At 52.8% G+C, this 57671-nt stretch carries 52 protein-coding genes and 1 pseudogene (1 of these 53 cut by a window edge); 37 read left to right on the forward strand and 16 right to left on the reverse strand.

Annotated elements, in window-relative coordinates:
* The 8 genes in view from NST43_RS05805 to NST43_RS05840 are tightly spaced (at most 52 nt apart) and all read left to right on the forward strand, a layout consistent with a single transcriptional unit that may run on beyond the window.
* Positions 1-1140, forward strand: partial view of a nitrate reductase subunit alpha gene (locus NST43_RS05805; RefSeq protein ID WP_339223079.1) — the 3' portion only. Its footprint begins 2535 nt before the window's first position; only the last 1140 of its 3675 coding nucleotides appear in the window; the start codon falls outside the window, past its left edge; the stop codon is at positions 1138-1140.
* The gene (narH, locus tag NST43_RS05810) at positions 1130-2701 is read left to right on the forward strand and encodes a nitrate reductase subunit beta (protein ID WP_339223080.1); all 1572 of its coding nucleotides are present in this window, start codon (positions 1130-1132) and stop codon (positions 2699-2701) included. Before NST43_RS05805 ends, narH begins: the two co-directional genes overlap by 11 nt.
* Positions 2694-3260 (forward strand): nitrate reductase molybdenum cofactor assembly chaperone, encoded by a 567-nt coding sequence (narJ, locus tag NST43_RS05815; protein ID WP_209993612.1) that lies wholly within the window; start codon positions 2694-2696, stop codon positions 3258-3260. The genes narH and narJ overlap by 8 nt, the downstream gene beginning before the upstream one ends.
* On the forward strand, positions 3257-3943 hold the full coding sequence (gene narI / locus NST43_RS05820; RefSeq protein WP_173131007.1) for a respiratory nitrate reductase subunit gamma: 687 nt from the start codon (positions 3257-3259) through the stop codon (positions 3941-3943). The genes narJ and narI overlap by 4 nt, the downstream gene beginning before the upstream one ends.
* Positions 3944-3995: 52 nt before the next feature.
* Complete coding sequence (locus tag NST43_RS05825; RefSeq protein ID WP_211722588.1) at positions 3996-4454, forward strand: GAF domain-containing protein; 459 nt, start codon at positions 3996-3998, stop codon at positions 4452-4454.
* A gap of 32 nt (positions 4455-4486) precedes the next feature.
* Positions 4487-5518 carry a sensor histidine kinase gene (locus tag NST43_RS05830; protein WP_339223082.1) on the forward strand — a complete coding sequence of 344 codons (1032 nt, stop codon included), beginning with the start codon at positions 4487-4489 and terminating at the stop codon, positions 5516-5518.
* Positions 5519-5525: 7 nt separating this feature from the next.
* A complete protein-coding gene (locus NST43_RS05835; protein WP_173131013.1) occupies positions 5526-6173 on the forward strand; it encodes a response regulator transcription factor in 648 nt (215 codons plus the stop codon).
* 24 nt (positions 6174-6197) lie between these two features.
* Positions 6198-6725: a hemerythrin domain-containing protein gene (locus NST43_RS05840; RefSeq protein WP_339223084.1), complete on the forward strand. Its 528-nt coding sequence runs from the start codon at positions 6198-6200 to the stop codon at positions 6723-6725.
* 89 nt (positions 6726-6814) lie between these two features.
* On the opposite strand, the gene NST43_RS05845 is transcribed toward NST43_RS05840, so the two are convergent.
* Positions 6815-7108, reverse strand: coding sequence for a hypothetical protein (locus tag NST43_RS05845; RefSeq protein ID WP_339223086.1), 294 nt, complete (start codon positions 7106-7108; stop codon positions 6815-6817).
* Between the two features lie 430 nt (positions 7109-7538).
* On the opposite strand from NST43_RS05845, the gene NST43_RS05850 reads away from it, so the two are divergent.
* Genes NST43_RS05850 through ilvB form a run of 4 tightly spaced genes read left to right on the forward strand, consistent with a single transcriptional unit; the run spans position 7539 to position 13069 of the window.
* The gene (locus NST43_RS05850) at positions 7539-9029 is read left to right on the forward strand and encodes an MFS transporter (RefSeq protein ID WP_339223087.1); all 1491 of its coding nucleotides are present in this window, start codon (positions 7539-7541) and stop codon (positions 9027-9029) included.
* A gap of 42 nt (positions 9030-9071) precedes the next feature.
* Positions 9072-10322, forward strand: a complete 1251-nt coding sequence (gene glp, locus NST43_RS05855; protein ID WP_339223088.1) for a gephyrin-like molybdotransferase Glp — start codon at positions 9072-9074, stop codon at positions 10320-10322.
* Positions 10323-10347: 25 nt separating this feature from the next.
* Positions 10348-11364 carry a GTP 3',8-cyclase MoaA gene (gene moaA / locus NST43_RS05860; RefSeq protein ID WP_209993606.1) on the forward strand — a complete coding sequence of 339 codons (1017 nt, stop codon included), beginning with the start codon at positions 10348-10350 and terminating at the stop codon, positions 11362-11364.
* A 28-nt stretch (positions 11365-11392) separates the two neighbouring features.
* Positions 11393-13069, forward strand: coding sequence for a biosynthetic-type acetolactate synthase large subunit (gene ilvB / locus NST43_RS05865; protein ID WP_209993605.1), 1677 nt, complete (start codon positions 11393-11395; stop codon positions 13067-13069).
* 84 nt (positions 13070-13153) lie between these two features.
* Here ilvB and NST43_RS05870 read toward each other — a convergent pair whose 3' ends face one another.
* On the reverse strand, positions 13154-13867 hold the full coding sequence (locus NST43_RS05870; RefSeq protein ID WP_209993604.1) for a YwiC-like family protein: 714 nt from the start codon (positions 13865-13867) through the stop codon (positions 13154-13156).
* A gap of 192 nt (positions 13868-14059) precedes the next feature.
* Here NST43_RS05870 and mobB point away from each other — a divergent pair, with 192 nt between their 5' ends.
* The 14 genes and pseudogenes from mobB to NST43_RS05940 all read left to right on the forward strand — a co-directional run bounded on the left by mobB (position 14060) and on the right by NST43_RS05940 (position 28149).
* On the forward strand, positions 14060-14632 hold the full coding sequence (gene mobB, locus NST43_RS05875; RefSeq protein WP_209993603.1) for a molybdopterin-guanine dinucleotide biosynthesis protein B: 573 nt from the start codon (positions 14060-14062) through the stop codon (positions 14630-14632).
* A gap of 24 nt (positions 14633-14656) precedes the next feature.
* Positions 14657-15103, forward strand: a pseudogene (locus NST43_RS05880) (molybdenum cofactor guanylyltransferase); the annotation flags it as partial.
* A gap of 165 nt (positions 15104-15268) precedes the next feature.
* On the forward strand, positions 15269-15754 hold the full coding sequence (locus NST43_RS05885) for a molybdenum cofactor biosynthesis protein MoaE (RefSeq protein ID WP_339225345.1): 486 nt from the start codon (positions 15269-15271) through the stop codon (positions 15752-15754).
* 19 nt (positions 15755-15773) lie between these two features.
* Positions 15774-16481 carry a DNA alkylation repair protein gene (locus NST43_RS05890; protein WP_209993601.1) on the forward strand — a complete coding sequence of 236 codons (708 nt, stop codon included), beginning with the start codon at positions 15774-15776 and terminating at the stop codon, positions 16479-16481.
* Positions 16482-16588: 107 nt separating this feature from the next.
* On the forward strand, positions 16589-17080 hold the full coding sequence (locus NST43_RS05895; protein WP_339223090.1) for a pyridoxamine 5'-phosphate oxidase family protein: 492 nt from the start codon (positions 16589-16591) through the stop codon (positions 17078-17080).
* Positions 17081-17251: 171 nt separating this feature from the next.
* On the forward strand, positions 17252-17809 hold the full coding sequence (locus NST43_RS05900; RefSeq protein WP_339223091.1) for an RNA polymerase sigma factor: 558 nt from the start codon (positions 17252-17254) through the stop codon (positions 17807-17809).
* Complete coding sequence (locus NST43_RS05905; protein ID WP_339223092.1) at positions 17791-18975, forward strand: DUF4367 domain-containing protein; 1185 nt, start codon at positions 17791-17793, stop codon at positions 18973-18975. The genes NST43_RS05900 and NST43_RS05905 overlap by 19 nt, the downstream gene beginning before the upstream one ends.
* 201 nt (positions 18976-19176) lie before the next feature.
* Positions 19177-20526, forward strand: a complete 1350-nt coding sequence (locus NST43_RS05910) for an extracellular solute-binding protein (RefSeq protein ID WP_209993597.1) — start codon at positions 19177-19179, stop codon at positions 20524-20526.
* A gap of 169 nt (positions 20527-20695) precedes the next feature.
* Positions 20696-21658, forward strand: a complete 963-nt coding sequence (locus NST43_RS05915; RefSeq protein ID WP_209993596.1) for a sugar ABC transporter permease — start codon at positions 20696-20698, stop codon at positions 21656-21658.
* On the forward strand, positions 21655-22500 hold the full coding sequence (locus NST43_RS05920; protein WP_036725825.1) for a carbohydrate ABC transporter permease: 846 nt from the start codon (positions 21655-21657) through the stop codon (positions 22498-22500). The genes NST43_RS05915 and NST43_RS05920 overlap by 4 nt, the downstream gene beginning before the upstream one ends.
* Positions 22501-22601: 101 nt before the next feature.
* Positions 22602-24365 (forward strand): sensor histidine kinase, encoded by a 1764-nt coding sequence (locus NST43_RS05925; protein WP_339223093.1) that lies wholly within the window; start codon positions 22602-22604, stop codon positions 24363-24365.
* Positions 24366-24407: 42 nt separating this feature from the next.
* Positions 24408-26012, forward strand: coding sequence for a response regulator transcription factor (locus NST43_RS05930; RefSeq protein WP_209993668.1), 1605 nt, complete (start codon positions 24408-24410; stop codon positions 26010-26012).
* Between the two features lie 112 nt (positions 26013-26124).
* Entirely contained in the window at positions 26125-27207 is a 1083-nt protein-coding gene (locus tag NST43_RS05935; protein WP_339223095.1) for a Gfo/Idh/MocA family oxidoreductase, read from the forward strand.
* A 261-nt stretch (positions 27208-27468) separates the two neighbouring features.
* Complete coding sequence (locus tag NST43_RS05940) at positions 27469-28149, forward strand: hypothetical protein (RefSeq protein WP_339223097.1); 681 nt, start codon at positions 27469-27471, stop codon at positions 28147-28149.
* Between the two features lie 354 nt (positions 28150-28503).
* On the opposite strand, the gene NST43_RS05945 is transcribed toward NST43_RS05940, so the two are convergent.
* A complete protein-coding gene (locus NST43_RS05945) occupies positions 28504-29547 on the reverse strand; it encodes a HAMP domain-containing sensor histidine kinase (protein WP_339223099.1) in 1044 nt (347 codons plus the stop codon).
* Positions 29544-30218: a response regulator transcription factor gene (locus tag NST43_RS05950; protein ID WP_209993859.1), complete on the reverse strand. Its 675-nt coding sequence runs from the start codon at positions 30216-30218 to the stop codon at positions 29544-29546. The genes NST43_RS05945 and NST43_RS05950 overlap by 4 nt, the downstream gene beginning before the upstream one ends.
* A 215-nt stretch (positions 30219-30433) precedes the next feature.
* Here NST43_RS05950 and NST43_RS05955 point away from each other — a divergent pair, with 215 nt between their 5' ends.
* Both NST43_RS05955 and NST43_RS05960 read left to right on the forward strand, forming a co-directional pair.
* Complete coding sequence (locus tag NST43_RS05955) at positions 30434-32812, forward strand: ABC transporter ATP-binding protein/permease (RefSeq protein WP_339223101.1); 2379 nt, start codon at positions 30434-30436, stop codon at positions 32810-32812.
* A 208-nt stretch (positions 32813-33020) separates the two neighbouring features.
* A complete protein-coding gene (locus tag NST43_RS05960) occupies positions 33021-33362 on the forward strand; it encodes a hypothetical protein (RefSeq protein ID WP_339223102.1) in 342 nt (113 codons plus the stop codon).
* 44 nt (positions 33363-33406) lie between these two features.
* Here the strand turns inward: NST43_RS05960 and NST43_RS05965 are convergent, their stop codons facing one another.
* On the reverse strand, positions 33407-33697 hold the full coding sequence (locus NST43_RS05965) for a hypothetical protein (protein WP_209993856.1): 291 nt from the start codon (positions 33695-33697) through the stop codon (positions 33407-33409).
* Between the two features lie 160 nt (positions 33698-33857).
* On the reverse strand, positions 33858-35351 hold the full coding sequence (locus NST43_RS05970) for a DHA2 family efflux MFS transporter permease subunit (protein WP_339223103.1): 1494 nt from the start codon (positions 35349-35351) through the stop codon (positions 33858-33860).
* A 236-nt stretch (positions 35352-35587) separates the two neighbouring features.
* Between NST43_RS05970 and NST43_RS05975 the strand changes: the two genes are divergently transcribed.
* The 4 genes from NST43_RS05975 (at position 35588) to NST43_RS05990 (ending at position 38467) form a co-directional block, all read left to right on the forward strand.
* Complete coding sequence (locus NST43_RS05975) at positions 35588-36169, forward strand: TetR/AcrR family transcriptional regulator C-terminal domain-containing protein (protein ID WP_209993855.1); 582 nt, start codon at positions 35588-35590, stop codon at positions 36167-36169.
* 186 nt (positions 36170-36355) lie between these two features.
* Positions 36356-37117, forward strand: a complete 762-nt coding sequence (locus NST43_RS05980) for a metallophosphoesterase (protein WP_339223104.1) — start codon at positions 36356-36358, stop codon at positions 37115-37117.
* Between the two features lie 147 nt (positions 37118-37264).
* Positions 37265-37741: a VOC family protein gene (locus NST43_RS05985; protein ID WP_339223105.1), complete on the forward strand. Its 477-nt coding sequence runs from the start codon at positions 37265-37267 to the stop codon at positions 37739-37741.
* A gap of 27 nt (positions 37742-37768) precedes the next feature.
* Positions 37769-38467, forward strand: coding sequence for an SDR family oxidoreductase (locus NST43_RS05990; RefSeq protein ID WP_339223106.1), 699 nt, complete (start codon positions 37769-37771; stop codon positions 38465-38467).
* 554 nt (positions 38468-39021) lie between these two features.
* Here NST43_RS05990 and NST43_RS05995 read toward each other — a convergent pair.
* Positions 39022-40230, reverse strand: a complete 1209-nt coding sequence (locus NST43_RS05995) for a sugar efflux transporter (protein WP_339223107.1) — start codon at positions 40228-40230, stop codon at positions 39022-39024.
* Between the two features lie 258 nt (positions 40231-40488).
* Here NST43_RS05995 and NST43_RS06000 point away from each other — a divergent pair, with 258 nt between their 5' ends.
* The 3 genes from NST43_RS06000 (at position 40489) to NST43_RS06010 (ending at position 46260) form a co-directional block, all read left to right on the forward strand.
* Entirely contained in the window at positions 40489-43329 is a 2841-nt protein-coding gene (locus NST43_RS06000; RefSeq protein WP_339223109.1) for a glycoside hydrolase family 3 C-terminal domain-containing protein, read from the forward strand.
* A gap of 288 nt (positions 43330-43617) precedes the next feature.
* Positions 43618-45714: a hypothetical protein gene (locus NST43_RS06005; RefSeq protein WP_339223111.1), complete on the forward strand. Its 2097-nt coding sequence runs from the start codon at positions 43618-43620 to the stop codon at positions 45712-45714.
* A 30-nt stretch (positions 45715-45744) separates the two neighbouring features.
* Positions 45745-46260 carry a SecY-interacting protein Syd gene (locus NST43_RS06010; RefSeq protein ID WP_339225346.1) on the forward strand — a complete coding sequence of 172 codons (516 nt, stop codon included), beginning with the start codon at positions 45745-45747 and terminating at the stop codon, positions 46258-46260.
* Between the two features lie 110 nt (positions 46261-46370).
* On the opposite strand, the gene NST43_RS06015 is transcribed toward NST43_RS06010, so the two are convergent.
* The gene (locus tag NST43_RS06015) at positions 46371-47282 is read right to left on the reverse strand and encodes an AraC family transcriptional regulator (RefSeq protein ID WP_339223113.1); all 912 of its coding nucleotides are present in this window, start codon (positions 47280-47282) and stop codon (positions 46371-46373) included.
* A 158-nt stretch (positions 47283-47440) separates the two neighbouring features.
* Between NST43_RS06015 and NST43_RS06020 the strand changes: the two genes are divergently transcribed.
* Together NST43_RS06020 and NST43_RS06025 are read left to right on the forward strand one after the other, a co-directional pair.
* A complete protein-coding gene (locus NST43_RS06020; protein ID WP_339223115.1) occupies positions 47441-50578 on the forward strand; it encodes an alpha-mannosidase in 3138 nt (1045 codons plus the stop codon).
* A gap of 16 nt (positions 50579-50594) precedes the next feature.
* Positions 50595-51734, forward strand: a complete 1140-nt coding sequence (locus tag NST43_RS06025) for a glycoside hydrolase family 88 protein (RefSeq protein WP_339223116.1) — start codon at positions 50595-50597, stop codon at positions 51732-51734.
* Between the two features lie 379 nt (positions 51735-52113).
* Here NST43_RS06025 and NST43_RS06030 read toward each other — a convergent pair whose 3' ends face one another.
* The 8 genes from NST43_RS06030 to NST43_RS06065 form a co-directional block, all read right to left on the reverse strand.
* On the reverse strand, positions 52114-52377 hold the full coding sequence (locus tag NST43_RS06030; RefSeq protein ID WP_339223118.1) for a hypothetical protein: 264 nt from the start codon (positions 52375-52377) through the stop codon (positions 52114-52116).
* 10 nt (positions 52378-52387) lie between these two features.
* Positions 52388-53317 (reverse strand): phosphotransferase, encoded by a 930-nt coding sequence (locus tag NST43_RS06035; RefSeq protein WP_339223119.1) that lies wholly within the window; start codon positions 53315-53317, stop codon positions 52388-52390.
* A gap of 75 nt (positions 53318-53392) precedes the next feature.
* Positions 53393-53845 (reverse strand): GNAT family N-acetyltransferase, encoded by a 453-nt coding sequence (locus tag NST43_RS06040; protein WP_209993845.1) that lies wholly within the window; start codon positions 53843-53845, stop codon positions 53393-53395.
* A gap of 37 nt (positions 53846-53882) precedes the next feature.
* Positions 53883-54338 carry a DinB family protein gene (locus tag NST43_RS06045; protein WP_339223121.1) on the reverse strand — a complete coding sequence of 152 codons (456 nt, stop codon included), beginning with the start codon at positions 54336-54338 and terminating at the stop codon, positions 53883-53885.
* A 64-nt stretch (positions 54339-54402) separates the two neighbouring features.
* The gene (locus tag NST43_RS06050) at positions 54403-54915 is read right to left on the reverse strand and encodes a GrpB family protein (RefSeq protein WP_209993843.1); all 513 of its coding nucleotides are present in this window, start codon (positions 54913-54915) and stop codon (positions 54403-54405) included.
* A gap of 67 nt (positions 54916-54982) precedes the next feature.
* Positions 54983-55408: a GNAT family N-acetyltransferase gene (locus tag NST43_RS06055; protein ID WP_339223122.1), complete on the reverse strand. Its 426-nt coding sequence runs from the start codon at positions 55406-55408 to the stop codon at positions 54983-54985.
* A 145-nt stretch (positions 55409-55553) separates the two neighbouring features.
* Positions 55554-56564, reverse strand: a complete 1011-nt coding sequence (locus tag NST43_RS06060) for an alpha/beta fold hydrolase (protein ID WP_339223123.1) — start codon at positions 56562-56564, stop codon at positions 55554-55556.
* 35 nt (positions 56565-56599) lie between these two features.
* Entirely contained in the window at positions 56600-57586 is a 987-nt protein-coding gene (locus NST43_RS06065; protein ID WP_339223124.1) for an alpha/beta hydrolase, read from the reverse strand.
* Positions 57587-57671 lie beyond the last annotated feature (85 nt).

The raw sequence follows: 57671 nt of genomic DNA on the forward strand, positions 1-57671 counted from the left end.
GAAATTTCACAGCCGATGGGTCTGGTCAAGGATTGGACCAAGGGCGAAGTGCCGGCCATTCCGGGTAAAACTATGCCGAACTTCACCATTGTGGAGCGGGATTACACCCAGATTCATGACAAATACACTTCGCTTGGACCGAATCTGGCAACCGGTAAGGCCGGCGCGCACGGCATCAGCTTCTCAGTCGCTGAAGAATATGAGGAGCTTAAGAAGATCAGCGGCGTGCATTACGATGAAACCATCAAAAACGGATTACCGAAGCTGCAAACCGCCCGTCAGGCTGCGGATACCATTCTTCATCTGTCTTCAGCCACCAACGGCCGCGTCTCCCAGAAGGCCTATGCTGCGGCAGAACAGGATTCAGGTGTAGAGCTCCGTGACATCTCGGCAGACCGGGCCGCCGAGAAAATTACGTTCCAGAGCATCACCGCCCAGCCGCGCGAAGTGATTCCGACCCCGGTATTCAGCGGCTCGAACAAGCAAGGGCGGCGTTATTCACCGTTCACTACGAATATCGAACGTCTCGTTCCGTTCCGCACCCTGACGGGAAGACAGCATTTCTACATTGACCATGAGATCTTCCAGCAGTTCGGCGAAGCGCTGCCGGTCTATAAGCCGACACTGCCTCCGATGGTCTTCGGGCCGCGCGACAAGGAAGTGAAGGGCGGGATGGATGCGCTGGTCCTGAGATATCTGACACCGCACGGGAAATGGAATATTCATTCAACCTATCAGGATAACCAGCACATGCTGACATTGTTCCGCGGCGGTCCGACGGTGTGGATCAATAATGAGGATGCAGCAGCCCATGACATTGCGGACAACGATTGGCTTGAAGTCTATAACCGTAACGGTGTCGTCACGGCACGAGCGGTTGTCAGTCACCGGATGCCCAGAGGCACCATGTTCATGTATCACGCCCAGGATAAGCATATTCAGGTGCCGGGCTCCGAGATTACGGATACGCGCGGCGGAAGCCACAATGCGCCAACCCGGATTCATCTGAAGCCAACCCAGATGGTCGGCGGATATGCACAGCTCAGCTACGGCTTCAACTACTACGGTCCGATCGGCAACCAGCGTGATGTCTACGTAGCCGTCCGCAAAATGAAGGAGGTCAACTGGCTTGAAAATTAAAGCGCAAGTGGCAATGGTAATGAATCTGGATAAATGCATCGGCTGCCACACCTGCAGCGTGACCTGCAAGACGACCTGGACGAACCGCAAGGGTGCGGAATATATGTGGTTCAACAATGTGGAGACGAAGCCGGGCATCGGTTATCCGAAGCGCTGGGAAGACCAGGAGCTGTACAAGGGGGGCTGGCAGCTGCGCAAGGGCAAGCTTGAGCTGAAATCCGGCAATAAGCTGTCCAAGATCGCGCTCGGCAAGATTTTCTACAACCCTGACATGCCGGAAATGAAGGATTATTATGAGCCGTGGACGTACAACTACGAGCATCTGACGAATGCAGGGGAGCAGAAGCATTCCCCGGTAGCACGGGCCCACTCTGCTGTAACGGGCGAGAAGATGGATCTGGAATGGGGGCCGAACTGGGAGGATGATCTGGCAGGCGCGCATGTAACCGGACCGCTTGACCCGAACATTCAGAAGATCGAGGAAGAGATCAAGTTCAACTTCGAGAAATCCTTCATGATCTATTTGCCCCGTCTGTGCGAACATTGCCTGAACCCGAGCTGCGTGGCGTCCTGTCCTTCAGGAGCGATGTACAAACGGGATGAGGACGGAATCGTACTGGTAGACCAGGAGGCCTGCCGCGGCTGGAGATATTGTATGACCGGCTGTCCGTATAAGAAGGTGTACTTCAATTGGCAGACGAACAAAGCGGAGAAATGCACATTCTGCTTCCCTCGTGTGGAGGCAGGTCTGCCAACGGTATGCTCCGAGACCTGCACCGGCCGTATCCGTTATCTCGGGGTGCTGCTGTATGATGCCGACAAGGTGCTTGAGGCGGCGTCCACCCCGGACGAGAAGGATCTGTATAAGGCACAATGTGATTTGTTCCTGAATCCGCATGACCCGGAGATTATGGCTCAGGCCAGACAAGACGGCATCTCCGAGGACTGGCTGGAGGCTGCGCAGAACTCGCCGGTCTACAAGCTGGCGATTGAGCACAAGCTGGCCTTCCCGCTTCACCCGGAATACCGGACCCTGCCGATGGTATGGTACGTCCCGCCGCTTAGCCCGATTATGAATTACTTTGAAGGCAAGGATTCGCTGAAGAATCCCGATATGATCTTCCCGGCGATTGAAGAGATGCGCACGCCTATCCAGTACCTGGCGAATATGCTGACAGCCGGCGATACGGAGACTGTGAAGGAAGCTCTGCAGCGGATGGCGATGATGCGCTCCTATATGCGCGCCCAGTCCACCGGCCAGGAGTTCGATCTCAGCCGTCTTGACCGGGTCGGTATGACCGCACAGCAGACGGAGGAAATGTACCGGCTGCTCGCAATCGCCAAATACGAAGACCGTTTCGTTATCCCCACCTCCCACAAGGAGCAGCACATGAACCCTTACCGTGCCCAAGGCTCAGCCGGTTACGGCAACGGGATGGGCGATATGGGCTCCGGCTCCGGCTGTGACGGCTGCGGACCGGCCAGCCCTTCCGGTGATGCGATGAAGACGGGCAAGGAGATGTATGAAGAGAATTTCTACGGGGGGATCTGGCGTGATTGATCTGATCAAACTGCATCATTATAAGCAATCCTTCGGTTATTTCGCCCTGCAGCTCATGTACCCGGAGAAGCTGGATTTCCATCCGGCTCTGCTGGAAGAGGCGTTTGACCCCCATCACCCGGGCTATGCCCATGTGCAGACCTATTGGCAGCAGATGCAGAGCTTCAGCCTGGAAGAGATTCAGGAGAATTATGCAGCCACCTTTGATTTCCAGAAGGACTGTGCGCTCTATATGACCTATTTCAAATTTGAGGAGGCCAAGGAACGCGGGCAAATGCTCGCCAAGCTGAAGCTTCTGTATGAAATGTTCGGCCTTATCATGCCGGAGAGTGAGCTGCCTGATTATTTGCCGCTGATGTGCGAATTTCTATATGCCGCAGAGTGGCTGGATGTCCCTGGCGCGCCGGAGAACTTCCGGATGCTGATTGCGGTGCTGGAGGATGGCACGTATCATCTGCTCAAGGCGCTGGAGCGTAATGAAAGTCCTTATTATCACCTGGTTAGAGGTTTGCGTGATACCTTCAAAGCTTGTGCGGAACAGGAGGCCCTGAGTCAATGAATATGGCGGGTCAGTTTTTATGGGTTATTTTCCCTTATATGTGTATGGTGGTGTTTGTCGGCGGTCATATTGCCCGCTACCGGAAGGATCAGTTCAACTGGACGGCCAAATCCAGTGAATTCATTGAGAAAAAACAGCTGAAATTCGGCAGCATTCTGTTCCATCTCGGCATCATGCCGGTCATTCTCGGCCACATCGGCGGGCTAGCCGTTCCAAAATCCTGGCTGGAGGCCGTAGGCGTAAGTGATCATCTCTACCACATTGGCGCAGTATACATCGGCGGAATCTTCGGTGCGGCTACCCTGCTCGGGATGCTGATTCTGACCTCACGGCGCTTCACACTGAAGAATGTCCGCCGGCTCAGCAGCGCCTCAGATCTGATTGTCAACTCGCTGCTCCTGTTCATTGTATTCATGGGGATGTACTCCACTATTGTCACGAATGTGGTACAGCCGGAGTTCGATTACCGGGATACGATTTCTGTGTGGTTCCGCGGCTTGTTCCTGTTCCGGCCGGACCCGTCACTGATGAGCGGAGTGCCCTTCTCCTTCAAGCTTCACATCCTGTCAGGGTTCGCAATCTTCGCCTTCTGGCCGTTCACCCGGCTGGTCCATGTCTGGAGTGTTCCGTTGAATTATGTAGGCAGAAGTTATATCCTATACAGAAGAAATAAATCAAATTAACGGACAGAGCAGCGTGGACTTCTTTCCCTGTTCTATCCGAGGAGAGAAAGCGATGATGAATCAGGTGGATTACCAAATCAAGCTTGACCAGATCCGCATAGCCCTGGGGTATGACTTCATGTCGCTGGCGTTCGCCGAACCGGCGGAATATGACTATGTGATCCGGTGGAAATACGCCTCAGGCAATATCAGTGACCGTTACAAACGGATTGTGCTACAGTCCGGCAGGGGGATTGCAGGAATCGTATTCAAGACCGGTAAGCCGTTCTTGATTCCGTCTGTCAAGCTCGTAGTGAAGGCCGATACCTTATTCAATTATCCCATCACCAAGATAGAGAATCTGAACAGCATCGGGGCTGTGCCGATGTGGAATGATGCCCGTGTGGCAGGCGTGCTTCTGGGCGGCTTCCGGGGTGAACAGCAGGTAACCGCTGAAATGCTTAGAGACCTGGAAGCGGTAGCGCGGAGGGGGATTGGAGACTTGAACGGGAAGGAATTGTTGCTCAGTTGATGATATCCGGAACGGATTTGCGTAGCACGCTCATGACGAAGCTGTTCGAGAACAGCTCGGAAGCGATGTTCTTTTTTGACCGGGAAGGGAAAGCGTTGGCCATGAATCCGGCTGCCGAGACCATCGTCGACAAGGATGTTCTGAAGCAGATGTATCAGGGGAATCCTGAAGCACTCTGCGGAACCTGCCGGGGATATACCAGTGAGACGGAGCTGCGTACCTGCCTGAATTGTTATTTTCACACACCGGACTTGGAGGAGTTCACCTCGTATCAAGTCTATCTGGAGACTAGGGACAAGGGGGTTGTCCCTTATGCGGCAACCTTCCACACTATAGATGAAGAGAACGGGATCAGAATCTTCATGCTCAGGGATCTGACGAGACAGTTCAAGACGCAGGAGAAGTTCTACCAGAACAAGATGATGAAGCATATTATTGAGGCCCAGGAGAATGAACGCAAGCGGATCTCCCGTGAACTGCATGATAGCGTTGCGCAAGAGCTGATGAGTGCTGTGATTGATCTGCGTGTGCTGAAATATATGACAGCCGACGACGGGCTGCTGAAGAAGATGAAGCAAACTGAAGTGTCCATGACCCGGCTGCTGAATGATATCCGCAACCTCTCGGTAGAGCTTAGACCGGCTGCCTTGGATGACTTCGGGCTGGAGGCGGCCTTCCGCTCCCACTTCAAGCGGGTGGAACAAACCTACGGCCTGCTGATTGAATATGAATCCCGGCTCTCGGAGAAGCGGTATGGGAGCGAGATTGAGACGGTCATGTACCGGGTATGCCAGGAGGCTGTGCTGAACGCCCTGAAGTATGCGCAGGTAGACAGCGTCAGGGTCTCGCTTACCGAGACCGGCGGCATCCTGCTGCTGCGGGTTGAGGATGAGGGCATCGGCTTCCATCCGGGAGACGAGCCTGCGGGAACCGGCCTTGGCCTGTTCGGGATGCAGGAACGGGCGGAGCTGGTGGGCGGCACCTTCAGTGTGGATTCACAGCTGGGCAAGGGGACCCGAATTGTTTTACAGGTGCCGGTAGGAATGGCCCAAGGAAAGGAATGAGCTTCTGATGAAGATCGTCATTGCAGACGACCATGCAATTGTTCGCAGCGGATTCTCCATGATTCTCAATTTCCAGGATGACATTGAAGTGATCGGAGCGGCGGCTGACGGCAGGGAAGCTTATACCATGGTAGCCAAGTTCCGGCCGGACATTCTGATCATGGATTTAAGTATGCCTCCGGGAGAAAGCGGGCTGACCGCGACCGGCAAGATCAAAGAGGATTATCCCGATACCAAAATTCTGATTCTCACGATGCATGACGATGATGAATATCTTTTCCATGTCCTGAAGAACGGGGCCTCCGGTTATGTGCTCAAGAGTGCGCCGGACGAGGAGCTGCTGCTGGCCATCCGGACTATCTATGAAGGCGGCACTTATATTCATCCCAAGATGGCTACGTCGCTGGTCCGCGAGTTCATTAAGCAGGAGAAGACCGCCGGGACCGAGGACCTGTTCGAGCTGTTGTCCAAGCGGGAGCTGGAGATTCTGCCGCTCATTGCCAAGGGATACGGGAATAAGGAGATCGCCGAGAAGCTCTTCATTTCCGTGAAGACCGTGGAAGCCCACAAAGCCAAAATTATGGAGAAATTAAACCTTAAAAGCCGGCCGGAGCTGGTCGAATATGCTTTGAGGAAAAAAATGCTGGATTTCTGACCGGCAACGGGAGGGGTTAGCTGTATGCCGGAACATACAGGCCTCAAGTTTACGATGCCCGCGATGCGTATCCTTGAGAATGAACACCGCTATTTATCTTTTCTGATGGAGGAATGGCATGAGCTGGTGCTGTGGTATGAGCAGGAGCCGCTCGCTCTGGAAGAGGCCCGGACCCGGCTCCATAAGCTGCGCCAGGCGATCCTGGAGTTCGTGGAGCCGCTGAAGAAGCATACCGGGAAGGAAGAAACGCATTTCTTCCCGATGCTGGGTAATTATATCGGCTTTGAGCAAGGGCCGCTGGCCGGCATCCAGGAGGAGCACCGCGAGATTGAGGGATATATCGGGCATTTCCTGCATCACTCCGAGGGGAATATAGACCAGATGCCGCTTGAGGCGATCCGTTCAGCCGTTCAGGATGCGGGGGAGGCCTTTGAGGTGCTGACGGTGCATTTTGTCAAAGAAGAGACGGTGATCTTTCCGATGGGCGAGACCCAGTTGAGCGCGAAGGACAAGGAACGTTTAAGTGAACAGTTAAATACGCTGATTACGTGACAAAAAACAGGCCGCTCCAATTCCATTGGGGCGGCTTTTTGATACTTTTGATAATAGAAGAATTTATACTTTTTCAACAGGAGGTTCGGTCAATGCTTCCCCATCTGTGATTTCGACCTTAAGATTTGTTGTTCTGTGAGACCTGAAGCTTTAAGAATAACTGAGGTTTCTACTCCAAGCGCAAGAAGTTCAAGTACTATGGCTTCTGCCTTTTTTTGTTCACCCTTAGCAATTCCCTCCGCAATTCCTTCCGCACGCCCTTCCGCATGTCCTTCCGCTTTAGCACCGTTCATCCGTGAAGCCTCGTCACGCAAATACTTCATCCGGGCATCATACTCCATACGTGTAGCGGCATCCTGGCTCAGAAATTCAAGTGTATCCATTGCTTTTTTAACATGGGTTCATTCATGGTCAGCACCTCCCAGTTTGGTTGTTCAACACCCTTCAGGAATAATAACCAGTTGATTAAACCGCCTGTTAACGGTATTACCTGCTCCTCGAGCTTTGTTAATTCCATCATATGAATCTCCAGATCATTGTTAAGCGGAAATCACTCCAATTTAATAGGCTTATTATATCATGGAAGAATTACGCGTTGTAGACATAATCAGCCTTTTTGTATACACATAATGCTATTCTGTCCCTAAAACTCTGTAATGCATACAGTCAATTAGGTGGCGTTATTTTTTCAGGGTTTACCCTGTCAGGGAAAGGGGACTCCCCTATATCTGAGCCGGGGAACGGCGGATACAATGAGTACAGAAGTATCTACAGGCAAAAATCACAAGAAAAAACGGCGAAAAGGTGAGTCGAATGATCAGAAAAATGCAATTGCCCCTGCAAACCTTAAACTTGATTACCGGATTCATGGTGTGGGTGATTATCTCTTCCCTGATGCCCTTTATTTCGGAGGATATCAGCATCCCTCCAGGGCGGCTGGCCATGGTTACGGCCATTCCGGTTGTGCTTGGCTCGGTTCTAAGAATTCCGTTAGGCTATTATGCGAATATTCTGGGAGCGAGAATTATTTTTATGTCCAGCTTTATCCTGCTGCTGTTCCCGGTCTACTTCATCAGTGAAGCGTCCTCGGTCACCCATCTGATTATCGGAGGGCTGTTCCTGGGTGTCGGCGGGGCCGTATTCTCGGTAGGCGTAACCTCTCTGCCGAAGTATTATCCCAAGGAGAAGCATGGCCTGGTCAACGGAATCTATGGCATCGGGAATATCGGGACGGCGGTCACGACTTTCTCGGCCCCTATTGTGGCCGCACAGATCGGCTGGGGCCCTGCTGTCAAAATGTATCTGATTCTGTTACTGGTCTTCATCGCCCTGAACTTCTTCTTCGGGGACCGTCAGGAGCCTAAGCTCAGAACACCGATTATCGAGCAGATCAAAGGCGTATCCAGGAACGAGAAGCTCTGGCTTTTCTCTCTGTTCTATTTCATTACCTTCGGCTCGTTCGTAGCGTTTACCATTTATCTGCCGAACTTTCTGGTCTCCAATTTCAGTCTGGAAAAAGTGGATGCCGGGATGCGAACCGCCGGCTTCATTGCAGTAGCCACCTTCTTCCGTCCGATCGGCGGCTGGCTGGCTGACAAGTTCCAGCCTTTGTTCCTGCTAATCTTCACCTTCAGTATCTATACGGTTGCAGCCATTATTCTGGCCTTCATGCCGGACATGGGCTTATATACAGCAGGATGCCTGGCGATAGCGGTGAGTGCGGGAATCGGTAACGGGGTCATCTTCAAGCTGGTTCCGCTGTACTTCAACAAGCAGGCGGGAATTGCCAACGGAATTGTGTCCATGATGGGCGGTCTGGGCGGATTTTTCCCTCCGATTATGCTGTCGGTCATTCATGCGGCGACCGGGCAATACTCCATCGGGTTCATGCTGCTCTCCCAGGTGGCGCTTGCCAGTCTGGTGCTGGTGGTATGGCTGTATTTCCAAGACCGGCTGGCCCTTACCTCTGAAGTGTTCAATTCAACCGGTCAGGGGATTCTGGTTACCGATGTATCCGGCCACATCAAGACGGTTAACCCGGCCTTCACGAAGCTCACTGGCTATACCGAAGAGGAGGTGCTGGGCAGACAGCCCAGCCTGCTGAAGTCCGGCCGCCAATCCAAGGACTTTTACCGCGCGATGTGGGGAGAGGTCAAGGAGAAGGGGATGTGGCAGGGTGAGATCTGGAACAGGCGCAAGAGCGGAGAAGAATATTTGCAGTGGCTGAATATCAGCGCAGTGAAGGATGAGACAGGGGACGATGTCCGCTATGTAGGTACCTTCAGTGATATTACGCAGAAATAGACGGGGGATTGGGTATCCAGTCCGGCACCGGGTTAGGAGCAGATGAAGGTGGAGAAGACGAGAACGCCGGTTACTGTAGCAGAAGCTGTATTCCGGGTTACCGATAGAGTATGCCGCACAGGTACAGAGAGAGTCCCGCTTGACGCAAGTTATGGACGCATACTGGCGCAGCCGCTCACGGCAACCCATGATGTTCCGCATTTCACCCGTTCCCCGTATGACGGATATGCTATTGCTTCGGCAGATTCTGCCGGTGCTTCCGGCAGCAGCCGGGTCAGCTTCACGGTGGTGGATCATATCGGCGCCGGGGAAGTCTCACAGGCTGTGATCGGCCGCCATGAAGCGGTCCGCCTGATGACGGGGGCAGCGCTGCCGGATGGGGCGGATGCGGTAGTCATGTTTGAGCAGGCCGTGTCCACGGGGCAGACGTTTACGATCCGCAAGGCTTTTGCACCGCAGGAGAATCTGTCTCTGCAGGGTGAGGATATGCAGGCAGGGGAAATGGTGATTCCGGCAGGCCGCTTCATTCATCCCGGGGTGATTGCGCTGCTTGCTACCTTCGGTTACGCCGAGGTGGAGACGGGGAGACGGCCGGTTGTAGGGATTCTGTCTACGGGAACAGAGCTGCTGGCTGTGAATGCACCCCTGGTCCCCGGCAAAATCCGTAACAGCAACGGGCCGATGATTGCCGCCCAGCTTGCCCGGATGGGGATCCCTTACCGGATGTATGATACGGCAGCGGACCAGCTCGAAGATTGCCTGCTGACAGTCCGCCGGGCCATGGCTGAAACCGACTGTCTGATCACAACGGGCGGAGTGTCGGTTGGAGATTATGACTACCTCCCGGAGATTTACAAGCGCCTCGGGGCTGAGGTGTTATTCAACAAGGTGGCGATGCGCCCGGGCAGCGTGACTACAGTGGCAGTTGCCGGGGATACCTTCCTGTTCGGACTGTCCGGCAATCCTTCGGCGTGCTTCACCGGCTTCGAGCTGTTCGTCAGACCTGCCCTGCTCCGGATGATGGGAGCGGACAACCTGTATCTGCCGCGTACGACGGCCCTTCTGGCAGCGGATGTGCCGAAGGCCAATCCGTTCACCCGGTTCATCCGGGCGGTATATGACGGGACCACAGTACGGCCCGCCGGCTTCAATAAGTCGGGTGCAGTATCGTCGATTGCACGCGGGAACTCCCTGATCGTGCTGCCGGGCGGGACAAGAGGTTATGCTTCAGGTGACAAGGTGGATGTCCTGCTGCTGGGCGCTGAAGAAGGCACGGATGAATGGGGACTGTAAGGCTACCGGAAGGAGATAGACGCACATGAATACTCATCCACTACAGGATCAGCTGCGGCGGCCTATCCATGATCTGCGGATATCGGTCACCGACCGGTGCAATTTCCGCTGCTCCTACTGCATGCCGAAGGAGATATTCGGTGAGGATTATGCCTTCCTCCCGGCCAGCGAGCTGCTTACCTTCGATGAAATCTGCCGGTTGACCAGGCTGTTCGTCTCGCTGGGTGTCAGCAAAATCCGCCTGACCGGAGGCGAACCGCTGATGCGCCGCCATCTGCCGGAGCTGGTTACCAAGATATCCGCCATTCCCGGTGTAGAGGATATGGGACTGACGACGAACGGAGTCCTGCTGGGCGGACAGGCAGCGCCGCTGTATGCTGCGGGCCTGCGCAGGCTGAATGTCAGCCTGGATGCGCTGGAGCCCGAGCTATTCGGCAGAATGAACGGGCGCGGCTTCAGGCCGGGAATGATTCTGGAGGCCATAGATCAGGCGGCAGCCGCCGGGTTCGAGGTCAAGGTGAATATGGTTGTCCAGCGGGGCGTGAACGAATCCGAGATTCTTCCGATGGCCGCCTATTTCAAGAAGCGGAAGATCACGCTGCGCTTCATCGAGTTCATGGATGTCGGCAACGATAACGGCTGGAGCTATGATAAGGTCGTCACCAAGCAAGAAATCCTGCAGCAGCTGCAAAGCGTCTATACGCTGGAAGCTCTTGAGCAGAATTACAGCGGCGAGGTCGCGCAGCGCTACGGCTATCTTGGCAGTCCGGCCCAGGTTGGCTTCATCACTTCCGTGTCTGAATCGTTCTGTTCCACCTGCTCGCGTGCCCGGCTGTCTTCTGACGGTAAGCTGTATACCTGCCTGTTTGCCTCCAAGGGCTTTGACCTTAGGATCATGCTGCGCGGAGGGGCTGGCGATGAAGAGCTGCTGGCAGCAATTAAGCAGGTATGGGAGCAGCGCAGCGACCGTTATTCCGATGAGCGGACGGAAGAGACCCACAGAAGCAAGGCCAAGATTGGCATGTCCTATATTGGAGGATAATTCGCATGACAGGAGACGAAGTGTAGCTATGAACGGAGCAGAACTGCTGATTGAGATGCTGATTGAGAAAAAGGTAGAGACCCTGTTTGGCTACCCCGGCGGTGCCGTATTGCCTCTATATGATGCGCTCTATGATAATGACAGGATTCAGCATGTGCTGGTCCGGCATGAGCAGGCTGCAGTCCATGCAGCGGACGGATATGCAAGAGCCACGGGGCGTCCGGGGGTGGCCCTCGTAACCAGTGGTCCCGGAGCCACCAATGCGGTCACCGGCATTGCCACAGCATTCATGGATTCTGTTCCGTTGATTGTGCTTACCGGCCAGGTCGCCACTGATCTCATTGGTCTGGATAGCTTTCAGGAAGTGGATATCTACGGAATGACCATGCCGGTCACGAAGCACAATTATATCGTCAGAGACATTGCCGAGCTTCCCAGAATCGTCCACGAAGCATTCCATGTAGCAGTCACGGGAAGACCGGGCCCCGTCCTGATCGATCTGCCGAAGAATGTCATGAATGCGGAGTTCATTCCCGTCAGTGAAGCGGCTGGGCCTTGCTCTACGCCGGTGATCCGGGGATACGAGCCGAATCCGTCCATTGATCCTGCGGATATTCTGCTTGCGGCAGAGCGGCTGAGCCGTGCAGAGCGGCCGCTGGTGCTGGTCGGCGGAGGCTGCATGCAGGGAGAGACCCCTGCCCTCTTGCGGGAATTCGCGGAGCGGCATCACTTCCCCGTGGCGAGTACGCTGATGGGGATCGGGGCTTTCCCTTCCGGGCATCCCCTGCATCTGGGAATGGTCGGGATGCATGGAACGGTGGCAGCCAACCGTGCGCTGCAAGGCGCCGATGTGGTGTTATGTCTCGGGGTACGGTTCAGCGACCGGGTAACCGGCAAGCGGAAGGCATTCTCGCCGGGATCTTACAAAATTCAAGTGGATCTGGATACCTCAGAGCTGAACAAGAACATCCCCGTAGAGCTTGCGGTGACTGGCTCTTGTGAGGAGCTGCTCAGAGGAATACAGGAACAGGTACATACCGCGGAGCATCCGCTCTGGGAGGAGCAGATTACGGTCTGGCGTCAGCGCAAGCCGAAGCCGGGCCGTGAACAAGGCACTAAGCTGACCCCGCAGGAAGTCATCCGCGCCCTCCAAAAGGCTACCGCAGGCGATGCGATGATTGCCACCGATGTCGGCCAGCATCAGATCTGGACGGCTACGCATTATGAATTCTCGGAAGCCCGCTCCTTCCTGACCTCAGGCGGGCTGGGAACGATGGGGTACGGCCTGCCTGCTGCGATTGGGGCGGCCGTTGCTTTTCCTGACCGCGATGTGGTGTGTATTACAGGGGATGGAAGCTTCCAGATGAATATGCAAGAGATTATGACCGCCGTGGATCACGGCCTGAATGTCAAGGTGGCAATCTTCAAGAACGGGTATCTGGGGATGGTACGGCAATGGCAGCAGCTGTTTCTGGGCCGGCGTTATTCCTCGGTGCGAATCAGCTCGCCGGATTTCGTTGCCTTGGCCAAGTCCTTCGGCGCTCACGGGTTCCGGGCACGAACGCTGGGTGAAGCGGAGCAGATTATTGAACAGGCTCTGCATACGGAAGGGCTGGTCGTGATGGAATTCGATATCACCGAAGAGGATAATGTCTATCCCATTGTGCCGCCGGGCTCAAGCAATCAGGATATGATCGTAGAATAGGCTGGCAGACCTGAAGGAAGCTCCTCTCGCGCGGATTGGCGAAGGAGCTTCCTGATTTTTGTCCAAGTAAACATTCTGGTTCTCCTAGAAATACAGCATCAGCACAGACACATACAACATGACGGAGAAGCCGATCTCGATGATTCCCGTACGTTTGGCCGTAATTCCTGTCCTCGGCAGAAGGGCTGCCCGCAGCAGCAGAACCAGCAGCGGGACCAGCAGTGAAGGGAACAGGTACAGACCGGCTGCGGCGAACAGCAGATGATAGACCACGGATCCATAATAGAAGCGGATATTGTTCCGCTCACGGATGACGGTTTTGACATAGAAGGCAGTTCCTATGAAGTACAGCACCGCCAGCACGAACAGCTCATTCACGGCCCTCCAGTTCTCCCCCTGCCCCACATAGAAGACGGGATAAATTACTAAGCAGAACGCAACAATTGCGGAGATATCATTAAGCAGGGCGCGTTCATTCCTGGTCCGGGCATAATAGAGGTTAACAGCGAATAACGGCAAGAGCAGCAGCACGAACCCCAGCAGCACAGGCTGGACAATCACGAGATAGAGGGCGAACGGAAGCAGCAGAAGTCCGTATAACCTGAGCGGCTGGGAATAACGTGCGAACTTCCGGGTCTTCACCCCCTGCAATAGCGGAAAGCTGAACAGATATATCAGCAGCCAGCAGACAAACAGCGGAATATGTATGAACTGTCCCTTGGAAGCGGCGACGCCCAGCAGAAACGGGAGAACGAGCATCGCCCAGGCGCCGTGCTGGTTGGGGATGTATTTTTTCATATAGCAATAGACCTCCTTCGCGGATATATCATGACATGTAAGCTACCAGACTCTTTAACTATACTTGTATCCGGCGGGGAAGGCTGGTGATTTGAAGCACAGTGGCGACCTGTCAGGCGATTAGGCGGGGAACGGGCAGCGGCCGGAATAGTGTATAATCGGAATAGATCTTCAAGCAGAGGAGCAGTTACCGTGACTACGGAATCTCAGCATGCGGCGGTACAGCGCCTAGTTCCTGTACTGCAAATTATCGGATACAAGAACAGCGGCAAAACAACCCTCGCCTGCCGGTTAATCGAGGCCTTGTCTGTGCAAGGACTACGGGTTGGCTCTGCCAAGCATGATGCCCATCTCTTCCAGCTGGATGATCCGGAAACGGATAGCAGCAAGCATCTTCTGTACGGTGCAGTGGAGACGGTATTGACCTCACCGGAGGCGACAAGGGTCATGCGCAGATCTGCGGCCTCACTGCGGGAAATCGCCGAGTCGATGCACGGCAGAGTAGATCTGGTAATTGCCGAGGGGTTCAAATCTGCGGATTATCCCAAGATCGCCCTAATTCGCCGCACTGAGGACCAGATAACGCTGCAAAAGGAAGCAACGAACATACGCCTGTGGTTAAGCTGGGAAGAGGCTGCGGAACTACAGAGTGAAGCGTCTGGTTCCCGGATTAGCCCGGATAGTCCGCCGGTATTGTCTTTGCGGGTTCAGGCGCTTGCGGATCAGGCGGTTATCGCACTGGCGCTGTCACTGCTTCAGTCCTAAATTCTGCTACAGGAGGTGCCTTTGGTGCTGACAGGAATAATACTGGCGGGCGGGCAGAACTCCCGGATGCAGGGCCGGAATAAGGCCCTCCTGACCTATCACGGGGAACCGTTCATTGTCCGGCAGGTGAGGGAGCTGCAGACCCTGTGCTCCAGCGTGATTGTGGTCACGAACCATCCTTCCCTGTATCTGGAACGTCTTTCATCGGATATTCTATATATACCGGATGTTTATGCCGGGCATGGGCCGCTGAGCGGGTTTCATGCCGCTTTTGCCCATGTAAAGACGGACTATGCCTGGGTGGTAAGCTGTGACAGTCCTAATATATCAGCTCCGGCCGCCGCATGGATGCTTACCCGGCTTGAAGCAGGCGGTTATGACGCAGTTCTGCCCGTGATTGACGGCAAGCATCAGATGCTGCATGGCGTATACCGGCCGCACCGGCTCCTGCCGGACATTACGGCAAGACTGGAGAACCGTGAGTACCGGCTGGCTGGCTTATTAGAATCACTGCACTGGCTAGGGGTGGAACGGGACGAGCTGGCCGGTGCGGGGCTAGAGGAAGATTTCGCGGCAGATATAGATACACCCGAGCAATATGAGCAGCTGCTGCATCTATCGAAGGGAAGTGAGCGAATGGGCCATTCGTTATTTGAAATTACAGAGTCCGCGATTATACCCGCTGAGGTATCGGATAAAGTTCTGCGCAGAGAGGCCGGGGCGATTACCTTATTCATCGGGACGGTGCGTGAGTTCACACAGGGGAAGAAAACCTTGTATCTTGAATATGAAGCATACCCGTCCATGGCTGTAACGCAGCTGAAGCGCATCAGACAGGAAGTGCTGGAGCGCTGGCCGGATACGAAGGTTGCAGTCACCCACCGGATCGGCAGGCTGGAGATTACCGATATTGCCGTGGTCATCGCAGTCTCTTCGCCCCACCGTAAGGCTGCCTATGAAGCGAATGAATACGTGATTGAGCGGATCAAGCAAATCGTTCCCATCTGGAAAAAAGAAACCGGTGAGGACGGCAAAGCGTGGATTGGCGACCAGCTGAATCAGAATGCTTACCCTGAGGGCCGTCCGCTGCTGCCGGATATTCCGGCGGAAGACGAGAGGTAGCTAAAAGGAGGAACGTTCAATGAATGCAGAACAAGTGATGCAGGAGCTTGAAGCGCTTGGCAAGGAACGGACCAAGAAGATGTATACCGCAAACGGCGCACGGGAGCCGCTCTTTGGTGTGGCTACCGGTGCGATGAAGCCGATTTTTAAGAAAACCGGAATCAACCAGGCGCTGGCTGAGGAGCTGTATGCCACAGGTAATTATGATGCGATGTATTTTGCCGGGATCATTGCCGACCCGAATGGGATGACGGAAGCGGATTACAACCGGTGGATGGACGGGGCTTATTTCTATATGCTGTCTGATTTCGTGGTGGCTGTAACCTTGGCTGAAGCAGATATTGCCCAGCAGGTGGCGGATGAGTGGATCAGGAGCGGAGAGGATCTCCGGATGTCGGCAGGCTGGAGCTGTTACTGCTGGCTGCTGGGAAGCCGTCCGGATCAGGAGTTCTCCGAGAGTAAGCTGGCTGCTATGCTGGAGCAGGTTGAACAGAGCATTCATCAGTCCCCGGAGCGCACCCGGTATTCGATGAACAATTTTATGTATACGGTGGCTGTATCGTATTCGCCGCTTCATGATCTGGCGCGTGAGACGGCGGAGCGGGTGGGTCCGGTCGAGGTGGACAAGGACAAGCCGAAGAGCAAGCTCATCCACGCGTACGATAATATTATGAAGGCTGTCGACAAAGGCCGGACCGGCTTCAAACGCAAACATGTACGCTGCTGATTTCCCGGATTTCACCGGTATCCGGTAATGCTTCGCCGCTTCTGGTTAATAAATGCTATGCATTTGGATAACCTATTCCCTATCCTGGAAGAAAAGAGGCGGTAAAGATGTCAACTACACACCATAGTCACGAGGAAGCCGTTGAGACGGTCCGCAAGCTGATCAAGGGTATTGATATGGCTATGCTGACTACGATTTCGGAGGAAGGGCTGGTCTCCCGGCCCATGAAGACACAAGAGGTAGAATTCGACGGGGACTTGTGGTTCCTGACCAAGAAGAACACCAGCAAGTTCGGAGAGATTCTGTATGATCCGCGGGTGAACGTGGTCTATGCAGATAAGTCCTATATCTCCATCCGTGGAACGGCTGAGATTGTAACCGATGTGAACAAGAAGAAAGAGCTCTGGAGTGCAGGGTACGATACCTTCCTGAAGACCAGCTATGATGACGCGGCTGTGATTCTGATCAAGGTCCATGCCGAAGCCGCCGAATACTGGAAGAGCGGCAATCTGGCCGAGAAGGCGGTATACATGTTCAAGCGGATGACCGGCCAGGACACTGACGGGCTGAATCTGAATCAGACGGTCGAGCTGGAATAGAGTAGACAGACAGTTTTAGGAAGCTTATAGGTTCATAGGTTCTGCAACGGAGAGATCAACAGAATTCATCTGGGGGTCTCTTTTTTGTTGTGGAGCTGTAAAAAAAGATAATTGTCACATTACATACGGCTCATGTGTTATATCTATATGATTTGCAGAAAGGAGATTATCGTGGACCCTATCGAAGAGAAGATTAGAAGGATTCAGGGCGGGGAAGGAGGCTTGTACTCGGATGTGATCAGGCTGTACCAGCAACGGATTTACCTCTATTGTTACCGCTTGCTGAACAACAAGGAAGAGGCAGAAGACGCAGTACAGGATATCCTGATCAAGGCCTACCAGAATATCGGGCAGTACAAGCCTCAGGCAGATTTTACCTCATGGCTCTACAAGATTGCTTATCATCACTGCCTGAACCTGCTGCGGCGGCAGAAATTCCAGCAGCAGGTGCGGAAGCTGCTCCGGCAGGAGGTTACGGAGAAAAGCGCCGAGCAAATGGCCCAGAACCGCCTGTTCAGCGAGCCGGTCTCGGCTGCTCTGCGGAAGCTGGATGTGGAGGACCGGAATTTATTGATCCTGCGGATTTATGAAGATAAATCATTTGCGGAAATCAGTGAAATTCTGGGTGTGAGTACGGCTACCGTACGCAAAAGATATGAACGGACCAGGGAAAAACTTAAAAAAGCGATTGAGAGAAGGGAGAAACAATTATGGGCAAGCGTGAATTAACTCCAGAGGAGCAGTTTCTGAAGGAGGGAGACCGTTCAGCACATTGGAACACCGTTGATGTTCACGAACCAGTAATGAAGGCGCTCGGGCTTGAGGGGGCATTGACTGCTGAAGAAGACGAGAACCTGCTTCAGACCCTTCCGCCAAGCGGAGAGGCACCAAAAGTAATGCGCAGAATGGAAACAAGAACCGGACGGAGACAGAAGCGGATGCCGGTGAAGGGCTGGGCGGCGGCGGTCCTGGCACTGGTCTTGCTGGGCGGAGGCTATACCCAATTCTCCGGCAAACTCCAGCAAGGAGCTGAAGCCCAGAGTTCGGGTGAAGTCCGGCAAGGGGCCGGAGCCCAGTATAAGGTGCTTCCGTATCAGCCGCTTCCGGCGACGGCTTCCGGCGGAACGCTGATTGAGAAGGCGAAAGAACCCTTGAAGCCTTATATTCCAGAAGCAGAGCCGGGTGCAGAGTATGAAGCCAACCAGAAGCTGAGTATTCTCTATAACCAGAAGTATTCAAAAGGGGCAGAGCTCATGAAGGAGCTGTTGCTTCCTGGAGAGTATGCCACCTATGTAATTACGCGTGAAGACGAGGAGGGAGAGGGGAGTATGAACATGTATCGCCCGCCCCTCACGTTCAAGGACTATACCGCCTATAAGACCAGTGTAGAGGAGCACAACGCTCCGGTCCTGGAGCAGCCGGCGTATCTGCCGGAAGGATATGCCCTGCATGAGGCTATCATCAAGCCTTTTTTCTTAAAAGTTCCGGATGTGCAGGAGCTTAAAGGCGGAAACGAGAGAGACCTGGGAGACAACTTCCAGTTGGCCTGGAGAGTGGAGAAGGCGGAGAACATTGACTACCCGTATTCCTCACTGGTATACAAGAAGGGGGACGTTCAGGTGAGAATCGGTGTCTCGCTTGTGGATGACAACCAAAACCCGGCTGATCCGCTCTCGTGGAGTGAACATACAAAGATGGAAAATATAGAGATAAAAGGTAGACAGGCCATTTTTTCGGATGACTCCGGCAACAAGGAGCTTGACTTGGGATTTAAGTACAAGTTGGTTTGGTCTGACCCTGGTGCAAAGGTTATCTATTCTGTGATCGCCGGCCAGGAGAATACGGAGCTAACGAAGGATGAGCTTATCGCCATTGCCGCCAGTATGATGAAATAAGCAACGCAGAGTTGAGACTGAGGGCTGTTTCGCTATCTTAGGATAGCGGAGCAGCCTTTGAATGTTTTTTGCCTAGCTGCAGGATGGCAGATTCGTAAGATTTTATAAGAATTCGTGCATCGCCCTCCTATGAACTTCCAACCCGTCTTGTTACTATAGCAATGTAGCAAGAGAATACAGATGTATACAGGAGGGTTAAAGATGTTAAAATGGAAGCGTTCTCTTTCGGTCCTGGCGATGACAGCGATATTAGGTACACTGGCTGCCTGCGGCGGCGGAGGGAATAAAGTAAACAATGCAGGAGGGGCTACAGAAGCACCTGCCAGCACGAATGCTGCTGCGACGGCTGCTGCAACTGAAGCGCCAAGCACCAATGAGCCGGTCAAGCTGCGGATTATGTGGTGGGGCTCACAGCCGCGTCACGAAGCTACCTTGGCGGCCCTGGAATTGTACACGAAGAATAATCCGAACGTAACCTTCGAGCCGGAGTATTCCGGTATGGACGGTTATCTGGACAAATTATCCACGCAGGCTGCAGCCAACAATGCACCCGATGTTGTTCAGCTTGACCCGGGCTGGATGCCGGACTGGATGGCCCGCCAGCAACTGGCTGACCTGGCTCCTGAGGTAGATGTGAGCAAATTCGATACGAAGCTGCTGGCAGGCGGCCAATTGGACAGTAAGCAGTACGCTGTTCCACTCGGCTCTGTAGCCTTCGGTATGGTATATGATAAAGCGGCTATGGATAAGCTGGGGATTGCGAATCCGGCTAACGGCTGGACCTGGGATGAGTTCTTCGCCTTAGCGAAGGAATCCAAGTCCAAGCTGCCGAAGGGACAGTATTTCACCCTCGACTATGCAGGTAACTATTTCATGTACTCGGCGTATCAGTATGCCAAAGGCAAAGGGCAGGTTATCACGAATGAGGGTCATTTCAACGTGGATGAAGCCACGTATCTGGACTGGACCCGTAAATTCGAAGAGCTGCGTAAGGAAGGCCTGGTTCCTCCGGCGGATGTGAATGCCTCCGATAAGGAAAATGATCCGCAAATGGATCTGCTCGCAGCAGGCAAGGTGCTGTTCCGTTACAGCTTCTCCAACAATCTGGGAACCTGGGACAGCATTAAGCCAGGAGCCTACGCACTTGTAACCATGCCGCGTGCCGAAGAGGCCGGAGGCTGGCTGAAGCCGTCGATGTACATGGCGGTCTCCAAGAACTCCAAGCATGCTGAAGAAGCCAAGAAATTCATCAACTGGTTCGTGAATGATGCTGAAGCGGCCAATATTACCCAAACCTTCCGCGGTCTGCCGGCCAACAAGGATAATGCGGCCCTGCTGGAAGCGAACATGAGCGATCTGGATAAGGTAGGCTTGGCTCTGCTCCGTGCTACGGAGCCGGATGGCCAGACCTGGTCGGCCGGAGCCGGCGGCTGGACGAACTTCATCGACAAGGACTGGGTACTTGTCCGCGACCAGCTCAGCTTCGGCAAGTCTACACCAGAAGAGGCGTTCAAGCAGCTGAAGGAAGCCTCGCTATCCTACGAGAAATAAGGTATGAACTGAAAGCCCGGGACAGCAATGTTCCGGGCTTTATCTTTTTAACGTGTTTTCGAATTAATCGTTATATTTTGAAAGAATTCGAGCATTGCCCTCCTTTAGCCGGAGTGTGGCCCAATACTATACTTAAGCTATACAAATTGACCACAAGAGGTGACCACAGATGAACCGCTCCACAACCACTTTAGCCGAAGCCTCGCCAGCGCCGAAAAAAAGCTCCTATTTCAAAAGCCGGTGGAACGCTCCGCTTGCAGGCTATTTGTTTATTTCGCCCTGGCTGATCGGGTTCCTGGTACTGACGGCGTATCCGTTGTTCTTATCGCTGTACTATTCGTTTACCGACTACACCCTGATGCAGCCGATGAAATGGATCGGGTCCCGCAATTACGAACGGATTTTCACCGCAGACCCCAAATTCATTCAATCCGCCAAAGTCACGGTCATGTACGTGCTGGCCTCTGTGCCCCTTAAGCTGATTGCAGCCTTGCTGGTGGCCATGGTACTCAGCAGAGCGGTCAGAGGGATCAGCGTCTACCGCACAGCGATCTATTTCCCTTCTCTTATCGGAGGGAGTATCGGGGTATCGCTGCTCTGGCGCAACATCTTCGGGGTAGACGGGATTTTTAACAAGCTGATTGCAGTCTTCGGCATCGAAGGGAAAAGCTGGATCACCAACCCGGACACCGCGCTTGGCACACTGATTCTGCTGACGGTCTGGCAATTCGGCTCCACCATGGTTATCTTCCTGGCAGGGCTGAAGCAGATTCCCAATGACTTGTATGAAGCTTCCTCGGTAGACGGGGCGAACAAGTTCATTCAATTCTTCCGCATTACACTGCCTATGCTGTCGCCGATTCTCTACTTCAACCTGATCATGGCCGTGATCAACGCCTTCCAGATGTTCACCTCGGCCTTCGTGATTACGAATGGCGGACCGATGAACGCTACATACGTGTACGCTATGTATTTGTATGAACGAGCCTTCAGCCGGTACGAGCTGGGCTACGCTTCTGCACTCGCCTGGATTATGCTGGTCGCCATTGTTGCCGCAACACTGCTGATCTCCTACACCTCGAAATATTGGGTATTCTATGAGACTGACACTGGAGGGAAAAAACGCAAATGACAACTTTGAATTGGAAGCCTGCACTCCGGCATGTGTTCATGATTCTCTTCAGCTTCCTCATGGTCTATCCGATTGTCTGGTGGATCGGAGCCTCGCTGAAGGACAGCACCGAGCTGAGTTCACCGGGAATCTTCCCGTCCGTTCCGCAGTGGGAGAACTTCACCAAAGGCTGGAACTCGGTGCCCGGACATACGTTCACTGATTTCTACCTCAACACCTTCTGGCTGGAAATTATGGTGCTGATCGCAACGCTGTTATCCTGTACGCTGGTTGCCTTCGGGTTCGCCCGATTGGATTTTCCGCTGAAGAAATTCTGGTTCTCGATTCTGATGCTGACGCTGATGATGCCGGGCCAGGTGCTGATCATTCCCCAGTACGCCTTGTTCCATCAGCTGGGCTGGGTGAACACGTATTTGCCGTTTGTCGTTCCCCATCTGCTGGCGGGCGGGGCCGGCGGGAGCTTCTTCGTCTTCCTGCTGATCCAGTTCATCCGCGGTGTGCCCAAGGAGCTGGACGAATCGGCCAAAATCGACGGCTGCTCCTGGTTCGGGATTTTCTGGAGAGTGGTCATGCCGCTGGCCTTCCCGGCGGTCGTTACGGTGACGATCTTCTGCTTCCTGTGGAACTGGGATGACTTCCTGGGACATCTCCTGTACATCAACACGGTAGACAAATACACGGTGGGCCTTGCGCTGCGTATGATTAATGACTCCCAGTCTGCAGCCGAGTGGGGCCAGCTTCTGGCCATGTCGCTTGTCTCCATTGTTCCGGCAACGCTTGTGTTCACCTTCCTGCAAAAGTATTTCGTGGACGGGATTGCGACAACAGGCATAAAGGGATAAGATGTAAAAAAACATCCGTCCGATAACGGTAAAGCGCCTGAGCCTTATTCGACGCTTTACCGTTTATTTCGTATGAAGCGGAGGCGAAGGAAGGGGATCACTTGACCAATCCTTTTAAAAAGTACAGGATCGACCGTCTGTTTTTTCACAGCTTTGCCATTATAATTATTCTAGTGATAGCGGTAACGGCTTGGACCAGCTACAGCAATTCCTCCAAAGCCCTTGTGCAGACCACCTCCCACTATCAGCAGCGGCTGCTGGATGAATTGAACAATGAGATTACCACCCGGCTGGATATGATTGAGCAGATCTCCCTGTCCACCTCACGGGACAACGAGCTGACGACCTTTCTATCGAACAAGCAGGATGATTTCGAACGGTACCGCAAGCGTATAAGCGTTGAGAGTGCGCTTGGCAATCTGACCTACGCCATTCCGTTAATCCAGGGGATTGACCTCTACATGGATCAGCCGATGCCGAGCAGCGGGCAGAGCTATATTCAATTCCGCAATATTCTCGATCTGGATAAGCAGTCCTGGTCCAGGAATCTGGTGAAAAGCGATTTCGCCTGGTCGGGGGAATATTCCATTCCCAGTGTGCAGGGAGACATTCCGGTGCTTAGCTTCGCCCGGAAAATCATGAACGAGAACGACTATCTCGGTGTGCTGGTCGTTCATATTAAGGCCAAGGAGATCCGTGCGCTGCTAACCGGCAACTCCACCGGGTCGAACCGGATCATGGCGGACAGCGCCGGCAAGCAGATTCTGAGTATCGGGGAGACGCTGGAGCAGAAAGAGTGGTCTAAATGGATCGACCTCAAGAGCAACAAATCCGGTTATGTCCATATTCCCGGCGATAAGGACTCCGGTAATACGCTGCTGGTCTACTCGAGAATGGACAATTCCATCTGGACGCTGATTGAATTCACCTCTTGGAAGCAGATTACGGCAAGCAGTCTGGAGCTGGCGGAATGGATTGGGCTGATCGGGATTGGAGCGATTCTGCTGGTCTTGCTCCTGACACATTATCTGAGCCGGCAATTCTCCAAGCCGATTAAGCAGCTTGTAAGCGCTATGAAAGTGTATTCAGTCGGAGGGCACAAGGAGGAGCTGCCTAGCGACTATGAGAATGAATTCGGTTATCTATTCTCCGGCTACCGCAAGCAGACCGAGCGTATCGAGGAGCTGTACCTGTCGCTGGAGCGGCGGTACGAGCAGCAGCGCAAGGCGGAGATTGAGGCCTTACAGGCCAATATCAATCCCCATTTTCTCTACAATATGCTGGACCAGCTCAACTGGATGGCGATTGAAGCAGGACAGGATGAGCTGAGCCGGATTCTGGAGCTGATGGGCCAGATGTTCAGGATCGGCTTATCCAACGGGGCAAGCTTCATCATGGTATCGGAGGAATTGCAGCACATCCAGTGTTATCTCGAAATCCAGCAGCTCCGCTGGGGCGACGGCCTGGAGTACACCATCGAGGTGGAACCGGGGCTTCAGGAGGCCTATCTTCCCAAGCTGACCCTGCAGCCTTTTGTGGAGAATTCAATTGTACACGGCTTCAATAAGCAGCGCAGCGGACATGTCTCGATCCGCCTGACTAAGGTAGAGGAGACACTGCAGATTAGAATTGATGATAACGGGGCAGGCCTGAAGCAGCCGGAGGCGCGGCCCCAGAGACGGCATACCGGCGGCTATGGCATACGGAATGTGCGAGAGCGGATTGCCGGATATTTCGGAAATGACTACGGGGTTACGCTGAAGGAACGTGAAGAGGGAGGGACCCGGGTAGAGATTGTTCTGCCGCTGCTCACAGAGGCTCCGGCACAGATACTGACTGCTTCTCTCGCCGCGAAGGAAGGCTGATAAGGCTGCTGCGGGCCAGAGAAGCTTAAGGAGGCAGACATGATGTGGAAGATCGCTATTATTGACGATGAGCGCCAGGTACTTCAGGGGATGAAACGGGCGATTCCATGGGAGGAGCTGGGTGCGGAATGGGCCGGTGAGGCGCTGAACGGGGAGGACGGTCTGGCGATGATCCGGGCAACCAGCCCGGACATTGTAATCACGGATATCTATATGCCGGTAATGAGCGGCCTGGAGATGATGGAGCAATTAAGGAACGAGGGCTTCAAGGGCAAAATCATTATTCTAAGCGGTTATTCAGACTTCGAGCATGCCAGACAAGCCCTCCGGCTTCAGGTCAGTGACTATGTCTCCAAGCCGATCAGTCTGCCTACGCTTAGAACGATCCTTCATAAGGTGATTGCAGAGCTGCTCAGAGAGCAGGAGAAGGTGATCAGACAAGGCGAGCTGGAGCTGAAAATGATGCTGTACGAGCCTTTTGTCGAGAAGGAATGGGTCCGGTCCGCCGCGGTCGGTACCCTGGAGCCTTCTTACCGGAACAATACCCATCTTCCGCCATCGTATCATTATTGGCTGGATGGCAGACATGCGACCATCGGGATCGAGCTGATCCGCGATGACCGGGCCAGCTCCTTCTCGGTCTCGGACTGGAATCTGCTGCGCTTCGCGGTCAGCAATATTGCTTGTGAGGTCACGCGCAAGCACTACGCCAATATGGAATACACCGAGCTGAACAGCTACCGGGCCTTGCTGATTATCCACCCTGAGGCAGAATGCACACAGCAGCTGGAGGAGCTGGGGACGCGGCTGATTGACAGCATCCATTCGTATCTCAGGCTGGTAGTCCGCATAGGTATAGGGGGGCTGAAGGATACGTGGACAAAGATTCCTGAATCGACGGAGGAGGCGTTCCGCGCCATGGATCACGGAGCCTTACGGATTAGTCCGGCCTATGAGGTGTACTGCTACCGTGAGAGCCACAGCAGCGGGCAGGACCGTGGGGTGCTCTTCCCGGTGAAGTTCTCCTACAAGCTGGCCGCCGCGATGAAGGCTTCACAGGAGGCGGAGGCGCAGCAGCTTGTATACGGATACATTGCCGAGCTGCAAGCGCAGCAAGGGGTCTCCGCCAGCTACGTGCAGATGCTCGGCAGCGAGCTATGGGGCATTATCACCTACTCCCTGTATGAGTCGGGCTTCGTGCTCGATGATCTGTTCACTAATGACCAGATTGCCCAGGAGATCGGCAACCTGGCCGTACCCGACCAGCTGGCAAGCTGGTTGTCCGCCAAAATCACAGCGATCTGTGCCAGCCGCCAATGGAAGGGCAGCAGTAAGCACCGGCAGGTCGTGGATTTCATGACCAACTATATTCATGAGCATTACGCCGAGGAGCTTACGCTGGCTGATCTGTCGGATAAGGTGTTCATCTCCCGGAATCATTTGTCGATTATTTTCAAGAACATTACCGGGGAGACCTTCAACAATTACCTGACCCGGGTACGAATTGAGAAGGCCAGGGAACTATTAATGGAGCGCAATATGCTGGTCTATGAAGTGGCGGAGCGGGTTGGCTACAAGAACATCCCTTATTTCAGCACGCTATTCAAGAAGATCACCGGGATGAATCCCACGGAGCTGATCAAATGATGACACATATAATCCGCTAGAGACAAGTATGATGGTAGAAGCCGCAATAACGAAGCAGGAACTTGCGGCTGATCTGCACCAACATCAATGTGACATCAGGGAGGACAGGGTTATGCCCGTTAACTTCAGTATTATCGGCGGAGCCGGATTCCGCGCACAGTATTATTTACGAATTGCCAGGGTCTTGCCGGAATTGTTCCAGATTGGCGGCCTTGTGGTCAGGGACCGGGCCCAGGGACAGGAGATAGAAGCGGCGTGGGGTGTTCAGACATACCGTTCCCTTGACGAGCTGCTGCAGAATGAGGACCCGGATTTCGCAGTAGTCTCCGTCAGCGGCGGGGCGGCAATGAACTATTTGTACCGGCTGGCCGAGATGGGCCTTCCGGCGCTGACGGAGACACCGCCTGCCTCCAGTCTGGCAGAGCTGGAGCAGCTGCATAAGGAGCTGACCGTACACGGGGCCTGGATACAAGTTGCAGAGCAGTACCCGTACCATCCAGTTCAAGAGGCGCGGATATCGCTGATCCGCTCTGGCAGGCTGGGCAGAATCACCGAGACGACAGTCTCGGTATCCCATCTGTATCATGGGGCAAGCCTGATCCGCAGGATGCTCGGCATCGGGTTCGAGGAAGCGGTCATCCGGGGGATGCGGTTCAACTCCAGTTGGGTTGGCGGCCCTACCCGCAGCGGCCCTCCGGCTGAAGACAAGCTGATCCCTCTCCAAAGAGACTTGGCCTGGCTGGATTTCGGAGACCGGCTGGGCATTTACGATTTCACCAAGGATCAGCACCGCTCCTGGACCCGCTCGAATCATCTTAACGTGCGCGGAGAACGCGGAGAGATCTTCGACAACCGGGTGCTGATCCAGCAGGATAACCTGGTGCCTCTGCAAATGGAGCTGAAGCGCATTAACAGAGGAGAGCAGGAGAATGCTGAAGGCTATTATCTTCAGGGGATTATTTGTGGAGAGCAATGGCTGTATAACAACCCGTTCACCCCGGCTCGGCTGTACGATGACGAGCTCGCCATTGCGTCCTGTCTGGACAAGATGGCCCTCTATGCTGCTGGTGGCCCCGCCTTCTACGGACTGGAGGAAGCCTCGCAGGATGTATACCTCGGCCGGATGATTGAGAAGGCCATTGAGTCCGGCGAAGCCGTAAGAACAGAGCGGATGTGCTGGGCGGAGGGGAAGTAGGGTTGTGGCGGGGAGGTACACATGAAAGCAAAGTTGATCCACGGGTGAAGGATGTTATTGACGGTTGCAGTGTGGCGATACTATAATCTGAAAAACGGATGAAGCACATCCCGTACCCTGATTGATTGGGTGCGGGATTTTTTGTGCGTCGATACGTCAGTAACTTTAGGTTCTGACGCCCCCGGAAGTGAGTGGAGACAGGTGGATGATCAAGCTCAGTTTGCGGGGAGAGAACTGATTTTGCAGAGGAGGAAGAGAGAAATGGGATTTGCTGAAGAGCATCACAGATGGCTGGAGTATCATAAGAAACGCAGGGCAGGCGAGCGTCTGGACCGGCTGGACCGGGGGCACCGGCATGGGGAGCAGATGTTTGTGGAGCGGGTATGGTGGCCGATTTTCGGGAAGTTGGACGATCTTCATCCGGAGTACGAGGTTGCCGATTGGCGGGGCAGGCCGTATTTTGTGGATTTTGTGTGGAGGCCGGGACAGGTTAAGTTCGCTATTGAGATCAAGGGATATGGGCCGCATGTTCAGAACACGGACCGGACCAGATACCGCCAGGAGCTGAACCGGGAGACGTATCTGCAGATTGCCGGATACCGCGTCATCGCCATCCCGTACGATGATCTGGAGTCTGCACCGGAGCAGACCATCTCCCTGCTGAAAGCTTTGCTAACCCCATGTTTGTTGAAAACCAGTTCGGAGGGGAGTAGTCAATTTACGAGGATAGAGCGCGACATCTTGCGGATTGCAATTAGTCAGAGTAGGTCTCTGCGACCGTTGGATGTGGAAAAGCAACTTGAGATTGACCCGCGTACTGTGAAGAAACTATTAAGTGCTTTATGTGAAAAAGGCAAGCTTAAACCTATCTTACGGGAGGGTGGTAGGAGAGTGTGCAGGTATGAGCTTATTTCATCTTTTATGGATAACGATTTATGGTAATTAGCGTTATTCCGCTACTGAATCCGCCCCAAGTGGGAAAGGAGGAGAAAAGGGAAAAATCCCATTAAATCTGCCCGAAGTGGGCAATAGAAGGGAAACAAAGGGATTTATCCCATTAAACTCGTCTGAATTGAGCGAAATGAGGGAAATAAAGGTATATATCCCATTAACTCTGCCTGAAGCGGGCGAAAGGAGAAAATGAGAGGGATAAATCCCATTAAGTCCACCGAAAGCCGGCGGCGATCGGAAATGAGGGGCACAAGTGCACCTGAATTAGTCGAAAGCGGGCGGCGAGCGGAAATGAGGGGCATTAGTGCCCCTGAATTCGCCGCAAGCAGCCCCACGGCTAACCCTTCAAGCCCCGCCCCCCGGCAGCTTGATCGTGAACGCCGAGCCCTGGCCGGGCTCGCTGCGCACCTCAATGGTGCCTTTGCTCAGACTGATGATGCGCGCGGCTAGCGGCAAGCCGAGGCCGTTGCCGCCGGCCGCGCGGGCGGGGTCGCCCTGGTAGAACTTCTCGAAGATGTGCTTGCGCACCTTCGGGGTCATGCCGATGCCGGTGTCCGCGATGACCACCGAGATCCATTCTCCGTCTGAATGGAGCGTGACTGAGATCGTTCCGCCCTCCGGCGTGAACTTGATCGCATTGCCCAGTACATTGAGCCACACCTGCATCATCAGCTCCTCGTTGCCATAATACCGCTGCTCATCCAGCTCAATATCCAGATTCAGCTGCTTGGCGGACCAGAGGGATTCCAGCAGCAGCAGGGCCTGGCGGAGCTGCTCGTCCAGCGGGTATTCGGCCAGCTCTGAGAGCATCTCCTGGTTCTCCAGCTTGGATATCTTGAGAATGTTACCGGACAGATTGGACAGCTGCCGTGAGCTCTCAATAATCATTCCGGTGTACTCGTCATGCTCCGCCTTGCTCAGATTCTCCTCCTGCAGCAGCATGGCGTACCCTTCAATCGCTGCAATGGGCGTCTTGAATTCGTGAGACACATTCACGACGAAGTCATTGCGGAGGGTCTCGATGCTGCGAAGCTCCTGAACCATAAGGTTGAAATGATGTGCCACCTCACTGATCTCATTGATCCGGTGGGACTCATTCAGATAGATATTGAAGTTGCCGTCTGCAATCTCTTTGGCTGCCTTGCTGAAGTCTGTAATCGGGGCCAGGATCTTCTTGCCTACCATGATAGTGATCGTGGTCCCGACGACCAGGCTGAACAGCATCATCGTCAGAACGGGCGGAAACGGATTGCCGTGCTCCCTGGTATGATTGCCCAGCCGGTAATACAGGAAGGCTATGACTCCCAGGATGAAGACAAAGAACAGAATGATCACGAACACCATTGAGACGAAATACCACCATAGCCCCTTGTCTCTTCCCCGAATCATCCCTGCTTCACCGCCTTATAGCCAAGCCCTCTGACCGTGACGATTTCAAAATCCGGATTGTCCCTGAAACGCTCACGCAGCCGGTTAATGTGAACCACCACCGTATGCTCATCCGACTCGGAGTCCATCCCCCAGATTTCATCCATGAGCTGCTGCTTGGTGAAAATTTTATTCGGATAAGAGATCATTTTATAGAGGAGATAGAATTCCTTCTGCGGCAGCACGATGCTCTCCGGTCCCTGAATCACAGTTAGCGTATCATAATCCAGCACGGTTTCGCTCCATTCGATCTTGCGTTCACTGATGATTTTAGCCCGGCGCAGCAGCGCTCCGACACGCAGGATCATCTCATTCACATTGACCGGCTTGACCATATAATCATCGATGCCAACGAGGAAGCCCTGCTGCTTATCGGCAAAAGTCTCCCGCGCCGTCACCATCAGGACCGGAAGCTGACTGTTGTTGTCCCGAAGCATCCGTGTCAGCTCGAAGCCGTCCATCACAGGCATCATAATATCGCAGATCATCAGATCGATATATTCCTTATCCAACATCTCCAGCGCATCCTCGCCATTCATAGCCGGAACCGCTCGGTAGCCGTGTCTGGTCAGTACAGTACAGAAGAGCTGCCGCAGCTTGGCGTCATCCTCTACTACAAGAATAGTAAACATAGGTTCTCCTCCTGGAACGGTTCCATGTTATAGAACGTATAGCGTGTATAGTTGCTTTATAGATTATTCCAGTATACCTCACCAAGATCAACTTAATCTCAACCGGGAGTTTAGGTTTAGTTTATATTGGACGATTATACTGGGGAACAGCAGGACAGGAAGTGCGTCGCACCTACAGAGAATAAGAGTATAGGAATGGAAAGGGAGACTGGACAATGCTGCAATTAAAAAACATTACCAAGAGCTATAAGACAGGCGAATTCACTCAAGTCGCACTGGATAAAGTAAATCTCAATTTCAGAGAAAGTGAGTTCGTCGCGATTCTGGGCCAGAGCGGATCGGGCAAGACCACGCTGCTCAATATCGTCGGCGGACTGGATCAGTATGACAGCGGAGAGCTGATCATTAACGGTCAATCGACGGAGCGCTTCAAGGACAGCGAGTGGGATGCGTACCGCAATAACAGTGTCGGCTTTATTTTTCAGAGCTATAATCTGATCTCTCACTTAAGCATCACAGACAATGTGGAGATGGGGATGACGCTAAGCGGGGTATCTTCAGCCGAGAAGCACCGCAAGGCGCTGGAGGTTCTGGAGAAGGTCGGCCTTAAGGATCATGTGCACAAAAAGCCGAACCAGCTCTCCGGCGGACAGATGCAGCGTGTAGCCATCGCCCGGGCGCTCGCGAACAATCCGGATATCATCCTGGCTGATGAGCCTACCGGCGCCTTGGATTCAGAGACCAGTGAGCAGATCATGGAGCTGATCAAGTCGATTGCCGAGGATAAGCTCGTCATCATGGTTACCCATAACCCGGAGCTGGCGGAGAATTATGCAGACCGTGTTATCCGCTTCTCAGACGGTCATGCGATCTCGGACAGCAATCCGCTGGTTACGCAGAAGACCTCAAGTGCGTACAAGCTGAAGCAGACAAGCATGAGCTTTTTCACAGCCCTGAAATTATCCGGCAAAAACATTGCCACCAAGAAATGGCGTACGGGGTTGACCGCTTTTGCCTCCAGTATCGGGATTATCGGTATTGCCCTGATCCTGTCCCTGTCCAATGGCTTCGATAAGCAGATCAGCTCCTATGAAACCGGGGCCTTATCCAACTTCCCGATCTCCATCAATCAGACGGCGGTCAATCTGCAGAATGCAAGCCCTCCCGGCAAAGAGAATACAGAACTTACCTCATACCCGGCAGAGAAAAAGCTTTTCCCGTACGACCCGACTGTGAACTCAGCCATGCATATGAATGTGCTGACCAAGGAGTATATGCAGTATCTGGAGGGGATCGATCCCAAGCTGCTGGACGGCGTCTCCTATACCCGCAGTGTGAATATGAATTGGCTGGTGAAGGACGGGGACAAGGCGGCAGCGCTGGATAAAAGCAAGATTACTGTAGCTCCCTATCCGAGCAAACAGGGCAGTGACTCGGGAAGCTACCTGGAGCAGTACTATGATCTGCTGGAGGGGAAATTTCCTGCAGAGAAGACGGATCTGGTGCTCATTGTCGATCAATACAACCGTCTGACCAATGCGGCAGTGGATGCGCTCGGGCTGGATTATGAAGCCAAGAGCATCAATCTGAGCGATCTGGTCGGAACACAGCTGAAGCTGATTAATAACAATGACTACTATAAAAAGAATGGCGAACAGTTTGTGGTCAATGCAGCCGGAGGGGATCTGAAGGACCTCTATAACAGCCCCAAGGCAGTTACGCTTAACATTGTAGGTGTGCTGCGCGCACAGGAAGGGTCGACAATCTCAACGCTGTCGCCCGGTCTGGTCTACTCGGATGAACTGGCAGCCTCCTTCATTGCCGATGCGCATAAATCCGAGATTGTCCTGGCCCAAGAGAAGGCAGATATCAATGTGTTAACGGGGCAGGGATTATCAGATGGCCTCACAGGTACGGGTTCAACCGGCCCGATGGGCGGGCCTCCCATCATGAATGCGGGGCAGAGTGCAGCCGCCAGTATGGCCGCGCCCACGAAGGAGAATGCTCTTGCAGCGCTGGGGGCGACTGATATTCCAAGCGCAGTCTCGCTCTATCCGATTGATTTCAGTGCGAAGGAATCCGTAAATGCTTATCTGGACAAATGGAATGAAGGCAAAGCGGCAGAGGATCAGGTGCAATACACCGACCTTGCGGCGATTGTGACGAATATTTCCGGCGGAATTATGGACGGGATTACGATGGTGCTGATTGCTTTTGCGGCGATTTCCCTGGTGGTATCCCTGATCATGATTGCGATCATTACGTATATTTCCGTGATGGAACGTACGAAGGAGATCGGCGTATTGCGTGCACTGGGTGCCCGTAAGAAGGATATCACGCGGGTGTTCAATGCCGAGACCTTCATTATCGGGGCTTGCTCGGGGATTCTGGGCATCGGCATCACTTATCTGCTGACCATCCCGGTCAATGCAATCCTCTACAACCTGACGGAGCTGAAAAATGTCGCCCAGCTGAACCCTCTTCACGCGCTCATTCTTGGTGTCATCAGCGTCCTGCTCACTATGCTGGGTGGAGCTATTCCGGCTAAGATGGCGGCGAAGAAGGACCCGGTGACTGCCCTGCGCAGTGAATAACCAGCCGTAGTCCAGATCAGCCAGACTGAAATAACGAAACTACGAAATAACAAAGAACCAAGGGAATCCGTTCCTTTGGTTCTTTCTGCATTTTATTTCTGAATTCTATTTCTGCAAGATAAATTGCCATACATCACAGACAAACAGGGAGATTGTGGGATAAAATAACAGGAAATAGAGATTTAATCATGTACCCAGGAGGGATCAAATGAAGACCAGAGGCAAGTTGCAGGTCATTGCGGGTTTTCTTATGCTGGCGGCAATCATTACCTTGCACGATGTGCTGGAGAATCAGAATCTGAGAATCGTATTATCGATCACTGTAGCGGTAGCCGCTGCATATTTTCTTTCCAAAATCAGTCTTCCGCAGCAGGTATCCGGCAGAACGATGACGGTAGGGTTAGTGTCACTGCTGGTGTTCACTTGCGTGTACCATGTTCTACTGTCCGTAGTTCTGGAGCAGAGTATATTCGCTAATGGCTTTTGGATTCTCTTATGCGTCATTTACCTGTTAATCTGGATGCGTGCCCGGCTAAGTCCCTCAAGATAACGGCAGCCGCTTGCTTTGGAAGTAGCCGGAGCAGCAGTCTGGGATTACTCCGCAGAAGGCAGCTGGGCGCGTAAGGTTTTCTTTTTGTTAATCTCCTTGGACAGCTCTAATTGCTGCTGGGAGATTTTTTTGAGTTCGGCCTGAAGCTTGGTGATACGGCTCATTTTACTGCTGAGGGAGCTTGGGGATGAGCTTAGCTTGCAGTCTTTTTCCAGCTGGTTGATCTTGAGTGTGGTCTTGCGGGTCTTCTTCTGCAGCTCTGTCATACCGGCTTCCATCTCTGTGATTTCCTGAGTCAGTCGGTTAAGCATTGATTTCGTGAAGCTGATAGCCATTCGGACACCTCTTACTTTTCTTAATATAATAAGCATTCAGGATATCATTGTACTATAAGCGCTAAGTATATGCGAGATACAGAAGAAGACCCATGGAGTATGCTCCACAGGTCTTCTTCTGTATGCAGCCTATGAAATAGCAAAGCATCAGGCGCTCTCCCTAGACTTCCTCGGCGATAACGGCTTGCTGCTTCAGCGCCGGTTCCTTGGCCTGACCCACCTGCTTAATGAAGAAGGAGAGTAAGAGCCCGATAATTCCGATGCCCACAATAACCAGATAGGAATCGTTAATGCCCTGGATGGAAGCCTCCATTAACATATGCTGCTGAGTCTCGCCGGCAGTTCCGCCGCTGGCTGCGATATCCTGGAAGTGAGTGGCAGTACGGCTGGTCATCACGGTGACCAGCAGAGAAGTACCTACTGCGCCAGCGACTTGCCTTACGGTATTGGAGATGGCTGTACCATGGGAATTCAGCCTGGAGGGCAGTTGATTCAGCCCGAGGGTTTGAATAGGCATCAATAGCAGGGCCATGCCGATCCGGCGGCCGGTGGACATCAGCATCAAATAACCGTAGCTTGTCGAGTCTGTAAGATTCACGAAGCTGAGTGTAGTCAGAATAGTGATCGTCAGGCCGATAATGGCGAGCCATTTCGCGCCGAAGCGGTCGAACAGCTTACCGGTGATTGGCATCAGCGCGCCCATAATCACTGCGCCGGGCAGCAGCAGCAGGCCGGATTCCATAGCGGTGAAGCCGCGGGCATTCTGCAGATAGAGCGGCAGCAGCATCATATCCGCATACATCACAATCGTAACCGCCACACTGATGACGGTGGTCAAGGAGAACATATTATATTGGAAGGCGCGCAGATCCAGCAGCGGGCTCTCGGATTTGAGCTGCTTCCATATGAATAATCCGAGCGATATGACGCCAGCGGCCAGCGACAATAGCACCTCTGCGCTAGACCAGCCAGCGCTGGCTGCCCGGCTGAAGCCGTATAACAGGGTGCCGAATCCGATGGTGGACAGGGCCACGCTGGTAATGTCGATTTTGGGAAAAGAACGCTCGGCCACATTTCTCAGATAAATAAATCCGCATACGATGACCATAACCGTGAGCGGAAGCATGCCATAGAACATCATCTCCCAAGAATAACGCTCCATAATATATCCGGCTAGCGTAGGGCCGATGGCCGGGGCGAAGATGATGGCGAGCCCGACCATCCCCATGGCGGCTCCTCTTTTTTCACGCGGGAAGAGGGTCAAAATAACCTGGGTAAGCAGCGGCATAATAATGCCGGCACCGGCAGCCTGAATCATCCGTCCGGTAAGCAGCACCGGGAAGCTGCCTGCGAGCGCCGATACAAGGGTACCCGCAAAGAAAATAAACATCGAGGCCTGGAACAACTCCCGGGTAGTGAAGCGCTGCATCAGATAAGCCGTAATGGGAATCAGCACACCGTTAACCAGCATATAGCCCGTAGTCAGCCACTGGGCCGTGGCCGCCGTAATATTGAAGTCATGCATCAGCTCCGGTGTTGCAACGCTCATGATGGTCTGATTCAGTGTAGCCAGAAAGGCACCCAGAATCATTACGAAAAGAATAGGTCCCTTGGGAATGGACGGGACTTCTTTGATTGCTGTCTTGTTACTCACTATTCGCCATCCTTTCAAACCGCCAAATCATGGACTAAATTTACAATGTGTCGTATAGTTTACAATGTATAAAGTAGATTATAAATGAAAATTTCATGTAATCAAGCAACGATTTTCGGAAAAATGTAAATTAGTTTACACTTAGAGGATATGTGTAGTGTATGTGGTTGAAAAACGACACTTATGACTGAAATTGTAGCCTGCTCTTGGGCAGTAGCAGATTGGAGAGAATAGAAATGACGAATCCCCCCCAGCGGACAGATCCGCGCGTCCTTCGTACACGACAATTCCTCAAAGAGGCTCTGATTGAGCTGATGGAAGAGATGAGCATTGAGAAAATCACCGTCAACCGCCTTGCGCAGCGGGCCCAAATTAACCGTGTGACCTTCTATCTGCATTACCGGGATATCCCGGATATGCTGGAGAAAATGGCGGATGATATGGCAGAGGAGGTTCTGGAAGTGGTGAGAGACGATACGGACTTTACGGAAGCCGGACAAGAAGAAAAGTGGCCGATGCTGGAGCACCTGCTTGTGCATATTGCAGAGAACGCCAAATTCTACAAAATCGTGCTTACGTCCCGGAAGAGTACGATATTTACCGACCGGCTTTTTAAACTGATGGCGGATATTATTGCTGCAAGGGTGGAGAGCAGGGTTACCGCGCATGACGCTTCGGAAGTAACGGTACAGAAGGATATCGCTGTGTGGTACGGCTCGGCGGCCCTCATTGGTACCATCATCGCCTGGCTCCGGGAGGATATGCCGTATACGCCGCAGTATCTGGCCAAGCAGATCACTTCGCTGCGGGCGAAGTGATTGCCGGAAGCATTCATTAATGGACTCACTGGTCCAAGAGCAGCCAATTCCTCATGCATATAAATAGTAGGGACTACTATGTATTCTGAAGCTATTAATGATGGGGTGGGGTGGTTCGAGATGAAGAGGCGGGCAAGACCGTTACGGAAGTGGTTGATTCCCTCCAAGCGGCAGGCTGTACCCAGAGTGAAACGCAGAATCAAGGCGCAGACGATTGAATTTGCGGTATTTGGAGATAGTCATGTGGGATATGGCAACAGCTTGAGCATTTTTAAGAGTCTTTTGCCCAAGGCGGTGAGCAGCGGGAACAAACGCTTTATCATCTTCGGGGGAGATAACACTCAGGCGGGAGCGAATCACGGGAATAACGCCGGGACGTACTATAAGGAATTCAAGGACACCGTTACCAGTACGCTGGGAAGCATCCCTTACAAGGCGTCGATCGGGAATTGGGAGGCCAGCACACGGTCGTTGTTCACCCAGTACTTAGGGGCGATGGCCGGCCAGATGAATTTCCCGGGAACGCAGGGCAAGGTGAGATATGTATGGCTGGATTGCGCACTGGGCCAGTTCACACCGGCAAGCCTCAATCTGCTGCGGAATCTGGATGACAGGTATTTCTATATTATTGATTTCCACTGGCCGCTCCGGGTGCAGGGCATTACGGTGGATTTCAGCCATGTGCTCAGTGCGGCCGAGACCTCCAAGTTCTTCACGGCCATTCCGGCAAAAGCCAGAGAGAAGGTGCTGGCGATCTTCACGCATCATGGTCATAAATTCTACCGGAAGCTGATCAACATCTATCCGGGATACACCAGGACGAAATTCTTCGTCACCGGCTGCTCCGGGGACTACAAATGCAAGCAGGGCGAGAACATGGGGTATTATAACGCCACATTAACCAGCAGCGGTTCAGGTTATAAAGTCGAGGCTTATATCGCGCACTGAGGGGCTAAGTGAATGGGGCATAGCGGCGGGAGAGTGTCGTGAAGACATTCTCTTTATTTTTGGGCGGGCGTCTTGACGGAGAACTTGACAGCCCTTTCATGGGTTGGGTATGGTTGTCTGGTCAGCAGATAAAGGAGGCAGAACCGAATGTCAGGATTACTTGGAAATCACTTCATGACACAGATTGGGATTCTGGTCCACGATATCGAGAAGGTGAGTCAGGCGTATGCGGACTTCTTCGGACTGGACAAGCCGCAGATCAGCATAACCGATGCGGCAGACATTGCGCAGACTCACTATAATGGTGAGGCGAGTGAGGCACGGGCGAAGCTTGCTTTTTTCGACATGGGTTCATTACAGCTGGAATTGATTGAACCGGACCATCAGCCGAGCACCTGGCGCGATTATCTGAATGAGCACGGGGAAGGGCCTCACCATATTGCGTTTGTGGTGGAAGGAATGCAGGACAAGATCATGCTGCTCGAAGGCAAGGGATTCCCGCTCCAGCAGAAGGGCGAATATATCGGCGGACGGTATGCCTACCTGGATACGTTCAAGGAATTGAAGGTAGTGCTGGAATTGCTGGAGAATGACAACGATAACGATAACGATAACGAACAATAATAGAATTACGACAGGAGGAATTATACAATGAATATTCTAATTACGGGGGCCGGACGCGGATTGGGCCTTGAGCTGACGGCGGCTGCGCTGGAGCGTGGACATGCTGTTATTGCCGGGGTGCGGGATCTGACGCGCGGGCAGGCAGCATTAGCTGATCTGGCGGCAGTACATGGGGACAAGCTGACTCTCGTGACACTTGATGTAACGGACGAGGCCGGAATAGCAGCGCTTGCTGCCAGCCTGACAGAGCAGGCCCGGACACTCGGCGTCATCATCAATAATGCCGCAGTGCTGAATGCCACGGACACCGCACTTGAAGCGCTGGATATAGAAGAGATGCGGCGTGCCATGGATATCAATCTGTACGGGCCGATGCGGGTCGTCAAGCTCCTTCTGCCGCTGCTGACCGGGCCGGATGCTTCGATCATCAATATCTCATCAGAGGCAGGCAGTATCACCAATGCTTACCCCGGCAGCTATCCGTATACGATCTCCAAGACTGCGCTCAATATGTTCACGCAGAAGCTCCATGTCACACTGAAGGATCGCGGCATCCATGTGCTCAGCGTCCATCCCGGCTGGATGCCTACCGATATGGGCGGAGCTAAGGCACCGCTTCCCCCGCGCACCAGTGCCGAAGGCATTCTGGACCTGATCGGGCAGAAAGCCGAGCCATCCGGCCACTTTAGATTCGTGGATTACACGGGTGAGGATATGGATATCTAGCTAGAACAGCATCAGCTTTAAAACTGTAAGAATGAACCTCAGGGTGTTAAAGTCTGAGCATGAACATCAAGCTAATATTAGGCTGACACTGCACCCGTTGCCGACTTCTACATTCAAGTTGCTGATTGTATTTCCTGCAATAGAAAACGCATAGCTGACCGTAAAATGAGCTTCTATTGTATTTCATACAGTGGAATGTTGTGTTTTGGGTGAAAAATGGCCTTTTTTTAACATCCAATTGTACGGAATACAATAGATTCTATTTCGAAGCCTTTTTTACAGCATTCCATTGTACAAAATGCAGTTACTATCGTTCCAGCGCCTACAGCATCAGTCTTTAAATTGTGGTTGGGCATGATGAGACCTGAAGTTTTAAAAGAGTGAAGTCATTGGGACAAATTGTATACGAAAAACCGAATACAATGTACTTGCGCGAAGGTGTCGGGCCTAATGTATGTGAAAAACCGAATAAAAATTGTAGGTGGTTTCCTCTTACTGATCCAATCCATAAATTTATATCTGATGCCCTACTACTATGCACAGCACTTCACCTGTCATGAGGCGAGTGGAGTTGTAATTTTCTCGTCCGGAGAGCGGCGGGGCCAGAGCAGCAGTCCCAGTGAGCAGACTACCAGCACTACGCAGAGCAGGTAGGAATGGCGGTATCCTAACCACTGGGCTGCGGCTCCTCCCGCCAGGCTTCCGGCCAGTCTGCCGATGGTTGTAGCATTGGTATACAGTGTGGAGGCATAGCCGGGATGATCCGGCAGCAGATCCTGAATATAGCTGATGCCAATCGCAGAGATTACAGCGACAAAAAAAGCCAGCAGCACCTGTCCGGCGATGAGCTGCCACAGCTCACCCACTCCGATCACCAGCGCATAATAGATGCCTCCCATTACCATTCCCCAGCCCAGCAGCACCTTGCTGTCGTATTTGGCTGACAACAGCCCCAGCACCAGCATGAACGGAATCTCCATTAACGCGCAGATACTGGCCACCGAAGCTACATTCTGTGTAGTGCCTCCCAGCGTATTGACAATGAACAAGGAGATATTCAGACTATTGGCCCAGTGTCCGGTATAGAGCAGAGTCAGGATGAGAAAAGGAACCATCACCCTAGCGTTCCGCTGCAGTCCGGCTGATTGCTGGATACGCGGTTGAAGCTGCTTAGCGGCTGAAGGCCGTACGAAGCTGAACACCAGCAGGGCATTGATCAGGAAGATCAGTGTGGTCGCTGAGAAAATCCCCTGAAATCCGAAGCGGCTCAGGAGCGCGGCTCCAACCAGCGGGCCGCTGATGAAGCCAAGGGAGAACATCGAGCGCAGGGCTGAGTTGGCCAAGGCATGATCAGGAGAACTGCTGGCGCTCACAGCTTCTCTGGCACTGGCGAATAATTGCGGCATCGCCGGGGCGCCGGCTGCGGTGAATATTGTCATATAGGCCAGCAGCGCGTAAAAGTCATGAATGAATATGTATCCGGCAAAAGCAACCGCGTTGAACATCATGCAGATCACCATCAGCCTGCGGCGGTTCAACCCGGCGTCGGAGCGCTTGGCAATGAACATGCTTAAGGCTACCCCGCTAAGGAGGGTCACCGCTGTGAAAATACCGAAGGTTCCGGCGGTGACGCCGAGTTCTTCTGTGAAGTAGACCGCCAGGAACGGGGCGCTGATAGAGATGGCCATTCCCTGGAACAACATGCAGAGCAGGAATATAGGATAGCTTGGAATGAGGAGCAGAGCATAGGTTCTTTTGAGCATAGAGTGTGTGGACTTCCTTTCAGCATCGCTTGTAGTCTTCTCTTTGATTTAATTATAGTATAACGTCAATAGCATATGATGTGTCTGATTAGCATCTATACCATACAGAATCCCTAATAATGAACTGGTTTTTGGGCCAATTGTTCTGGTGTTATTGTCAGGGAAGATCTTCTAAGATGGAGGAGGATAGGACAGCCGGGCTGTGCGGAGGCAACAGGACGCTGGGCTTGGCTGGATATGAAACCGTTATCATGAAAAATGAAGGAGAGATTATATATGGACGCTGCTACGTATCCTTTTAGACAAATTGAATTGCCATTAGATGAACGTGTTCAGGATCTGCTCTCCCGGCTGACACTGGCGGAGAAGGTCAGTCTGATGCCGCAATATCAGGCTGAAATTGAACGGCTGGGTGTAGGCGGTTACAAGCATGGGACGGAGGGCGCGCACGGGATCTCCTGGCTGGGCAAAGCCACCTCGTACCCGCAGCCAAGCGGCCTCGCCTGTACCTGGAACCCGGCGCTGCTGCAGAGAATCGGCTCGGCAATCGGGGATGAGGCCAGAGCCTTTTACCGCAAGAATCCCACGGTTAACGGCTTGACTCTGTGGGCACCGACTGTGGATATGGAACGGGACCCGCGCTGGGGGAGAACAGAGGAAGCCTACGGGGAGGACCCTGAGCTGACAGGCCGGCTGAGTACAGCGCTTGTCCAGGGAATTCAGGGCGATCACCCGGTGTATCTGAAAGCGGTAGCGACCCTGAAGCATTTCCTCGGGAACAATAATGAGATTGACCGGGGCGTGGCTTCGTCCAGCATTGACCCGCGTAATATGCGCGAATATTATCTGGAAGCCTTCAAGCCTGCCTTCAAGGAAGGCGGCGCACAATCCATGATGACTGCCTACAACTCCGTGAACGGCGTGCCGGTTATCCTCCATCCGGCGGTAATGGAGATTGTGAAGGGCGAATGGGAGATGGACGGCTTCATTGTCAGCGATGCCGGAGACCTGTTCGGCATTGTGAAGGACCATAAGTATTATGATTCCTTCGCCCAGTCCATGGCGGAATCGATCAAGAATGGCATTGACAGTGTGACCGAAGAGACGGAGGAGACCATTAAGGTGATTCACGAGGCGCTCCGTGAAGGGCTGCTGACCGAGGCAGATCTGGACCGCGCGCTGGCGAACACCTTCCGCATCCGCTTCCGGCTCGGTGAGTTCGACCCGGAGGAAGGCAATCCGTATACGAAGATAGACGACTCAGCCATTCTCAGCAAAGCGCATGGCGAGCTGTCGCTCGAAGCCGCGAAGGAATCCATCGTGCTGCTGAAGAACGACAACGCAGCCCTTCCACTGAATGCAGCCTCGTTGTCCAAGGTCGCTGTGATCGGCCCGCTGGGGGACGAAGCGTTCAGAGACTGGTATTCCGGTACGCTGCCATATGCGGTGACCCCTTTGCAGGGAATCATCAAGAAGCTGGCAGGCAAGCAGGTCACCTTCGAGAGCGGGGATGACCGGATCATTCTGACCTCCGCTGCCAGCGGACAAGCCGTGGGTTTTACGGGTGAGGACGGACGGCTCGCAGTGCTGCATGATCAGCCGGAGCGCGGGGAGATGTTCCGCCATACGGCGTGGGGCTGGACTGCTCATACCCTTGAATCCACCAGCCGGGGGCAATATGTCACCCTGACAGATGCCGGTATACTGACCGCTTCCGCTGATGAAATCTATGGCTGGTATGTGAAGGAATCGCTGAACCTGGTTCAGGAAGGCGAAGGCGCTGTCAGCTTGCGCACCTGGAATGATCAGCCGCTTGTTATCAGTGCTGAGGACGGAACCCTCTGCGTCTCTGAAGAGGAGTCCTCTTCCGAAGCACGCATCTTCCATAAGCAACTGGTAGTGAATGGCGTAGAAGCAGCGGTGGAAGCGGCCCGGGCCGCTGAGGTTGCCGTCGTATTCGTCGGTAACCATCCGCTCTTGAACGGCAAGGAGGAGATTGACCGGCCGGATATTGTACTGCCCGCAGAGCAGGAGAATCTGGTTAAGGCCGTTTATGCCGCCAACCCGAACACCGTCGTGGTGATCGTCGGCAGCTATCCGATTTCCTCCACCTGGATCGACGAGCATATTCCGGCCGTGCTGTACACTTCGCATAGCGGACAGGAGCTGGGCCATGCCGTCGCAGATGTCCTGTTCGGCGATTACAGCCCGTCCGGCAAGCTGAATATGACCTGGTACCGCAGCGTCAGCCAGCTGCCTGAATTCATGGACTACGATATTATCAAAGGCAAAAGAACCTACATGTACTTCGACGGTGAACCGCTCTATCCGTTCGGTCATGGTCTGAGCTATGCACAGGTGAATTATAACAAGCTGTCGCTGGCAGCGGAGGAAGTACAGCAGGACGGTACGATCAGTCTGACCGTAGAGCTTGAGAACAGCGGCAGCGTTGACGGTGACGAGGTAGTTCAGCTCTATGTCCAGTACTTGTCCACCCGGATCAAGCGTCCGCTTAAACAGCTGAAGCGGTTTGACAAAATCCGACTGGCTGCCGGACACAAGCAGACGGTCACCTTCACTTTACCCGCCGCTGAACTCTCCTTCTGGGACGTCAGCCGCGAACAGTACTGTGTGGAGGATGGGGAATACCAGCTAATGACAGGCCGTTCCTCGGGAGATATCCGGCTGTCAGCCACCATCAGAGTGCATGGCGAGACCGTTCCGCCGCGTGATCTGTATGCGCCAGTTAAGGCTGAGAATTACGATGATTACGATAGTGTCTTCCTCGATGAATGCAAGGCTGGCGGCGCTGCGGTACATCCAGTGAAAGAAGGGGCGTGGATCGCCTTCCATAATGTCCGTTTTACAGAGGGAGCAGCGGGCGTCGAGATGCTGGTATCCTCCGTCCAGGGCGGCGTGGTTGAAGTCCGGACCGGCAGCCCGTCCGGCAAGCTGGCGGCTACACTTGTAGTTCCATCCGGCAGCGTTCAGCAGTGGCATGGCCAGTCCGCTATAGCGGATGTGGATGCTGGAACCACCGATGTGTATCTTGTCTTGCGGGGTGAGGTTCTGCTCAGCCGCGTGCAGTTTACGGTGTAGGTGTCCTTGCGTTGCGGGACCCTTGTATATATGTGAAAAAAGCTTATGTGAAAAAAGCTTCTGAATGGCCTGTTGGGCGATTCGGAAGCTTTTTTAAATGATTGAACACAGGCAGAGATAAAGGGGAGCAGCGATAGTTGGATTTTGTGGAGTTGCTGGCCAATTTCCAAACCGTATAAAACGGATGGAACCTAAAACCGATAATAAAGGATAAACCTATATATTTAGGGATTATTTTCATATCAAGATGAGGAACGTAACATGTGATGTCCGGCGGGGAGGGTGAAGATGGCTTCAACAAAGCTAGTATTTAACGAAGATGAAGTCAGGCGCTTGCAAAGGAAGATTGGCGAGGTGAGCCAGGACACCAACCGACTATATCTGGAGCTGAAGGGCCAGTCCAGCGGCTGGGGCGGCATTCCCATGGGCGACCATATGGTCAAGGCCCAGGTCCTGATCAATGAATTAACCGTAGAAGCGGAGAAGTTAGAGGATATCATCCGGATTGCCCTTAGAGGGGTCGCGGATTTGCAGGAAGAGAATCGACGGCAGGCGGACAGGCTGACGGGGCAGTTTACGCTTTTGTTAGCGGCCTTCGGAAGCTTGGGGCTGCAACCGGCCGCCGGACGGGTCTCCATCCCTGAATTTGTGCAGCGAAGTGCGACGAACCTCATCACTTCGATTGCCGCTCTACCGGGAAAAGACGAGCTCAGCAGGGACCCGGTGGTGCAGCAGCTCAGGAATGTCATTCAAACCTCCGGCCTGCTGACCGTAGAGAGTATAGCTGCACAAAGTAAGCTGACGGATATTTTTGCAGCGCGGGATCAGATCGCCAAGGCACAGATGGCCTTCAAGGTGTATCAGGCGTTCGGAAACCAGGCGCAGATGGAGGCTGTTCATGCACAGGCCGAAGAAGCCCGGCAGAAGCTGGCCTCTCTAGGCGTAGCCAAGATCTACTATGAAGCCGGTACGGATCTAAGCGCCCATTACAGACAACCAGCGGTTACCGCCTGTGAGTATGATCCGTCGATTACAGCAGACAAGGTCCCCTTACTACATAACGAAGAATATTTGCTGCTGCTGCGGCTGGCGATGGAGAAGACCGCCGCAGGAGCGTATGCGCGGGGTCAGCTTGCGGCGAAGCGGCAGGAAATTCAGATCGCAGCGGCTCTTAAACAGGTTCAAGAGCAGATTGAAGCGCAGCGGCGGTTGAACGGGCCGCCGCTCACGCTGCCGGACGGCACGCCAATTACCGCAGACAACAAGGAAAATGAGACTACCTGGAACTTTTATCAGGCGAAAGTCTATGTGCCAAATGAATATCTCACCCCGATGTACACCAGTTATTTGGGGTGGCTGGAGGATACCTACGGGCTGACGAAATGGGAGAGCCGGGTTCGTCAGGCGGATAGTGTGGTGTTGGCTTTTACCGAAGGATTGGTGAAAGAGGTCGTCATGGGCGTGGCGGATACGGCAACTTTTGCCTTCAAGCTGGTTGTGGACCCAGTCAAAACCACCACAGAAATGAAGAATCAGGCGCAATACCTCATCGAGCATCCGGAAGTGCTGGTGGAAGCGGCCAAGATGGCGTATCATCAGTTTGACGAAGGCACCCCGGAAGAGAAGGCGAGAATGCTGGGCTCGGTCGCGTCCATACTCGTCCCAGGACTACAAATTACCAAAGCAGGCAAAGTGGGTAAAGTGTTGGACGAGGTCGAAGACGTCGTCAGCCAAGCGGCGAAGGATGCCCTGCAAGGGATCAAGCAGAAGCTCCCGGATCTAGGACGGGCCGTGCAGACGCCGGAAGGGTTTGTTTTCAAGATAGGGGAGATTCAGGGTACGCCAGCCATGCCGAAGACGCCGGTACAGCAGCGGTATATGGAGGGGGTGGGTGGTGGCGGTAATAGGGTAGGGGGGATTGGTGAAATTGACCATCCAATTAGAACATATCGGAATGCTGATCTAAAAAAACTCGAGGCTAAATATGCTGCTGACCCTAAATTAACGGTTGAAATGCCATATGAAGGTAAGGGGAAGTATGGTACAAATTCAGAAGGATGGTTACGAGATAAGGACTATTACTGGAAAGTAGTCATGGAAAAGTATCCTGAAAGTATAAGTAAATCCAATAAACAAAAAATTGAATTAGGGTTTTCACCAATTAATGATAAGCAGTTCAGAGAACACTTCCCACAGTTTAATATTAAGGAACTGAATAATGACACTCTTATTCACCATCATATTGGTGGCGGTGGCCAAGCAGTTGCAGTCCCATCAAAGTTACATCCTGGGTCTGGTGGTATTCACAATATCGAAAAAGAGGCAGGAATTTGGGGTAATGACAGCCAATATGCAGAATTACTAGAAAAATTCTTAAATAAGTAGAGGGTGATATATTTGCATATAAAAGAAGCTATGGATCAATATTTTTCATTAAGGAAAAAAGTTGCTGAAGAAGGATTGGACTTTTTATTTAAAACACCATTCGATGAAGAGAGTGAATCTCTTATTTACATTGGAGAGGTGGACGAGGATGAGTATATCTCATGGCAGCCTGTCAAAAAAGACCCTTACGATTTCAAGCCACTAGAAGAGGATTTAGGTATTAGCATTCATCCGTCTGTCAAAGAATATTTTAATTCATACTATTTTGCCGATTTAGATGGATTTATTAAAGAACATTATATAAAACTAGAATCGGTACTACAAAAGGCAGATATTGATTCTTATACGAACACACTTAAAGGATACAAGAATAATCACGATAACAAACTTGAGAATATCCCTTTAGGGATAGAAGGCAACGGACTTAACGTAGTGATTGACAATGAAGATGGTTCTGTGAAACTCGAAGATTTCGAAAGAAATTCTTTCGAAGTGATTTCAGAGAATATTGAGCTGTTAATTACTAGTTTACGACTAAAAAGATAATATCATTGCCGACCTCTTTGGGAAAAGGGTCCATTATGGTGAGATGATACCATTATGGTCCCTTTTTTTGTTAGGCACACCTTCTTGGATTTTCCTAACATTACCATCCATCAATACGAACTCAAAGACGAAGCCCCGCCAGACGACCCCTGCGCCTTGCGGAACGCGGAAGGGGACATGCCGCTCTGCTTATTGAAGATGCGGTTGAACTGGGAGAAGCTGTTGAAGCCGCATTGTCCGGCGATGTCGGAGATCTTGTGCCGGGTATGGAGCAGGAGCTGCTGGGCTTTGCGGACGCGGGTCATTTGGATGTATTCGGTCAAGGTGAAGCCGGTGACGGTTCTGAACTGGTGCGATAAATAATAAGGGCTGATATAGAATTCCTTGGAGATGGAGTCCAGGGACAGCTCGCTGCCGTAATGGCTGTGAATGTGGGCGGTGATTGAATAGATTTTTTGCATCATGGCATTGCCGATCTCCTCCAGCACGTAAGCATTCTTGTCATTCTGCTGGGACAGACTGCAGAGGAACTGCTGGAACAGACTATGAATCAGCACCGGATTCAGCGGTGAAGTGCTGCGGGAGCAGTTGAAAATAGCATTGAGCGGCTCGAACACGGCACTGCGCGGCCCTCCGGTGAACCGGTAGATCGGAACCTCCTCGGCGAACGGCTGCAGCATTGCATTGTAAGCGGTCTCAAGTCCGGGTGTATTCCTGGGCAGGTTGAAGTTGATAATCAGCCGCTTATGCGGCGGGCCTGCGGGATACTGGGTCATATGCAGCCGGTACGGAGCAAGCAGAACAATGTCATATTGCTGGAGGGCATGTACATTACCTTCAATAATATGAGTAGCGCTGGAATCCAGCAGAATATGAATCTCATAAAAGTCATGATCGTGCTGGAATTCCATATTGATGTCGTGAGAGCGCTGATCGTAGTCAAAATAGTAAAAGAGCGGATCAGCCGGAGTATTGATACGTATGCTGTATCCTTGCTCGTATAACAGGTCGCTGTCAAGCATAGCCTCTCTCCTCACTATTGCCGTTATCCTGTATATTATAGGCTCAAAAAAGCAAAATATGCAATGAATAGGGCGGAATACAGCAAGAGTAGGGTAGTTTTTGGAGTGGAAGGTTTGCTATAGTGACCATATGAAAGCGGATACAGGGAGTGATAGAGATGTTATTCACAGAAGAAAAGCTGATCAAACGCCAGGCTGAAGTAGAAAAGTATAGATATCTTAAGGTCCAGGAGCTTACAGAGTTCGCGTTCGCTGAGGATGAGGAAGGGGCTAACGGTGTATACCCGGAGTCGGTGTCCTTTGATGGCGTCATCAGGCTTCAGGAGCATTGGCGCGGGCGGGACCGTTACATCTGGCTGCGCACAGAGGTCGTGCTGCCGCCTGGTCAGGCAGGCTTCAAAATTGCCGGCAGATTTGATTTTGGCAAAACAGGGGACTTCAATAACTCCGGCTTCGAATCGCTGCTGTTCGTGAACGGATCGCCTTATCAGGGCGTAGATAACAACCATAGAGAGGTAATCTTCGGCGATGAATGGGGCGGACAGACGGTAGAGCTGGCTTTCCGGCTGTGGTCGGGACTTGAGGGCGGCGGGCAGCCCAGAATTCAGGAGCACCGGCTCAGCGAAGCATTCATCGGCTATCTGGACGAGGGCATTGATGATCTATTCTATATGTCGAAGGCGGCGCTCGACACCTTCCGTTATCTTGGCAGAGACCAGCCGGAGAAGCAGTGGCTGCTTAGAGCGCTGAATGAGGCCTTCCGTCTGATCGACTGGTCGGAGCCGGGCTCGTCAGAGCATACTGCTTCGCTGTATCAGGCAGGCGCCAGTCTGAATCAGGCGATAGAGGCGATGCCGCAGACTTTTGACGTAACGCTTACCGCTGTGGGCCATACCCATATTGATGTTGCCTGGCTGTGGCGGCTGAAGCATACCCGTGAAAAGACAGCCCGTTCCTTCTCCACCGTACTGCGGCTGATGGAGGAGTTCCCGGAGTACCAGTTCCTGCAGACGCAGCCTCAATTGTACGCTTATCTGGAGCAGGATTATCCGGAGCTGTTCGGGCGGATCACCGAGAAGGTGAAGGAAGGCCGCTGGGAAGCGGAAGGGGCGATGTGGCTGGAATCGGATTGTAATATCCCGTCCGGCGAGTCGCTGGTCCGCCAGATTATGCTGGGCAAACGCTATCTCCGTGAACAATTCGGCGTAGAGAGCAAGTACCTGTGGCTGCCGGATGTCTTCGGATACAGCTGGGCGTTGCCGCAGATTCTGCGCAAATCGGGCATCGATACGTTCATGACGACCAAAATCAGCTGGAATCAGTTCAACCGGATGCCGCATGACACCTTCTGGTGGCGGGGAATGGACGGTTCGGAGGTGCTGACCCATTTCATCACGACCTCTGAGAAGGATGGGGCGGAGTACACGTATAACGGACGGATGACGGCGGGGCTGCTGCGCGGGATCTGGAATTCCTATCAGGATAAGGAGATCAACGATCACCTGATGTTTGCATACGGCTGGGGTGACGGAGGCGGCGGGCCGACGCGGGAGATGCTGGAGCTTCGCCGGCGCTTCGACAAGCTTCCGGGCATTCCGAAGATTGAGATGGGCAGTGCCGGGGAGTATTTTACCGGGCTGCATGAACGGATCGGAAAGGCGGAGGCGTTCGTACACACCTGGAACGGTGAGCTGTATTTCGAATGCCACCGGGGCACGTACACCTCGCAAGCCCGCAACAAGAAATATAACCGCCGCCTGGAGCTGCTGCTGAGGGATGCCGAGTGGCTGCATACACTGATGGGTGTTAGACAGGGGAATCTTGAAACCGCTTATCCTGCGGCTGAACTGACCGGAATCTGGGAGATCTTGCTGCGCAACCAGTTCCATGACATTATCCCCGGTTCGTCGATCGCTGAGGTCTACGAGGACAGTGATGCTGAATATGCGGAAGGCGAGGCGCGCTCACTAGCTCTGATTAACGGAGTGGCTGAGGAAGAAGAGGCTGACAGCAGGTTTACTCTGATGAACAGCTCGAACTGGAACCGTCCGCGCTATGCGCTGCTTCCTATGGGTGCCGCAGATTCCGCAAGTGTTCATGACGCAGACGGGAACCGGCTGTGGCAGCAGCGGACGGCAGACGGGGAAGTGCTGGTCTATGTTCCGTCTGTGCCTGCACTGGGCACGGCGGTGCTGAAGGTAGTTCACGGGCAAGCAGCCGAGGCCTCCCTGGAGGCGCAGATTCAGCCGCTTGCAGCCGTATCCGGCAACATGCTGAGCACACCGCTTGTGGAAGTAGTGTGGAATGAACAGGGCCACTTCACTTCAATGATCGACCGGCAGAGCGGCCGCGAGCTGCTGGCGCCAGGGCAGCGCGGGAATGTGCTACAGGTGTTCGAGGATAAGCCGCTGGATTTTGAAGCATGGGATATCGATATTTTCTACCAGGAAAAGATGACTGAGATCTCACAGCTGACCGGATGTGAGCTGACCGAGAACGGACCGCTGCGGGCGGTGCTGCGCATGACCTGGACCTATCACCGCACAGCGGTAACTCAGGACATCATCTTCTACCGGGATACCGCGCGGATTGACTTCCGCACAGAGATGGACTGGCACGGGCATAACCAGCTGCTGAAGGTGGCCTTCCCGGTGGATATTCATGCGCTGGAGGCTACTTATGACATTCAGTTCGGCAATGTGAAGCGCCCTACGCACTGGAATACAAGCTGGGATTACGCCCGCTTCGAAACGGTGGGCCATCAGTGGGCGGATATCAGCGAGAAGGGCTATGGCATAGCGCTGCTCAATGACTGCAAATACGGCTATGACATCAAGGACAGCGTGCTCCGGCTGACGCTGCTGAAGTCGGCGGTTCATCCCGATCCGCAGCAGGATCAGGGTCATCATGCCTTTACGTATGCACTTTATCCGCATACGGGTGATTTTGTAGAGGGCAAGGTGGCCCAGGAGGCGTGGGAGCTGAATAATCCATTGCGTAGTGTGGCTGGTGAGCTTGTAGGGGACCCGGTGCTCTATATAGATGGCGCACATGTGATGGTGGATGCGGTCAAGCGCTCGGAAGACGGCAAGGATGTGGTGCTGCGGCTGCATGAGTACGCCGGTTCCCGGACGCAGATTACTGTAGACAGCGCTTATTCTATAGCCTCCTGGCAGGAATGCAACCTGATGGAGGAGCCGCTGGGAGACTGGCAGGAAGAAGAGGGCCTGAGCTTCCAGGTGAAGCCGTATGAGATCAGAACGTTCAGAATCAAGCTGCGCGGGGCGCAGAGCTGAGAGGAGAGAGGCTAGGATGGGAGCAGGAGAGAAGCAAGCGGTGCCGGTTAGCTGTGTGAGCAAGGAAGAGGTGATGCAGAAGCTGGACCTGGTCACGAATAAGCTGCTGAAGCTGGGCCGGCCGGATAATGAAGCGGAATTGCAGAACCTGGGGGAGGATGCGGAGCGCCGGGGGTATTTTGCCAGGGACTTCGGGATGGAAGAGTGGGATTGGCCGCAGGGAGTGGGGCTGTATGGCCTGCAAAAGCTTGACCGGCATTTCGGGGACGGCCGTTATGCAGAATACACCAAGCCGTGGATGGCCCGGCAGCTTACGAAGGGATTACCGAGCCGGAATATTAATACGACTGCCCCGCTGCTGTCGCTCATGGAGCTGGAAGAGGCGGGAGAGCTGAGTCTGGAATGGATGGATTGGCTAATGCACGGCCTGCCCCGGACGTTGGAGCAAGGCTATCAGCATGTGACTACGGGGACTCAGAAGCATGAGGTCTCGCTCCATGAGAACGAGATCTGGATTGATACGCTGTTCATGGCGATTCTGTTCACTGCCAAAATGGGTGTGAAGTACGACAATCCGCAGTGGCGCGAGACCTCGCTGCATCAGCTGCTGCTGCATATTAAATATCTGTATGACAAAAAAACCGGCTTCTTCTTCCACGGCTGGCATTTTGCAGAGCGCCATAACTTCAGCGAAGCCTTCTGGTGCCGCGGCAACGGCTGGTTCGCCCTCGGCCTGCCGGAATATCTGGAGCTGATGCGGCCCTATCTGGCAGACGGAGTCTTCAGCTATCTCCAGCAGACATTGCAGGCCCAGGCCGAAGCCCTGCTCGCTTGTCAGAGCGGGGACGGACTATGGCATACCCTGCTGGATGACTCTGGCAGCTATACCGAAACCTCCGGTTCGGCTGCGATTGCCGCCGGTATTCTGAACAGTGTGCGCCGGGGTCTGCTCCCGGAGGGCTATAGCGAACCGGCTCTGCGGGCAATCCGCGCCATCCTGGACAGAATTGACGGTGAAGGCACAGTGCTCGGCGTATCTGGCGGTACTCCCATCGGCGCAGCCAAGGAAGACTACAAAGGGATCATCATTGCCCCGATGGCCTACGGCCAGGCGATGGTGCTGGTCGCGCTGGGCGAAGCGCTGCATTATTGCTGAGGCGGGAGTCTAGGCAGGGGCGAAGCGGTTGAGTGATAAGAATTGAACAAGCGGCAGCCATGGACGGAGATCGTCTTCGGCTGCCGCTTGTGTATTGTTGGGGGAACGCGCAGGTGACGGGGACCAAATGTAGTCGAAAAACCGATCACATTGGACTGACACAAGGCGCATGGGCCCAATGTAGTCGAAAAACCGATCACATTGGACTGACACAAGGCGCATGGACCAAATGTAGTCGAAAAACCGATCACATTGGACTGAGGCAAGGCGTATGGACCGAATGTAATCGAAAAACCGATCACATTGGACTGACACAAGGCGCATGGACCGAATGTAGTCGAAAAACCGATCACACTAAGTATCCAAGCCGTGGTCCTCATCAATGCACCAGCCGAATTCGTCGGTAATGGCCATCGCCAGAGCGGTTATGGTATGTTCGAGCCTCCAGCGTATAGTAAGCGTAACTGCCATCCGAATTTGCGGAGATTCCCTTCAGTCCAACATGCGTGCCATGAAGCCCTTTGGAGAATTGAAGCGGTCCAGTCTGCTCAAATCCCAAGGTCTGCACGATAAACCGCTCCAGTACCTCCGTCCTTACGGTCTTGGCGTAGTCCACAGAATGGATGCTAATGTAGTCATACATTTCACTCACCTCACGTATGCATGAACTCAATCTTGCTTCTGTACAGATTCAGAATCCGCACCTGCTCCTCGCTAAGCTCCTCGAAGTTCCAATACATGTGCATCAGGTTGTACTCAAACAGCTCCTTCAGTCTCATAAACAGCGGCAATTGTCTAGACATCTCAGCGGAGAGGGGATGCTCTTCCTTATATCCGTCAGTGATTGCCTTAGTAATCGCGCGCTTATAGTCCATGAGGTTCTGTCCGCCCGCGAACGAGTACTCCAGTGCAGAATAGATGGGCACAGCTAAATCGTAGGCATAATAATGCCGCTCGCAATCCTGAAAATCAATCATCGTCAGCGCAGAATCACTGTCTACAAGGGTATTGTTCAGCCACAGGTCGCCGTGGATTAAGCCGTAGTTCGCCTCATCTTTGGGCAGCATTCGAATCTGCTTGAGCACATCCTTCGCAATGTCCCGGATGGCCGGCTCTTCGGCAGGAATATACTTGAGAAAATCATATTCATCGTTATCATACCAATGTGGAATCGGTTGGGCAGCTTCAGACTGCTGATACTCTTTGCTCACCTGATGCATTCTGCCTATCTGCTGTCCGAGGGTTCTAAATATGGTTTTGTCCCATTTGGCCCGGGGCAGGTGGATTCCGGCTGCCGCCCTGAACAAGACCACGAACTTCTCTGCTTCATCCAGCAGCAGGGTGCTGATAAGCGAATTCTGTTCAGTAGATACAACCTCCGGCACCCGTACGCCCCGGTTGAACAGATAAGTAGTCCAGTTCACTTCAGCTAATTGTTCTTCATAGGTCTTATAATTCGTAATTCGGGCGAAAAACGTTCCCTTCCCCGAGTGACAACGGTACATTTCGTTGGTGACCGCCTCCACACTGGAGAGTAGAACAGGATAAGTGTTATTGAGAAACTGCAATATTTGTGCTTCCATAAGATACGTTCCCTCCTGCGATAATTTCTGCAGCTATTGTTAGGTTTGTGAAGCTGTTCCGCAGCCCTGATTGACTTACAGATCCTGTGACAGGCGGATCATATCCACCACCTGCATCCCGTTCTCATAGATTTCTTCACTATAATGCCTAATGAAAAAGTCCTTGTCGATTCCTGTGATCCGGAAGCCGCATTTCTGATACAGTGCAAGCTGGCCGATACTAGAGTTGCCTGTGCCGATCTCCAGCGTTTTGAATCCGAGCCGCTTAGCCTCCTGAATCGCATGATTCACCAACTGCTTACCGATGCCCTGGCCCTGGAACTCCTCATCCACTGCGATATTCACCAGCTCTGCGGTCTCCGGCCGGGTTGGCAGCAGCACATAGACACCGACCACCTGTTGATCCGCCTCAGCAACGAAGCATTGCCCTCTTGCCACATAGTCCTCAACCAGCTTCGGGGAAGGGTCGGCCAATAAAAGCAATTCGGTAGGTGCTTGTTCACCCGTATGTAATGCTCTGATCTCCATTTCTTATATCCGCTCCTTGTTCCTAGCAGTTGCAAGGTTAAAGCCTTGCGAATGTGATGTAATCAACGGGAGCAGGCTCTGCCGATTCCATCCGAAGGGCCCGGTTGATCTGTCCCCGGTGATATTGCCCATGTAAAAGCACCTGCAGCAGGATGTCCCGGACGGATGTTCGGAACGGAACTCCGTTCTGGCTGGCATAATCAATCATCTTGTCCAGCCCGGATTCCTCCAGCTTTTCGATATAGTTGCGGTAATCCTTAGCGTTAGCTTCGAACATTCGCCGGATCTCCGGCAGGTCTTCCGCTTCCTCCCATAACCAATATTGCACGTTGCCCCTACCCTCCAAGCGCGACAGCCAGACTTGCTCCGCCACCGCCACATGCCGCACCAGCTTCAGAAGCTCTGTGTCCTTCGTGTCACTTGCTTCAAGTGCATCCAAAATCCTTCCGTCCGCCCAGTACAGATGGTCCATCATGCGCATGATTGTCTTCATTTGAGTTCCTCCTCTTTTTCGGTTGCTTATAAGTGATAATTGCCCCGTAAGATTCACTGTGAACTCACTTCTTTTCTGCGAACCAAGACAGTGCCTGTTGTTCCATAGTGCTCACAAATGCTTTTTTGGCTGGGCCGTACTGGCTGGTATCCTCGAAGCGATCCGCTAATTCTTGTTTGAACTGACTGTATCTTGCCGATTCTTCCGGATGGGCTCTTAAATAATCTCTGAACACGAGATGCCGTTCAATTTGAGGGTTGTCTGCCTGATAACAATGAAGGTGATGCGTCCTCGCCTCACCGCCCTTGCGGAATAGCCTTCTGCCGGGAATTCCCCATTCTCCACCTGCATCATATCCGAGCAGTGTCATCTTATCGTTGTACGAGTCGATTTTGCCTATGTCTTTTACAATACACATCATATCAATCACGGGTTTGGCTTTCAGGCCTGGTACTGAGGTGCTTCCAAAGTGCTCGAAACGTACGATTTCATCTGTGAAAATAGTAGTTAAAAATTCAGCCTCCTGCTGATAAAGTCTGATCCAGTCTGGATTATAGTCGCTAAGTCGGATCTTCATACAAAATGCCCTCCCGGGTCAATCGATGTTTGGGTATCATTTCATGCTAATCAATGGGCGTTAGCTTTTACTTGGAGATCACTTTCTTCAAATAATAATGAGTATGGCTGCCGGCGTTATGTATCGTTCCGAACACTTCGAACCCTTGCTTTAAGTAAAAGTCCAATGCCTGAAAGCTTAGGGTATCTAATTTAATGAAATCGCATTTTTTTACTTTAGCCATTTTTTCGGCTTCGAGCAGCAGCTTCTTTCCATATCCGAATTTCCTGTAGTCCTCGTCAACGAATAGATATTGTACCTCTAACCAGTTCCAGCATATTTCACCAGTTAGTCCGCCGTAAATATTTCCATCGCTATCCTTCAAAAGAAGGTTGACGGCTTGATATCTGCCCTTCAATTCGTTAGGGAAATGCTTGAGATTGAATTCAATCATTTTGTTTGTAACATAAGATGTATCGTTTGTGCCGGGCTCCTTCACTATTTGTAATTGCATTTGGAACACTCCTTCAAGCAAGCGTTATGATAGCCTAAGTGTATCATTGAGTACCAGTATTTAGCTGTAAAGAACATTTAAAATTAAGCAATACTGTTCCTGCAACTAATCTAAGAGGGTCCGTCATACGCAGGGTGTCTTCATGCTAAGTTCCTACAGGTTCACCCTCTGCGTTGATAGGAACGACGGTTTCTCCAGGCCGTAAAGCGAAATTCCGGCCCGCCTCACCCTTACAAAAGACCGCTTCCATGAATGCGGTTGCAGCTTCTGCGGTAACCGTATGAACGGGAACTGCGTGATGATCATTGTAATGGAGCGGAATGTCGGAAAAAGACATGTGCTGAGCCCCTTTTACCTGATAGAAATGGGCATTGTTCAGAGCGTTGAAGGCATAGCGCTGCCCATCAATATAATCGTATGCAATGGTCTCATTCATAGATGCTGCCATCTCCCGGTACGCTGAAGCTTCTTGCCGCAACAGCAGAACTGGAACAGAAGACTGTACGTCTTCCCGGCGTATAAGGTGAAAACTGGGATCGAGCAGGACAGCCGCCTTGATCCGGTGATCCTGCTTGGCGGCCTCCAGGGTGGCGGCACCTCCGAGTGAATGTCCCATGACAGCAATCTTATCCAGATCGAACAGCCCGGCAAGCCCGGTATCGGAGCGGGTAAGCATCTTAAGATGGTCCATAACTGCGTGTATAGATTGAACCCGGTTGTGGAGCAGACGGCGCCAACTGGTGTAGTCACTGCTTGCCAGCTCCGCCATTTCCGGTGCCTGCTTGAGATAGCTGCCGTCTGGAAATACGGTGAAGACAGACTCATGCGGAGCGCTAATCGTAATTACCACGTAGTTTTTGGAGACTAACTTGGAAATCACTCCGAGATACATATCGCGTTCTACACCGAATCCAGGGGAGAGGAGGACGACGGGAAACCCTTCTGTTTTTGGAGCTAATGCCCCGTTGGTTGTTACACTGGCAATATTCAGGTTGTCCAGAGCAACGCCCATCTCTGTCAAAAGCTTAGCTGCCTCAGCCTGGCAAGGTGCATACAAGTCGATACCCTTCACCGGTTCTCCCCCGATGGCTGGATGGAAAATACTAATAACGATTCTGGGACTTCCTTCCAGAACCCTTATGAATCTCCCAATCATTATAGCTCACCTTTCTTAATGGATATATATTCCTACTAAATAGACGCCTGCTTGTCTGTTTGGTTGCGGTAATGTTCTCTTAATAGGTTCAATACTGAATCTATAACCGCTTGCGGCTGATAGAGTTGAATGGAATGCCAGCTTTCCGTGGCGACGATCTGCCGGGTTTTTGCAGTTAACTGGAGGAGCTTCTTCTGTGATTGTTGCCAATCCTCATTCTGCCTTCCGGCAGATAATACGATGATTGGTAATTCCGAAACTAAAGGCTCTGACTCTATTAATTGGAGGGCACTTTCTATAGTGTAGAGAGATTCCAGATATGCCGCTTTATACGCATTATTTCGATATCCGAGTGTCTTCACTGTATGTTGAACTGGTGGAGGCAGCCGTTTGGCACCAATAGGTTGTTTTAATAGACGGGGCAACCCAATAGGGGATAAAAGATAACCCATTCTTAGTCGTCTCAGGTGCCGCAGCCGTTCTTCATATCTGATTTGATTAAAAGTGGATTCTATGAATCTTTGCTCATGTGTGGAGTCCACAAGAATAATCCCGGAGACCTCTTCAGGATACTTAGAAGCAAACAGCCGCATGATCATTCCGCCATAGGAGTGCCCTACAAGGATGTATGGGGGTTCTAATTCAAGCTGCGTTAATAATTCCCGCAAATCACGAACATAACCTTCGCAAGTCGGCTCACTGATAGGCGTAGTGCTCCAACCGAACCCGGCCCGGTCATAGGAGAGGACCTTGGTATGTTTGGCTAATGCAGGCTGAACCAGCGACCAATCCAGAGCACAACCACCCATTCCTGCTTCTAATAGAATCGTCGGAAGTTTACTTGTGCTGCTGCCGGTAACAATCGCATGGAGATGATGTGAGCCAACTGAAATCTTTTCACCTGGAGCTTTATATTTATACAGAAGGTATCTGGAAAGAGCCGCTTGAATCCATGTGAATGGAAGTCCGATCAGAGAAATAATTACTCGAAGAAGGCTTTCGGTAAAATTAATTTTGCTCATGAGACACCTCTTTTCCTGTTCTAACTTGCATAATATAGGATTCATTTAATTGTTAAAGAGAAATCTCACGGTATCCATTTCCTAT

This window comes from Paenibacillus sp. FSL H8-0332 (assembly GCF_037963835.1).
GTDB lineage: Bacteria > Bacillota > Bacilli > Paenibacillales > Paenibacillaceae > Paenibacillus_AQ > Paenibacillus_AQ rhizoplanae.

Bases quoted from the DNA above. Each gene is read 5' to 3' on its own strand.
- narI (WP_173131007.1), top strand. From the start codon at position 3,257: ATGAATATGGCGGGTCAGTTTTTATGGGTTATTTTCCCTTATATGTGT.
- NST43_RS05825 (WP_211722588.1), top strand. From the start codon at position 3,996: ATGATGAATCAGGTGGATTACCAAATCAAGCTTGACCAGATCCGCATA.
- NST43_RS05830 (WP_339223082.1), top strand. From the start codon at position 4,487: ATGACGAAGCTGTTCGAGAACAGCTCGGAAGCGATGTTCTTTTTTGAC.
- NST43_RS05835 (WP_173131013.1), top strand. From the start codon at position 5,526: ATGAAGATCGTCATTGCAGACGACCATGCAATTGTTCGCAGCGGATTC.
- NST43_RS05840 (WP_339223084.1), top strand. From the start codon at position 6,198: ATGCCGGAACATACAGGCCTCAAGTTTACGATGCCCGCGATGCGTATC.
- NST43_RS05845 (WP_339223086.1), bottom strand. From the start codon at position 7,108: ATGGATACACTTGAATTTCTGAGCCAGGATGCCGCTACACGTATGGAG.
- NST43_RS05850 (WP_339223087.1), top strand. From the start codon at position 7,539: ATGATCAGAAAAATGCAATTGCCCCTGCAAACCTTAAACTTGATTACC.
- glp (WP_339223088.1), top strand. From the start codon at position 9,072: ATGAAGGTGGAGAAGACGAGAACGCCGGTTACTGTAGCAGAAGCTGTA.
- moaA (WP_209993606.1), top strand. From the start codon at position 10,348: ATGAATACTCATCCACTACAGGATCAGCTGCGGCGGCCTATCCATGAT.
- ilvB (WP_209993605.1), top strand. From the start codon at position 11,393: ATGAACGGAGCAGAACTGCTGATTGAGATGCTGATTGAGAAAAAGGTA.
- NST43_RS05870 (WP_209993604.1), bottom strand. From the start codon at position 13,867: ATGAAAAAATACATCCCCAACCAGCACGGCGCCTGGGCGATGCTCGTT.
- NST43_RS05885 (WP_339225345.1), top strand. From the start codon at position 15,269: ATGGGCCATTCGTTATTTGAAATTACAGAGTCCGCGATTATACCCGCT.
- NST43_RS05890 (WP_209993601.1), top strand. From the start codon at position 15,774: ATGAATGCAGAACAAGTGATGCAGGAGCTTGAAGCGCTTGGCAAGGAA.
- NST43_RS05895 (WP_339223090.1), top strand. From the start codon at position 16,589: ATGTCAACTACACACCATAGTCACGAGGAAGCCGTTGAGACGGTCCGC.
- NST43_RS05905 (WP_339223092.1), top strand. From the start codon at position 17,791: ATGGGCAAGCGTGAATTAACTCCAGAGGAGCAGTTTCTGAAGGAGGGA.
- NST43_RS05910 (WP_209993597.1), top strand. From the start codon at position 19,177: ATGTTAAAATGGAAGCGTTCTCTTTCGGTCCTGGCGATGACAGCGATA.
- NST43_RS05915 (WP_209993596.1), top strand. From the start codon at position 20,696: ATGAACCGCTCCACAACCACTTTAGCCGAAGCCTCGCCAGCGCCGAAA.
- NST43_RS05920 (WP_036725825.1), top strand. From the start codon at position 21,655: ATGACAACTTTGAATTGGAAGCCTGCACTCCGGCATGTGTTCATGATT.
- NST43_RS05930 (WP_209993668.1), top strand. From the start codon at position 24,408: ATGTGGAAGATCGCTATTATTGACGATGAGCGCCAGGTACTTCAGGGG.
- NST43_RS05935 (WP_339223095.1), top strand. From the start codon at position 26,125: ATGCCCGTTAACTTCAGTATTATCGGCGGAGCCGGATTCCGCGCACAG.
- NST43_RS05940 (WP_339223097.1), top strand. From the start codon at position 27,469: ATGGGATTTGCTGAAGAGCATCACAGATGGCTGGAGTATCATAAGAAA.
- NST43_RS05945 (WP_339223099.1), bottom strand. From the start codon at position 29,547: ATGATTCGGGGAAGAGACAAGGGGCTATGGTGGTATTTCGTCTCAATG.
- NST43_RS05950 (WP_209993859.1), bottom strand. From the start codon at position 30,218: ATGTTTACTATTCTTGTAGTAGAGGATGACGCCAAGCTGCGGCAGCTC.
- NST43_RS05955 (WP_339223101.1), top strand. From the start codon at position 30,434: ATGCTGCAATTAAAAAACATTACCAAGAGCTATAAGACAGGCGAATTC.
- NST43_RS05960 (WP_339223102.1), top strand. From the start codon at position 33,021: ATGAAGACCAGAGGCAAGTTGCAGGTCATTGCGGGTTTTCTTATGCTG.
- NST43_RS05965 (WP_209993856.1), bottom strand. From the start codon at position 33,697: ATGGCTATCAGCTTCACGAAATCAATGCTTAACCGACTGACTCAGGAA.
- NST43_RS05975 (WP_209993855.1), top strand. From the start codon at position 35,588: ATGACGAATCCCCCCCAGCGGACAGATCCGCGCGTCCTTCGTACACGA.
- NST43_RS05985 (WP_339223105.1), top strand. From the start codon at position 37,265: ATGTCAGGATTACTTGGAAATCACTTCATGACACAGATTGGGATTCTG.
- NST43_RS05990 (WP_339223106.1), top strand. From the start codon at position 37,769: ATGAATATTCTAATTACGGGGGCCGGACGCGGATTGGGCCTTGAGCTG.
- NST43_RS05995 (WP_339223107.1), bottom strand. From the start codon at position 40,230: ATGCTCAAAAGAACCTATGCTCTGCTCCTCATTCCAAGCTATCCTATA.
- NST43_RS06000 (WP_339223109.1), top strand. From the start codon at position 40,489: ATGAAGGAGAGATTATATATGGACGCTGCTACGTATCCTTTTAGACAA.
- NST43_RS06005 (WP_339223111.1), top strand. From the start codon at position 43,618: ATGGCTTCAACAAAGCTAGTATTTAACGAAGATGAAGTCAGGCGCTTG.
- NST43_RS06010 (WP_339225346.1), top strand. From the start codon at position 45,745: ATGGATCAATATTTTTCATTAAGGAAAAAAGTTGCTGAAGAAGGATTG.
- NST43_RS06015 (WP_339223113.1), bottom strand. From the start codon at position 47,282: ATGCTTGACAGCGACCTGTTATACGAGCAAGGATACAGCATACGTATC.
- NST43_RS06020 (WP_339223115.1), top strand. From the start codon at position 47,441: ATGTTATTCACAGAAGAAAAGCTGATCAAACGCCAGGCTGAAGTAGAA.
- NST43_RS06025 (WP_339223116.1), top strand. From the start codon at position 50,595: ATGGGAGCAGGAGAGAAGCAAGCGGTGCCGGTTAGCTGTGTGAGCAAG.
- NST43_RS06030 (WP_339223118.1), bottom strand. From the start codon at position 52,377: ATGTATGACTACATTAGCATCCATTCTGTGGACTACGCCAAGACCGTA.
- NST43_RS06035 (WP_339223119.1), bottom strand. From the start codon at position 53,317: ATGGAAGCACAAATATTGCAGTTTCTCAATAACACTTATCCTGTTCTA.
- NST43_RS06040 (WP_209993845.1), bottom strand. From the start codon at position 53,845: ATGGAGATCAGAGCATTACATACGGGTGAACAAGCACCTACCGAATTG.
- NST43_RS06045 (WP_339223121.1), bottom strand. From the start codon at position 54,338: ATGAAGACAATCATGCGCATGATGGACCATCTGTACTGGGCGGACGGA.
- NST43_RS06050 (WP_209993843.1), bottom strand. From the start codon at position 54,915: ATGAAGATCCGACTTAGCGACTATAATCCAGACTGGATCAGACTTTAT.
- NST43_RS06055 (WP_339223122.1), bottom strand. From the start codon at position 55,408: ATGCAATTACAAATAGTGAAGGAGCCCGGCACAAACGATACATCTTAT.
- NST43_RS06060 (WP_339223123.1), bottom strand. From the start codon at position 56,564: ATGATTGGGAGATTCATAAGGGTTCTGGAAGGAAGTCCCAGAATCGTT.
- NST43_RS06065 (WP_339223124.1), bottom strand. From the start codon at position 57,586: ATGAGCAAAATTAATTTTACCGAAAGCCTTCTTCGAGTAATTATTTCT.